We start from the raw sequence: 57,671 nt of genomic DNA, 5'->3' as shown, positions 1-57,671 counted from the left end.
GGATCACTTCCAGCACGCCGCCAATCTGCGTGCTTTCAGTCGACAGCGTCCGGATCACCTCCACGGCCTGGCTGATGGTGCCGGAGAGCTGGTCGATCCGTTGCAGGCTGCCATCGATATTGAGCTGGCCCTGTTCGGCCTGCACCTGGGCATCGCGCATTTCGCTGGCGGCATGCTCGGCATTTTTGGCCACGTCCTGTACGCCATAGGTGACTTCATTGATCGCCGTCGCCACCAGTTCCATCTGCTGCGATTGCTGTTGGCTACGGTCATGGGCATCGCTGGCGTTGCTGCCCAGCTCGGTGGACGACTGGCCCAAGGCGTTGGCGCAGGTCTGCAACTGGCCTACCACCTGCCGCAGCTTGGCGGTAAAGCTGTTGAAGTGCCGCGACAATTGAGTGACTTCATCCTGGCCATGGGTGTCGAGGGTGCGGGTCAGGTCGCTTTCGCCACTGGCGATATTGGCCATCGCATTCACTGCCTGCTGCAACGGGCGCACGATGCTGCGGGCTATCAGCACCACCAGCAGGGCCATGATCAGCGCGATCACCAGGCCAACCACCGAGGCTTTCCACACCTGGCCGCGGAACTCGCCTTGCACGTCATCGACATACACTCCAGAGCCGATGATCCAGCCCCAGGGTTCGAACAGCTGTATATAGGAGGTCTTGGCCACCGGTGCATCGGCGCCGGGCTTGGGCCAGCGGTAGTTCACCATCCCCGCGCCCTTGGCCTTGGCCAGGATCACGAACTCGTTGAACACCGCAAAGCCGTCCGGATCGCGGATGGCCGAAAGGTTCTGGCCGTCGAGCTTGGGGTTGGCCGCGTGCATGATCATCACGGGCGTGAGATCGTTGATCCAGAAGTAGTCGTCCTTTCCGTAGCGCAAGCCACGTACCGCGCTCAAGGCTTGCTTCTGCGCCGCTTCACGGGTCAGGACGCCACTGGTTTCGAGGCTGTGATAATAAGTCAGGATCCCGCTGGCGGTTTGCACCACGCGCTGGGTCTGCTCACTCTTGGCCTGGTACAGGTCGCCATGAATCTGCTTGAGCATAAGCAGGCCGAGGGTTAGCAGCATCAGCACGGCGACGATCAGGATCAGCCAGAGGCGCCGGCTGATAGACATATTGCGCAAACTGTTCATGGTCCTGTCACTCCGTGTTCTTATAATTTTGGGTGCTGCATCGACATTTCCGGCTTGTCTGATAGGCTTTCGGCCCAGAATCAAAAAACCTGAGTCCTGCCTGATTTTTCACGGAATTTTCGCAGTTCGGCCTTGATTATTTGCGCTGTGCTTGCAGCGCACTCTTCGTTAGTGAACGTCTAAAAAATATCAACGAGGCATGCCGTGGGCATGACCTTTGGGGGAATCGATGGATCTTTGGACCGCCGTACAGGCACTGATACTCGGCGTTGTAGAGGGGCTGACGGAGTTTTTGCCGATCTCCAGTACCGGGCACCAGATTATCGTGGCCGACTTGATCAACTTCGGTGGCGAACGCTTTGAAGCGTTCAATATCATCATCCAGCTGGGCGCGATCCTGGCGGTGGTGTGGGAGTTTCGACGCAAGATCCTCGACGTGGTCATTGGCTTGCCGACCCAGCGCAATGCCCAGCGTTTCACCGTCAACCTGATCATTGCCGTATTGCCGGCGGTGGTGCTGGGGGTGATTTTCGCCGACCTGATCAAACACTACCTGTTCAACCCGATCACCGTTGCGGCGGCGTTGGTGGTGGGCGGCGTCATCATGTTGTGGGCCGAGCGCCGCCAGCATGAAGTGCACGCCGAAACCGTCGACGACATCACCTGGAAGGACGCGATCAAAGTCGGCTTCGCCCAGTGCCTGGCCATGATCCCGGGCACCTCGCGCTCGGGCGCTACCATCATTGGCGGCCTGTTGTTCGGCCTGTCACGCAAGACCGCCACCGAGTTCTCGTTCTTCCTGGCGATGCCGACCATGGTCGGCGCAGCGGTGTATTCGGGCTACAAGTACCGTCACCTGTTCCAGCCGGATGACCTGCCGGTGTTTGCCATCGGCTTTGTCACCTCGTTCATCTTCGCGATGATCGCGGTCAAGGCGCTGCTCAAGTTCATCGCCAGCCACAGCTACGCGGCGTTCGCCTGGTACCGGATCGCCTTCGGCCTGGTGATCCTGGCCACCTGGCAGTTCGGCTGGATCGACTGGTCGGCCGTCAAGCCATGATCATCCAGCATCCGCGCTTCAAGGCGTTGGTGTTTGCACTGTTGTGCGCCGCGCCGCTGTTTGGTGCGGCGCTGCTGGGGTACCGCGGGGTTTCGCTGATCCCGCTGGTGGCCTATGGCGTGGTCAGCGTGGTGGCGTTCCTGCTGTACTGGAGCGACAAGCGCAAGGCTCGCGAAGACAGCTGGCGCACCCCGGAAAACGTCCTGCACGCGGTGGAGCTGGCAGGCGGTTGGCCGGGGGCGTTGATTGCCCAGCAGGTGTTCCGCCACAAGACGCGCAAGGTGTCTTATCAGGTGGTGTTCTGGCTGATCGTGTTGCTGCACCAGGTGTTCTGGATTGATCAGCTGTTCCTGGGTGGCACGCTACTCTCGATCTTCTAGCAACAAGCCGACCTGCGTGCGCTTGGGCAGCTTGCTCACCACCAACTGGTGGGAGCGCTGCAACAGGCCACGCAGTTCCTCGGCGCCCAGCGGGTAGGGCGTTTCCATGATGATCCACTGCGCCCGCGCCAGGTACGGCGCCGGGTGGATGCCGGGGCGATCCACATGGCCCAGGAACAGCTCCTTGTCGACCTTGAAGGCCAGCGAGTCGCCCCGCAGGTTCTGCAAGGCAAACATCTTGTTGCCGGCAATCGAAAACACCCGCACGCCACCCCATTTGTAATCTTCCCGCGCGCCGGGCAAGCCCAGGCAAAACGTGGCGACTTGTTCTTCGGTCATTCTCATAGCAAACGGTCTCCGCAACCTTTGAAGGCGTTATCCAGGTGGTCGATCCAGGCCCGCACGGCCGGCAACACGCCGCGCCGATGTGGGTACACCGCCTGCAACCAGCCGCCCGGCAATGACCATTGCGGCAAGAGCTGCACCAACTGGCCGTTGGCCAATTCCTCCTCGCAATACATCATCGGCAGCACGGTAAACCCCAGGCCGGCGAGGGCGCAGGCCTTGCGTACCAGGAAATCATCGATCCCCAGCCGCGCTTCCATCACCAGGTCGTGGCTGCTGCCTTCCGGGCTGAGCATGCGGAAGTGCACCATGCGGTCTGCTTCCAGGGCGCCCAGCACCGGCAGTTGCTTGAGGTCTTCCAGGGTGTCGATCTGCCGCTCACGCACAAAGTCGGGGCTGGCGACAATCGCGGTCTGGGCCTGGCGCAGGCGCTTGGTCACCAGCAGCGGGTCTTCATCCCCAAGCTCGCGCACGCGCAAGGCCACATCAATGCCTTCGGCCACCAGGTCGACGCGGCGGTTGACCAGGTTCATCTCCAACTGCACCAGCGGGTTGGCGGTGAGAAACTCCGCCACCACGGTCTGCAGGAATTGGTGAGCCAGGCCCACGGGGCTGCTGACCCGCAGCCGACCGCGGGGTTCGCTGGACATGCTGGCCACTGCCTCATCGGCCATTTCCGCCTCCAGCAGCATTGCCTGGCAGTGGCGCAGGTAGCGTTCACCCACGGCGGTGAGGGTCAGTTGGCGGGTGGTACGTTGCAGCAAGCGGGCGCCGAGGCGTTCTTCCAGCTCGGCAATGCGCCGCGACAGCCGCGACTTGGGAATCCCCAGCAGTCGCCCGGCAGCGGCGAAACCGCCGGCTTCCACCACCTTGGCGAAGTAGTAGAGGTCATTCAGATCTTGCATGGTCGGCCTATTGTCCTGTCAGTGGGACGAATAATCGCATATTGCCTGACTAATCGCTGATTGGTTTCATCTGTAGGCTTATTTCCATTCCGTCGCCCTTGGCGATGCTTACTTGGAGATTAACCATGAAACTGTTGCATATCGATTCCAGCATCCTCGGCGACAACTCGGTTTCCCGTCAGTTGAGCGCAGGTGTCGTCAAGACCTGGCGGGCGGCCGAGCCAGGCGTTGAAGTGACCTACCGTGACCTGGCCAGCGAAGGCATCAACCACTTTTCCGGCGTGACCCTGGGTGCACTGGGCACCGCTGCCGAGCTGCGTGATGCCGTACAGAAACATGAAGCCGAGCTGAGCGCCAACACCCTCGCCGAATTCCTCGCGGCCGACGCCATCGTCCTGGCTGCGCCGATGTACAACTTCACCATCCCGACCCAACTCAAGGCCTGGATCGACCGTATCGCCGTCGCCGGCCAGACATTCCGCTACACCGAAAACGGTCCTGAAGGCCTGGCCGGCGGCAAGAAAGTCATCATCGTGTCGACCTCCGGCGGCCTGCACGTTGGCCAGCCGACCGGTGTGGCTCACGAAGACTACCTGAAAGTACTGCTGGGCTTCCTCGGCATTACCGACATCGAAATCGTCCGCGCCCACGGCCTGGGCTATGGCGATGAAGTGCGCAGCAAGGCGATCAGCGACGCCAACGCAGTGATCAACGAACAATTGTTCGCCGCAGCGTAAGACTTGTGTAAATTTTGCTGTTCCTCGATATCAATCTGATTCGAGGCGCCTAAACTCTGTATTCTGCTCGCCTGAAAAGCGATCGGAGTACGGAGTTTTTTCGTTTACCCGCTGTCACTACTTTGGCCCAGGTTATGCACGCATGGGTAAACCCTGCCAGTCCGAGCGCCTGAACCATGGATACTTCAACAGCTACGCGGGCTTACGCAACAAAGGTGGACATCCCCATGATGCGTCTTTGTGCAGTCTTGGTTCTCTCCCTGCTCGGCGGCCTGATTTCAGTGCAAGCCGCGCCCGCGCCGCACCCCCATTGGAGTGTGGGCTTCCACCGCATGACTTTTCTCGACCCGCTGGATCTGCAGCCGATGAAAGCCGTCGCGTTCTACCCGTCCACCGGCCTGGAACACACCACCCAGGTGGGCGCTTATCACATCGCCGCCACTGAAGACTCGAAAATCGCCATCGGCCGCTTTCCAATGCTGATGCTGTCCCACGGCAATACCGGCACGCCCCTGGCCCTGCACGACCTCGCCACCTCCCTGGCGCGCAAGGGGTTTGTGGTGGTGGCGGTGCTGCACCCTGGCGACAACTACAAGGATCACAGCCGGCTGGGCACCTTGAGCAACCTGTACGGGCGCCCGATCCAGATTTCCGAAGCGATCACCGCCACCCTCGGCGACCCGATGCTGTCGCCATTCGTCAACGTCGACCAGGTAGGCGTCATCGGTTATTCGGCCGGTGGCGAAACCGCGCTGATCCTCGCCGGCGCTAAGCCGGACCTCGACCGCCTGCGCCGCTACTGCCAGCAACGCCCGGAAGATCGCGACGCCTGCACCACCAAGGGCGAGTTGATCGTCGACCGCGACGACCTGCAACCGCAGGCCGACCCGCGTATCCATGCCTTGATGTTGATGGCGCCGTTGAGCCTGATGTTCGGCCGCCACACCCTGGCGGACGTGCATGTACCGGTGCTGCTCTACAGCGGCGACGGCGACAAGCTGGTGGCCGTGGACAAGAACGCCGAGGCCCTGGCGCGCAAACTGCCGGAGCCGCCGGACTTCAAGCTGCTGGCCGGGGCAGGGCACTTTGTGTTCATGGCGCCTTGCGACGAGAGCCAACTGGCCGCGATGCCCGCCATGTGCACCGATGCCGACGGGGTTGACCGTGAAAGCATACACCGCGACCTGATTTCCGAGGCCGGGCGGTTCTTTAATCACACCCTCGGGCAATCCACCCGGGCGGGCTTGCAGACGGCTGATCAGTAAGCGCGGCGCTTGAGCAGCAACGTCAGGCCCAGGCCGGTGACCGAGAGCAGGGCGGCGCAGAAGAAGATCCACGAGTAGCCCAGGTTCAGCGCCACCGCACCCATCACCGGCCCGGCAATGGCCAGCGCCAGGTCAAAAAACACCGCATATGCACTCAACCCGGCGCCCCGGCTGCTGTTGGGCACCTGCTTGATCGCCTCCACGCCCAGCGCCGGGTACACCAGCGACAAACCAAAGCCGGTCAGCCCGGCGCCGATCAAGGCCACGCCGGTGGACGGTGCCAGCCACAGCAGCGTCAGGCCCAGGGTTTCGATGGTCATGCAGGCAATCGCCGCGGTGAAGCCGCCGAAGCGGTTGATGGCGGAGATAAACACCAGCCGTGACAGGATGAAACACACGCCAAATACCGTCAGGCACCAGGCTGCGCCCGTCCAGCCACGGCTCAAGTAGTAGAGGGTGATAAACGTGGTGAGGGTGCCGTAGCCAATCGATGCCAGACACAGGCTGGCGCCGAACGGCGCGATACGCCCGAATACCGCCCAGAAGGGCAGCCGCTCGCCGCGCACCACGGGCACCGAAGGTTTGTTGCGAATCAGCAGCAGGCCCAGGGCGGAAAGTGCCGTGAGGGCGATTCCGAGGCTGGTGTAGCCGTAGTCGGCAACCATCACCACCCCAAGCGGTGCACCAATGGCAATCGCGCCGTAGGAGGCGATGCCGTTCCACGAGATCGATCGTGCCGTATGTTCGGCACCGACCGCGCCCATGCACCAACTGATGGTGCCGACGCCGATCAGGCCCTGCGCGACGCCGAGTAACAGCCGGCCGACAATCAATATGCCGAGGCTCAGCAACGGCAGGCTTTGCACCAGCGTGGCGATGAACGTCAGCACCCCGCTCAGCAGAATCCCGCTCAGGCCCAGCACGATAGCGCGCTTGGTGCCCACGTTGTCCGACATGCGCCCCGCCATGGGGCGGCTGAGCAGCGTGGCCAGGTATTGCGAGCCGATGGTTATCCCGGCGACCACCGCGCTGAAACCCAGCTCACCGTGGACATAGCCGGGGATGACGGCAATCGGCAGGCCGATACAGATAAACGCGATAAACGTGTAGAAAACGATGGAAACGATCTGCAGGGTGATCGACAAGGAGCTGGGGGTGGCAGGCTGTGTGGCAGGCATGGGGACTCGTTCGCGGGCGGGCGGTGAGGGCATCATGGCAAGGGCTTGGGGTAAAAGGAAGCAGGCTAACTATATTTGATGATATTGCGGCCCGTGCCTATCCGGCTTTGGATCCATGGGGCCTCCCTGGCCCGGGACGACTAAAGCGGACGCGGTAAAGTGTGGGAGCTGTCGAGCTTTAGCGAGGCTGCGAAGGCGGCGGCATGGTCAATAAAGATGTTGCCTGGCACACCGCTATCGCGGCCTCGCTAAAGCTCGACGGCTCCCACAGAAAAGCAGAGCCATATCCCAAAAAAAAGCCCCATCACACTGGACGGGGCTTTCGCATTTCAAACTACCGGCGGCTCTTAGAAAACCACACCCTGACTACGCAGGTAATCGTCATAAGTCCCGCTGAAGTCGATCACCCCACTCGGGCTCAGCTCGATGATGCGGGTGGCCAGGGACGACACAAACTCCCGGTCATGGCTGACAAAGATCAGCGTACCCGGGTAGTTCTCCAACGCCAGGTTCAGCGCCTCGATGGACTCCATGTCCAAGTGGTTGGTCGGCTCGTCCATGATCAGCACGTTCGGCTTTTGCAGGATCAGCTTGCCGAACAGCATGCGACCTTGCTCGCCACCGGAAATCACCTTCACCGACTTCAGGATCTCGTCGTTGGAGAACAGCATGCGGCCCAGGGTACCGCGAACCACTTGCTCGCCTTCCTTGGTCCAGCGGCCCATCCAGTCGAACAGGTTGGACTCGTCTTCGAAGTCCGAAGCATGGTCCTGGGCGTAATAGCCCAGTTCAGCCGCGTCGGTCCACTTGACCGTACCGGCATCCGGGGTCAGTTCGTTGACCAGGGTACGCAGCAGGGTGGTCTTGCCGATACCGTTCGGGCCAATGATCGCCACGCGCTCGCCGGCTTCAACCTGGAAGCTGAAGTCCTTGAACAGCGTCTTGCCGTCAAAGCCCTTGGCCATGCGATCGACGATGACCGCCTGGCGGTGCAGCTTCTTGGTCTGGTCGAAGCGGATGAACGGGCTGACGCGGCTCGATGGCTTGACTTCGGCCAGCTGGATCTTGTCGATCGCCTTGGCACGGGAAGTGGCCTGCTTGGCTTTCGAGGCGTTGGCCGAGAAGCGGCTGACGAAGGATTGCAGCTCGGAGATCTGCGCTTTCTTCTTGGCGTTGTCCGACAGCAACTGCTCGCGGGACTGGGTCGCCACGGTCATGTATTCGTCGTAGTTGCCCGGGAACAGGCGCAGCTCGCCGTAGTCCAGGTCGGCCATGTGGGTGCAGACGCTGTTCAGGAAGTGACGGTCGTGAGAGATGATGATCATCAGGCTGTTACGCTGGGTCAGGATGTTTTCCAGCCAGCGGATGGTGTTGATGTCCAGGTGGTTGGTCGGCTCGTCGAGCAGCAACACTTCCGGATCGGAAAACAGCGCCTGGGCCAGCAATACACGCAGCTTCCAGCCTGGTGACACTTCGCTCATCGGGCCGTTGTGCTGCTCGATGCCGATACCCAGGCCCAGCAGCAACTCACCGGCGCGGGATTCGGCGGTGTAGCCGTCCATCTCGGCGAAGTCGGTTTCCAGCTCGGCCACGGCCATGCCGTCGTCTTCGGTCATTTCCGGCAGCGAGTAGATGCGGTCGCGCTCGGCCTTGACCTTCCACAGCTCTTCGTGACCCATGATCACGGTGTCGAGTACGGTGAATTCTTCGTAGGCGAACTGGTCCTGGCGCAGTTTACCCAGGCGCACGTTCGGCTCCAGCATGACCTGGCCGCCCGACGGGTCGAGGTCGCCACCGAGGATTTTCATGAAAGTCGACTTGCCGCAACCGTTGGCACCGATCAGGCCATAACGGTTGCCTGCGCCGAACTTGACCGAAACGTTCTCAAATAGCGGCTTGGCGCCGAACTGCATGGTGATGTTAGCTGTGGAGATCAATTACTTTACCTATCAATAGCTTGGAGTGCGCTAATTTGAGCCGGGCCCATTTTGTGGCCCAGGCCAACGGGCATACGTCGGCAGCGACATCAAGGCTTGGGGCCCAGTCGCTGAGCAGAAAAATGGGTGCATGTTGGAATTTGGCGCGCATTGTCGCATATGTCAGGCGGGAGTTGTATGGCGCTGCACGGATGGATTCGCCCGAGTCTCCGGCATTGCCACCCACACCAGCCCCAATGCGACGGCCGCCACGCCGGCCAGGGTCAGGAACGCGGCGTTGTAACCCGCCCACTGCACGACAAAACCTGCCAGGCTGCTGCTCAAGGCCGCGCCGAGGCCGAATGCCGTGGACAGCGCGCCCAGGCTGACATTGAAGCGTCCGGTGCCCTGGGTGAGGTCTTTGACGATCACTGGAAACAGCGCGCCGAACACCCCGGCGCCGACCCCGTCAAGCATCTGCACCGCCACCAGCCAATAAGGATCACTGGACAGCGTATACAACACGCCCCGCAGAGGCAGGATCATGAAACCGGCGAGCAGCAACGGCTTGCGCCCCCACACGTCGGCCTTCACGCCCACCAGCCAGGCCACCGGCACCATCACCAACTGGGCCGCGACGATGCAGGCCGAGGTCAGCGGCGTGGCCATCTGCAGGTTGATCTGCGACAGCTTCTGGCTGACCAGCGGCAGCATGGCCGCATTGGCCAGGTGAAACAGCGCGCAGCAGATGGCAAACAGCATCAAGGGCTTGTTCGCCAGAAGCACGGCCAACCCCGACGGTTGTTCATGGCCGGTGCCATGCGCAGGGTCGAAACCCCTTGCGACTTCGTGGTCGATTGCCTGGGCTGACACGCAGCTGACCGCGATGACACTCGCCGCAGCCATGACTGCCATCAGATAGAACACCGCCACCGGGCCGAACAGGTAGGCGAACCCACCAGCGAGCAGGGCCGCCACCGCGTTGCCGGCGTGGTTGAAGGTTTCATTGCGGCCGGTGCGCCGGGTAAAAGCGCGCGGCCCGGTGATCCCGAGGGAAATCGCCGAGATGGCCGGCGCAAACACCGAGGCCGCCGCTGCACTGGCCGCCTGGGTCAGCGCCACCAGGCTGAAGGAGCTGACGAAGGGCAGGAGCAGGCAACTGGCAGTCACCAGCAGCGCGGCGATCACGATCACTGCCCGTTTGCTGCGGGTTCGGTCAATCAATGCGCCGGCCGGCGTCTGGGTGAGCAGGGCCGCGATGCCGGCCAGGGTCATGACCACGCCGATGCTGGCGGGGTCCCAGTGGTGCACGGCCAGCAGATAAATCGCCAGGTACGGCCCCAGTCCGTCACGCACGTCCGCCAGGAAGAAGTTCAGGCTGTCCAGGGACAGGGTGTTGCGCAGGTCAGAGCGAGTGGCCATGGCACGGTCTTCAGGCAAGAGGTCGGTAGCAGTAGTGACCCATGGCATGAAGGTATAGTTTCTGAAGGCGGCGTTGCACTCGTATGGCAATACAAGCAAAAACATTTACAAAGTGGAGCCATTTGCATCGAAAAATAGCGCTGATCGAGGCTTTTTCAGGGCTTTTTATTGTTAACAGTTGAACATCCAATAAGCCTGGCTTATTTTCCGTCCGTTCGCCCTACAGTGAAGGCTCTTTACCGGTTCAAGGATGGCGAGGCTTTCGGTGTAGGGCGGACTTCTTTTGTCGCAATGACCGGAACATATTGGAGACGCAATGGACATGCTGTCAGCCCAGGTATCAAAACCAGCCCGCTCAACTGCCCCGTGCTACACCCTCACCGCCATCAAGCGCCCGTGCTGATTGGCTGCCGTGCAGGCAAAAAAAGGCCCGTGGGGTAGACGGGCCAAGGTGTTCACTGGAGTAGGTAGCCTTCACCCTATAGGTCAACACGTGAAGGCCATGTGAAAACCATGTCGCAGGAACGGATGTATATCCGTGTCAGGGTTTGCGCACGAACGTGCGCATGGTTTGCCCTGGGCCGGTACTGAAGCGGGTAGGGCGGGGCATGCCTTCATCTGCCGCAATAAACACGAAGTGATCACCTTCCAGCCGGTAACTCGCGGGTAACTGTTTGCCGGCATCCTCTCCCATCGAGTCAACCCAGGTAATGCTTTTGGGTGCTGTGCTGGCATCGAGCGTGAAGCTGCCTGCCAGTAAAACCTCGCCGTCGACCGTCACCACCTGGAATTGATCGCCCGAGATTGTCGTGATCGCGCCTGGCGCGCTGTGTTCATCCGTGGGATTGAGCGCGCCATTGTCTTCCAGTGCCGTTTGCTCCCATGCGCCCTGGAGCGCCTCAAAGTCATCAATTGAAACAGAGGTCATACAAATTCCTTTTTTTGGTTGAAAAATGATCAGTCAATGCCCTGGGGTGTAGGCGCCTGACGGATGAGCTGAATCGATTTTGTGAGAATTGTCTGTTTTCTCAAGGTTGCGTACGAATTTTCCCAATATTCACGGGTATTTAGCGCCATTTTATGCGTTGATTCGGAAACGGTTCTTTACAAGTTCGTCTACGCTCAGCACCAGGGTAGGGACTCCTGGGTATCTGAACGAAAACAATCTACGGTGATGTGGGATTTTTCCGTGACCGAGGTGGTCGGATGACCATCGGTAGACCGTGTGTGTCTTGTGTACAGGGCGTTGTCCCTGATTTTCAAGCGGTCATTCAGTATTTGATGAATATGTATGACCGCTGACTGTCGATTTTTTAAGGTGCATCAGTTTTGAATAAAACTCCTCGGCTCCACGCTCATGCGGCATCGGACGAAATTGATCTGTTTGAACTGTGTCATGGTATCTGGCGACAAAAGAAGTTAGTGCTGGGTTGTACAATTCTCGCGGGAGTCCTGGGCGCTGGCTACGCATTTCTGGCACCGCGGGAGTATGAGGTCAGCAGTGTGCTGCGCCCTGCAGCCATCAATGAACTGGATGCACTGAACCGCTCCGAAGTCTATAAGTTGCCCCCGGCGGACGCGCTGAATAAAGTCGGCGCACAACTGGACTCCTACGAAGCCCGCCTGGGGTTCTTCAAGTCGCATGAGGACCTTTTCAAGGCGTTCCAGAAAACCGGGCAAAGCCTGGAGCAGAGTTTTGAAGCATTCAATCGAAACTCGATCAACCTTATTCTGCCGGATCCAAAAAAAGCCGACTCCCTGAGCAGTTATATCCGGCTTGAGTTGCAATACCCCAAAGACATCGACGGCGTTGCCATTCTCAACGGCTTTGTGGACTACGCCATCGCGTCGGAACGCGCCCAAGTGGGTGCAGACCTGAAAGTGATCGTCAATAACCGCCTGAACGAACTCAAGGGCAAGATTGACGCAGCGCGCTCCAACTACGAAACCGATAAGGAGTCGAAAATTGCCAAGCTGCTTGAGGCCGACCGGCTCAAGCGCGCTCAATTGGAAGACGAATTGGTTGCCCTGCGCTTGCAGATGAAAATGGAGCGAACGAACCGACTGGCGGAGTTGGCCGAGGCCATCTCCATCGCCAAGTCGATGGGCATCAAGACGCCGACTACCCCGTCATCCATGGCGGATGCCTCTCGTGGCGGCTCCAATCAAATGATGCGCACCGAGGTCAATAATCAGAAAATCCCGCTGTACTTCCTCGGGACAGAAGCGCTTGAGGCGGAACGTACGGCCTTGCTGGCGCGCACCAGCGACGACTTCACTAACGGTCGCGTTGCGCAGATTGGCAAAGAGTTGCAGATGCTGGAGGTCAACCGAGAAGTCGAGGTCCTGAAAAAACGCGGGAATGAAGACATTTTCTTGCAGGATGTTGAACCGTTACGCGCGGAAGTCGCGCGGTTGCGGAGCCTCAATATCGACATGAGTGACCTCAAACTGGTCACCATTGACCGTCGTGCCCAGGAGCCACTCAGCCCGATCAAGCCTAAAAAAGGCCTTGTGATAATGCTGAGCGTGGTTGCGGGGTTGATTCTGGGTATGCTGATTGCACTGGTCCGCCATTTCATCCTGGCACGGCGCGAAGCCATACCCTACTCGCAGCTGGATGAACATCGGCTTGCTCTGCGTCCACGCAAGGATGACGAACCGAAAATCTGACGCCTTCAGCAGCGGGCAGGCCGCCCGGCAAGCCCGCTGCTGCTCTTCCTGGCACACTCACTGGACACCTTTTCACAAATCTTGATTAACCTTTGGTTACAAAGTGTGGCTAAAATAGCTGCCAATGGCCACGACCGGATTGTCACCCAGCCGTTCGTGTTGCCGGTTTTGTGAATTGTGATTTCAGGTGCTGCATCTTCAATCCTCGGCCGTTGTGGGCACGCGGGAGCAGCCTGTTCTCTTCTGACTTGTGACGAATACCTTGAAACTCATCATTGTTGCTCTCTACGTTGCCTCTATTGCGTATGTCCACCTGCGTGGCCGGGTGCGCCACAAGCTGGGGCGCCAGCTCAGCGATCACTCGACCTTCCTGGCTCCGGTGAACTGCTTTCTCTACCTCTTTTCCAAACTGCCCAGCCGACCGTACCTGTCCCCCAGCGACTTTCCCGACCTGAGCCCGCTTCAGGAGCATTGGCAAGAGATCCGCGAGGAAGGCCAGAACCTGCTGCGCGCAGGCGAGATCAAGCGCTCCGACCAGTACAATGACGTGGGTTTCAATTCGTTCTTCAAGTCGGGCTGGAAGCGTTTCTATTTGAAGTGGTACGGCGACAGCCATCCTTCGGCGATGAAGCTGTGCCCGCGCACCACCGAGCTGGTGCAAAGCATCGGCTCGATCAAGGCCGCGATGTTTGCCGAGCTGCCACCGGGCTCAAAGCTGGTACGCCATCGTGACCCGTATGCCGGTTCCTACCGTTACCACCTGGGCCTGGACACGCCCAACTCTCCGGGCTGCTACATCAACGTGGACGGTGAAAACTACTACTGGCGCGACGGTGAACCGGTGATGTTTGACGAGACCTTTATCCACTACGCCGAAAACACCACCGAGCAGAACCGGATCATTCTGTTCTGCGATATCGAACGCCCGATGAAGTATCGCTGGGCGGCCGCGTTCAACCGTTGGTTCAGCCGCAACGTGATGGCTGCGGCCGGTTCGCCCAACGATGCCGGTGACAAGACCGGCGGCCTGAACCGTGCGTTTACCCGCCTGTACAAGATTCGCCTGCGGGGCAAGGAGTTGAAGAAACGCAACCGCACCCGTTACTACCTGGAAAAATGGGCGATCTTTGCCGGCCTGGCCGCGATCTTCATCCTCATCTGAACCGGGCAGCGGAGCGCATCAGCCTGGCGGATGCGCCCCCAGCTTCTCCCACATCTTCTTGCTGATCTTCTGCCGATTGGCATAACCCGCCCACGGGTCCTTCTTCAAACCCTGCAAACGCTCGTGCAGGTTAGCCACCGTCCATTGTTGGGCGCTGTGCAGACTCTTCAACTCATCACGACTCACCGGTACCGATACCGGCAGGCCGGGCCGCGCCCGCACCGAGTAGGCGGCTACCGTGCTGGCGCCCCGGGCGTTGCGCAGGTAGTCGATGAAGATCTTGCCCACGCGATTCTTCGGGCCCGAAGTCGCGGTAAAGCGTTCAGGCAACTGCAGCGTCATGAACTGGGCGATGGCCTTGGCGAAGGCTTTTACCGAGTCCCAGCCGTCGCGGCGCGCCAGCGGCACCACCAGGTGCAGGCCTTTGCCGCCGCTGGTCTTGACGAACGCTTCAAGCCCCAGTTCATCGAGTACCGACAAGGTCAGTTGCGCCGCTTCAAGCATGCTTTTCCACGGCAGTGCCGGGTCCGGGTCGAGGTCGAGCACAAACAGGTCCGGGGTTTCAATCTTGTCAGCGGTAGCGCCCCAGGTATGCAACTCGACGGTACCCATCTGCACGGCACCGATGAGCGCGGCCGGGCTGTCGATTTCCATCAGCCGCGCATGGCCCGGGTCCAGGGCCTGGTCCAGTTGCTTGATATTCGGGATCGCCAGGCGCTCGGAGTGCTTCTGGAAAAACTGTTCGCCGGCAATGCCTTCCGGTGCCCTGAGCAAGGACACCGGCCGGTTGCGCAGAAAGGGCAGGAGCCATTCGCTGATGCCCTCATAGAACTGTGCCAGTTGCAGTTTCTGTGTAGCGCTCTGGGCATCGATGACTCGGTCCGGATGGGTAATCCTGACCCCAGCCACGGCGCCGGTGCCCGCCGTCTTTTTGCGGGGTTTTTCCTTCAGCGATTTGGCCGTCCGCGGCTGCTCATGCACAATCTGCTCCGCCGGCTTGTCGGTGCGCAGCCCGACAAACGCCGCCTGGCGCACCACACCTTCGCGGGTCCATTCGGCAAATTGCACTTCGCCCACCAGCTGCGGCTCGACCCAGTGCACGCCGCGTGCCTGGGCACTGGTCAGGGGCTTGGCCAGCGGTGAAGTCTGGCGTTCCAGCGCCTTCAACTGTGCACTGATCTTTTTCAGCGCGGCCTGATCGAATCCGGTACCTACGCGCCCGGCATACACCAGGTCGCTGTCATCATTGACCGCCAGCAACAGCGCGCCAAACCCGCTGCGCGAACCTTGCGGGCGGGTGAACCCTACGATCACGAATTCCTGGCGCAGCCGGCACTTGAGCTTGATCCAGTCCGGGCTGCGCCTGGAAACGTAGGGGCTGCCGGCACGTTTGCCGATCACGCCCTCCAGCGCCAGGTCGCAGGCACTTTCGAAGATATCCCGCTGGTTGGCAGCAAAGGACTCGGAGAAGCGCAGCAGCTTGCTCTTGCTGCGGCTAACCGCGTCCTTCAGTGCGGTGCGGCGCTCTTCGACAGCGGCTTCGCGCTGGTCGCGGCCGTCCAGGAACGGCGCATCGAACAGGTAATAGACAATGTCCAGGCTGCGGCCGATATCAAAGGCGTTTTGCAGCGCCTGGAAATCCGGCAGCCCGTCGGCGTTCAGGCTGACCACCTCACCGTCAAGCCAACTGTCCTTGAGCTTCAGGGCTTCCAGGGCCTTGGCCTGGCGTGGCAGGCGATCGGTCCAGTCATGGCCATTGCGGGTGAACAGCCGAACTTCGCCATCGCGAATCCGCGCGAGGATGCGATAGCCGTCGAATTTGATCTCGTACACCCAATCGCCTTCCGGTGCACGGTCCACCAGTGTCGCCAGCTGTGGCGCGAGTTGATCGGGCAGGCCGGTTGAGGGCTTGCGCCTGGCTTTCTTCGGCGCTGCGGGCTTTTTCGCAGCCCCCACCGTTGCGTCGCTCAGCACGCTTTTCGGTTCAGCCTGGACCACATCGTAGTCAGCCACCGGGCGTGCCTGCTGATCGTTCTCCTTGATCAACAACCACTGCTCCTTGTCGCCGCTGCCCTTGAGTCGGGTGCGCACCAGCGTCCAGTCGCCTGCCAGTTTTTCGCCGATCAGGCTGAACTTCAGCTTGCCGGCCGCGTAGGCCTTGTGCGGGTCATCGTGGGGCTGCCATACACCGCGATCCCACACGATCACATCGCCAGCGCCGTATTGGCCTGCCGGAATGCTGCCCTCGAAACTGCCGTAGCCCAATGGATGATCTTCCACATGCACCGCGAGGCGCTTCTGGCTCGGGTCGAGGCTTGGGCCCTTGGGCACCGCCCAGCTTTTGAGGACGCCGTCGAGCTCCAGGCGAAAGTCATAATGCAGGTTGCGCGCATCGTGCTTTTGAATCACGAACGACAGGGCATGCGCCCGGTTCCTGGCGCGAGGCGCACTGCCGGCGGGTTCGGCGGTCACGTCGAAGTCGCGCTTGGCGTTGTATTCACTCAGGGGCTTGGCCATGGCGGTCTACCTCATGAAGCCTTGCTGGTCTTTTTCGCGGCAGGTTTCTTGGCTGCAGCCTTGGTCGCGGGCTTGCCGGCCAGGCTGCGCTTGAGCAACTCCGTCAGGTCGATCACGTCCGCAGATTTGCGCTCGTCGACACCTTCGCTGGATTCCACGTCTTCGATCTTGCCGGCCTTGGCCTTCTTCGCCACCAGCGCCATGATCTTTTCCTGGAAGCTGTCGCGGTATTCGTCCGGCTGCCAGTCGGCACTCATGTCTTCCACCAGACGCTTGGCCATGTCGAGTTCGCCCTTGGCCAATGTCGGTTTGGTCACGTCGCTGCCCAATTCCAACTCGTCCAGGCCACGCACTTCGGCAGGCCAGCGCAGCATCACCAGCACCAGCGCCGACTCCAGCGGCATCAGTGCCGCCAGGTGCTGCTTGGTGTGCAGCACCACGTTGGCCAGGGCGACCTTGCGGGTTTTCTTCAGGGTTTCGCGCAGCAGGGCATACACCTTGCCGCCGCGCTTGTCGGGGGCCAGGAAGTAGGGCGTGTCGATGTTCTGCAACGGGATCTGGTCGCTGGCCACAAACGCGATGATTTCGATGGTCTGGGTGGACTTGGGGTGGGCCGAGCGGATTTCGTCTTCGCTGAGGATCACGTAGCGACCTTTCTCGTAGGCCACGCCCTTGACGATATTCTCCTTGGTGACTTCCTTGCCGGTGGTCTTGTTGATGCGCTTGTAACCCACCGGGTCCATGCTGCGTTTGTCCAGCCAGTCGAAGTCGACGCCCTGGGAGGACGTGGCCGAGACCAGTGACACGGGGATGTGCACCAAGCCAAAACTGATTGCGCCTTTCCAGATAGCCCGTGGCATGTCGGTATTCCTGAAGTGTGTGGTCTTCAGGTGACAGGGCGGATTCGGCAAAAGTTTCCCTGGCCAGCCGGCTGGCACCAGGGTTTCAGACAGATCGTGTTACACCTGATGAGAAACTATTTAGTTACCAAAGCCGAACCCAAGGCGTAGCGTGTTATCGAAAGCACGTATTACATGCGCCCAGAGAGGCTTTGTCATGAACACCCGTTTGCGCAACCTTGCCGTATTGGCGTTGGGCCTGGCCTTGAGTTCGTTGGCACAGGCGCAAAACCTGCCCGGCACCAGCAACAACCCCTACAACGGCCCCATCCACCAGGCCAATCCCAACAGCATGCAGGGCACCCAGCCCAACGCGCCGGCAGCGCGAGGCACCTATATTCCGCCGGCACAGCGGCCGCCGACCCTGCAAAACGGCGGTATCGGCAACAGCGTCCAGCGCCGTGACGGCGCGCAGACCCCGCCGGCTATCCAGCCCAAGACTCCCACCCGTGACGCCAATGGCAATCGCGGCGATTGAGTGTGTAAAGACGACAAGGAAACCCACCGTATGCTGTTACGCAAAACCCTTCTAGCGACCTTCTGCGCCGCTGCCTTGCTGCCCCTGGCGCTGCCTGTCTCGGCGGCCGCCACCCAACAGTTTCCCAGCGAGCAAGGGAGTATCACCGTCACCCCGATTGCCAAGGGCCTCGATCACCCGTGGGCGGTGGCGTTCCTGCCGGACAAGCAAGGCTTCCTGGTCACCGAACGTCCCGGCAACCTGCGGTTTGTCAGCCCGGACGGCAAACTGTCCGCGCCCCTGAGTGGCGTGCCGAAGGTGTTTGCCAAAGGGCAGGGCGGCCTGCTGGACGTGGTGCTGTCACCGGACTTCAAGGAGGACCGCCTGGTGTACCTGTCCTACGCCGAGGGCGGCGGCACTAATGGCACCGCAGGCACCGCAGTCGGGCGTGGGCGCTTGAGCGATGACCTGAGCGGCCTGCAAGACTTCAAGGTGATCCTGCGTCAGGAGCCCAAGCTGTCCACGGGCAACCACTTCGGCTCGCGGCTGGTGTTTGACCGCGATGGTTACCTGTTTGTGACCCTTGGGGAAAACAACGACCGCCCCACCGCCCAGGACCTCGACAAGCTGCAAGGCAAAGTCGTGCGGATCTTCCCGGACGGTCGTATACCTGAAGACAACCCCTTCGTCGGCCAGGAAGGCGTGAGGCCGGAAATCTGGTCCTACGGCCAGCGTAACCCCCAGGGTGCGGCACTCAACCCGTGGAGCGGCACACTCTGGGAAAACGAACATGGCCCGCGTGGCGGGGATGAGATCAATATCATTGAACGAGGGAAAAACTACGGCTGGCCCCTGGCAACCCATGGCATCAACTATTCCCTGACGCCGATTCCTGAGGCCAAGGGCAAGACAGTCGAAGGCACCGTTGCACCGCACCACGTCTGGGAAAAATCCCCGGGTGTGAGCGGAATGGCGTTCTACGACGCTGACCGGTTCAAGGCCTGGCAGCACAACGTGTTTATCGGGGCATTGGTCAGCCAGGAGTTGATTCGCTTGCAGTTCGACGGTGACAAGGTCATCCACGAAGAGCGACTGCTGGGTGGCCTGAAAGCGCGGATCCGCGATGTGCGCCAGGGCCCGGATGGTTACCTGTATGTGCTCACGGATGAAGATAACGGCGTGTTGTATCGGGTGGGTTTGAACCAGGACTGACGGACACCACCGGAGTTGTGTAGGAGCTGGCTTGCCTGCGATGGCATCAACTGGATGTGCCTGATACACCGAGGTGTCTGCATCGCAGGCAAGCCAGCTCCCACAAAAAAGCCCGCTCCCACAGTTGTGTAGCGTCGAGCCTACAACCCAAGCTCCGACAACCCCGGATGCTCATCCGGACGCCGCCCCAGCGGCCAGTGGAACTTGCGCTCGCTTTCCTTGATCGGCATGTCGTTGATGCAGGCAAACCGGTTCGCCATCAAGCCGTTCTCGTCAAACTCCCAGTTCTCGTTGCCGTAGGAGCGGAACCAGTTGCCGGAGTCGTCATGCCATTCATAGGCATAGCGCACCGCAATGCGGTTGCCGGTAAACGCCCACAACTCCTTGATCAACCGATAATCCAGCTCTCTGGCCCATTTGCGGGTCAGGAAGGCCTTGGCCTCTTCGCGGTTGTGGGCGAACTCGGCACGGTTGCGCCATTGGGTATCCAGGGTATAGGCCAGGGACACCCGTTGCGGGTCCCGGGAGTTCCAGCCGTCTTCGGCCAGGCGAACTTTTTCAATCGCCGATTCACGGGTGAATGGCGGCAACGGCGGGCGTATTTCTGCGTTGGATGACATGGGACGGCTCCTTAACAGGTTTAAAAGTCAGGTCAAAGTTGCAATAGGGTTCGCGCCATGGATTGCGCATTATCGGCAGCGGTGGTGTCGCCCATCACCAGGGCAACGGTAATGGCGCCATCAATCAGGATCAGCAGGTGCGCGGCCTGGCGTTCCGGGTCGGGGGTGCCATGTGCTTGACACAGTTCGAGGGCGTACTCGAACAGTTTCTGTTTATGGGCCTTGGCCAGTTGGCGCACCGGGTTGTGCGGGTCGCCGGTCTCGCCGCTGGTGTTGATGAAGGCGCAGCCGCGAAAGTCATCGGAGCCGAACCAGGTTTTCAACGCGCTGAACACACCCAGCAGGCGCTCGCCCGTGGTGGAGTGGTGTTCAACTTCGTTGCGCAGCCACTGCATCCAGCGCTCGTCGCGGCGTTGCAGGGCGGCAATCACCAGTTCGTCCTTGTTGGCGAAGTAGCGGTAGACGCTCTTTCTGGAGACGCCGGCGGTTTTCACCAGAAGATCCATGCCGGTGGCAGCGATGCCATTTCGGTAGATCAACTTTTCGGTAACGTCGAGGATAATGTCGCGAGTGATATCGTTCATGGAGATTACAGTAGAACGATCGTTCTCCTTGGTCAATTAATTATTTTTAACCCTGGGCGGGAAGACCTGAGCCAGCCCATGGTGTAAGCTCTGGAGTCCTTCGGATTCGACCCATTGCGAGCCCTATGCCGTCGTTATTCAAACGCTCTCTGTTGCCCAAGCTGCGCGGTTTTCCCCTCACGCCCGACGCGATCGAGGTGCTGTCCGGCGCCGCCGAGTACCGCCGTTGCCTGCTGGAGAAAATTTCCCAGGCCACCCAGCGCATCTACATCGTGGCGTTATACCTGCAGCAGGATGAGGCGGGACAAGAGATCTACGACGCGCTGCATGCTGCCAAGGCCGCCCGGCCCGGGCTGGATATCGTGGTGGTGGTCGACTCGCTGCGGGCCCAGCGTGGTTTGATCGGCGCCGGCAAGCAGCCGGGCAACAGCGCCTGGTACCAGGCCATGACCGAGTCCCACAGCACCGAAGTGCCGGTGTATGGGGTGCCGGTGCAAACCCGCGAACTGTTCGGCGTGCTGCACCTCAAGGGCTTCGTGATCGATGACAGCGTGCTGTACAGCGGCGCCAGCCTGAATAACGTGTACCTGCACAAGTTCGACAAGTACCGCTATGACCGTTATCACCTGATCCACAACAAGGCGCTGGCCGACTCGATGCAGCACCTGGTGGAGCACGGCCTGGTGGCCGCCAAGGCGGTGCATCGCCTGGACCTGCCCAACCCGCCGACCACCCGCAGCCTGCGCAACGACATCGGCGACCTGCGCAGCCGCCTGAAACACGCGGTGTATGACACCACGGCGGGGCAGTTGCCCAACGGCAGCCTGACGGTCAGTCCGTTGCTGGGCGTGTGCAAGAACAACCCCCTGAGCCGGGTGATCTGCGAGCTGATTGCCAGCGCCCAGCACCAGCTGACTATCTGTACGCCGTACTTCAACCTGCCGCTGCCGGTGACCCGGGAAATCAACCGCGCCCTGGCCCGCGGGGTGAAGATTGACATCATCGTTGGCGACAAGACTGCCAACGACTTCTACATCCCGCCGAGCGAGCCGTTCAAGGTCATCGCCGCGCTACCGTATCTCTACGAAATAAGCCTGCGTCGCTTCGCCAAGCGCCACCAGCGCATGATCGACAGCGGCCAGCTGAACCTGCACCTGTGGCGCGACGGCGACAACACCTACCACCTCAAGGGCATGTGGGTCGACCGGCGCTACACCTTGCTGACCGGCAACAACATCAACCCACGAGCGTTTCGCCTCGACCTGGAAAACGCCTTGCTGATCGATGATCCCAAGGGTGAGTGGGTAGGGCCACGGCGCACCGAGCTTGCCGAGATTTTCCAGCACACCTCGCGTATTGAACGCTACCAGCAGCTGGAAACCCTGGTGGAGTACCCGGCGGCCGTCGGCAAGTTCTTGCGCCGGGTCAGCCGGGTGCGGATCGAGCGTTTGCTGTATCGGATTTTGTAGGGCCCGTGACCTTGCAGGTTAATCCGGAATCGACCTGACAAGAATGTTGTCCAAGTCGTAGCGATGGGGTTCGCTGCCTGCACTTCTTGACCAGAGTCTGATTGAGATTGGGTGAGTGCCTCCGTCCTCTTTCACGTACGGAAGAGGGACAGTCAGGCGCGTCCAGCCGGGAGACGGTGGATGTGGCCCGTATGCTTGCTCCAAGCCTCCCGCCAACACGATGATGTCCGTTTCCGATAGGGTCCGGTATTCAAAGATCACTGTGTATTCAGTGCCCTTTATGAATGAGTAGGACTTGGAGATACCCATCTCATGAACCGCATCGGATGCATTGGTGAGGTAGAACTCGTGATCGTTCCCAGGCGTCCGTGGCTCAAGCTTTGCGGTGTCTGGGCGGTCCGGGTGCCAGCCATTCCAATTTCTGTCAGTAAATGTCGTCAAGTCATTCAGGTCGTCGCTCATGGTGCTTGTCTCCAGAAAAGGTAGGTGGCCTCAGCTAATGCTGTGGCCACGCGCTTTATCAGAGGCTTTTCAGGGATGGACGTCTACTGTCAGAAATAACAGGTAGCTCAACCTGGGGTGTTACCTGGTTGCCGTGCCGCCGGCCAGCACGCGATCAATAGCAGCAGCGCCGCCGCCACCAAGTAGGGCAGGCGAGGTTCGATCGCGTAGATCAAGGTCCCGGCCAACGGCCCGACCACCACGCCCAGGCCTTGGGCCGCACCCACCGAACCTGCCGTGGCGCCTTGCTCCGACGCATCCACCGCATTCGCCGCCAGCGCCGCGAAAGACGGGAAGATCCAGCCCATGCCGGCCGCGGACACAAAAAAGCACAGCCACAGGATCCAGGCCGTATCAGCGAACATGCTGCCGGCAAATCCCAGGGCTGACACCACCGCACCGATGCGAATCATCCGCAGCGGCGGCCACTCCAGTTTGCGCACTACCAGTTGCGAACAGATCAACGCCAGCCCGACCATGGTCAGGGCGATACCGGCAGTTTGTGCCGCATCGGCCGGGTTCATCTTCAAGCGATCCAACGCGAAAAAACCCACGGTTATCTGCGCGATCGACACACACAGCATCGCGACAAACGCCACCACCAACGGTCGACGCAGGCGTGGGTCCGAGAGGTTGACCGGCTTGGGCGGCTGCTTGAGGTGCAGCTCCTGGCGCGGCAATTTGGCCAGCAGCAACAAGAATCCCAACAGCGGTAACACCGCCATCGCATAAAACGGCAGGCTCAGGCTGTGACGCGCCAACAGCGCAGCAATCGCCGGGCCCAGCACCAGGCCGCAGGCGTTGGCGGCGCCCAGGGAAGCCATGGCCTTGGCGCGGTGCTCAGGCTCAATGTTGTCGGCCACCAGCGCATAGCCGCCCACCGGTATCGCAGCGTAGAACACGCCGATCAGGCCACGACCCAGAATCAGCCCGATAAACGCCAACATGGCCGATGGCAGCAGTTGCAGGGACGCATCGATAAACACGCACAGCGCCCAGTAGGCCAGGGTGAAACCACCGGTGCCCAGCAGCAGCACACGGCGCCGGCCCAGTCGGTCACTGGCCTGGCCCCATGGACGAGCCAGAAGCATCCAGATCACCCCGGACACGGTGACCGCCGCACCTGCCTGCCAGGTGGCCAGGCCAAGCACCCGAGCGATCGGGCCAATCAGCGAGACAAATGCCATCATCGCCATGGTGCAGGCCATGTTGGCCAACAGCAGCGGCCTCAGGTTGAATGGGCGGTCAGTGTGCAAAGTCGCGAGTGCAGCGTCTTGGGAGCTGTTCATCGGTTATCCAAGGGCAGGAGAAAAGGGCAGTCGTGCATCCACCATCACCAGCGGGCGGCCATGCACCTGTTCCAGGCGGCCACTCACACCATAGACGTTTTTCAGCAACGCCTGATTGATCACCACTTGCGGTGGCCCGGCAGCGGCCAACTGACCGTTGTGCAACACCACCACCTGATCACTGAAGCCCAGGGCGAGGTTGATGTCGTGCACCACCACCAGGGTGATCAGGTTGCGTTCGCGGGTGGCCTGGGTGATGGCTTCCACCACCTGGCACTGGTGATACAGGTCCAGGGCGCTGGTGGGTTCGTCCAGCAGCAACACCCGAGGCTGGCGCACCAGGGCCTGGGCCAGGCCCACCAGTTGGCGCTGGCCACCGGAAAGTGCATCGATCGGGCGGTCGGCGAGGGCGGTCAGGTCGAGGTCGGCGAGGATTTTTTCCACGCCCTTGAGCACCGTCGGGCTCGGCCGCCCAGGCGCAAAACCCGCGCCGCGATGGCCGGCCATGGCCGCACTCAGTACCGCTTCGAAGGCGCACAGGCGCGTACGCTCCGGCAGGCTCTGAGGCAGGTACACCACTTGTTGCGCGCGCTCGACTTGCGGCAGGCGATTGAGATCGACACCCTCCAGCCAGATCTGGCCGTGCGCCTTGTGCAGTCCGGCGATGCCACGCAACAAGGTCGACTTGCCGGCAGCGTTGGGGCCGATCAGCGCGGTGATGGTGCCGGGCAGCAACGCCGGCAGATGAATGTCCTGCAGCACGCTGCGACTGCCGTAGTGCATGCTCAATGCTTGTGTGCTTAATCCGGTCACAGAGCACCTCGGCGGTTACGCATCACAATCGCCATGAAAAACGGAATTCCCACCAGTGCGGTGACAATCCCCACCGGAATCAACACGCCGGGCATCAATGCCTTGCTGGCAATCGACGCCATCGACAGGATCAAGCCACCGCTGAGCACGCTCGCTGGCAGGAACAAGCGGTGATCTTCACCCACCAACAGCCGCGCGATATGCGGAGCAATCAGCCCGATAAAACCGATAGTGCCGACAAACGAAACCGCCAGCGCCGACAGCAGGCTGATGCGCAGCAACGACAGCACCCGCAGGCGGCCGACATCAATCCCGAAACTGCGGGCGCGTTCCTCGCCCAGGGTCAGGGCAGTCAACGCCCAACTCTGACGCAGGGAAAACGGCAGGCACAGCAGCAACGCCGCAGCGAGGATCGCGAGCTTTTCCCAGGACGCCCGGGCCAGGCTGCCCAGGGTCCAGAACACCAGTTGCTGAAGGCTGTCCTGGCTCGCCACAAACTGCAGCAGTGCCACCAGCGCATTGAACGCAAACACCAGGGCAATCCCGAACAGCACCAGGCTCTCCACACCAAACCCACGCCAGCGTGCCAACAGATACAGCAATGCCACCGATGCCAGTGCGAACAGAAAGGCGTTGGCCGAAATCAGGTACTGCGCCGGCACGCCAGGAATGCCCATCCCGAGCACAATGGCCAGGGCTGCACCGAAGGCGGCGGCGGCGGAAACGCCGAGGGTGAACGGGCTGGCCAGCGGGTTATCCAGCACCGTCTGCATTTCGGCGCCGGCCAGGGCCAGTGCCGCGCCCACCAGTACCGCCATCAACGCGTAAGGCAGGCGCACATTCCATACGATCACCGCCTCCACTCGCGGCATCGAAGCCGGGTCCCACAGCACTTGCAACAGGCGCGTCAGGCTCATGCCGGAAGGCCCGGTGGTGATGTCCACCGCCAGGGAAACCACCAATGCCAACGCCAGCGCCGACAACAGCAATACCCGTCGTCCATGGCGGTGGCGATAGCGCTCACCTGCGCCATCGGCGCTCGCACAGGCTTGCACCTGCGTCACGGCACAAGGCTCGTGGTGAATACGCCGCTGGCCGGAATTGGCATAAAGCGCCGGTACAATTCGGCTCGGGTCTGTTCCGGATCCAGGTCGGCGAACAACTCAGGATGCAGCCACTTGGCCAGGGCCTGCACTGCGATCAAGTGTTCCGGCGAGTCATAGAAAATATGCCAGAGGCCATGCACGTTGCCTTCACGTACCGCCCGCAGTTCATTCAGCGGCGCGCGCTGGGACACTTGCTTGAGGCTGTCGTTGGCCTGCTGCGGCGTGGCCGAATAGCCGAGGGTCACACCGCCCTGGCCGTGGCCGAATACGCCGGTGGCGACGTACACATCCGGATCGCTGGACAGAATGTATTCGACGTTCAATGTGCCGATCGGGCCGGGAATGCGCCCGTCGGCGATGTTCCGGCCACCCGCGAGCTTGATCATTTCCCCGAAGTTGCCGGTGCCCGGCGAACCACAGCAATCCTGCAGGCCGGCGAGCATGTCGATGAAGATCTTCGGCCGTTTTACCGTCCCGGCCTTGGCCAGGGTATCGGTGACCTTGGCCAGCGAGGCCTGGTAAAACGCGATGTAGTCCTCGGCTTGTTGATTACGGTCCAGAGCCTTGCCCAGCAGGCGCATGCTCGGCACCGTGTTGCTCAGCGGATGGTCGCTGAAGTCGACGAAAATCACCGCCACGCCGGCCGCTTCCAGCTGCTTGACCGCCTCGCTGTCGGGGCTCGGGCCATGGCCGCCGCTCAAGGCCATGATCGCCAGGTCCGGGTGTACCGCCAGGGCCTTTTCCACACTGAAGGTTTCGGCGGAGGTGCCGCCTACCAACGGTACGTTGTCGGCTTCGGGAAAGTGCTTCTGGAACGCGGCGTAACCCTGCACGTCCAGGCCGCGAAAATCCCCTTGCCAGCCGGCGATGCGGGTAAACGGGTTCTTGCCTTCAAGGAGCGACAGCGAGTAGATCATCCGGCCTTCACCCAGCAGGATATGCGAGACCTTGTCCGGTACGTCGACCTTGCGCCCCGCCAGGTCGGTGACGGTGTGGGCGCAGGCCAGGCCGCTCATTAACAGGCCAAGACCGAGCAGCAGGCCGCGTTGCAACAACAGAGGGTGTTTCATGAACAATTTCCTTGAACAGTTGGGCGCACGTGGCGGACGCGTTTGCGCCACCACAACAACAGCCCGGTGAGATAGAGCAGCGGCAATGCCAGGCCGCAAAGAAAGGCCAGGGCCGCGCCGGGCAACCCGAGCAACAGGTGGCCGTGGGCGGCGGAGAACAGCGGTTTGATCGCGGCGGGGTTGGCGAAGAACCAGTCGGGCCGGGCCAGCCAGGCGCCGCTGCCGGCAATCACCGCCAACGGCAGGCACAGCCAGGCGGCTGCGACGTTGTGCCATTCCCGCAGGCGGCGCAGGCCCTGGCTGCCCGGGCGCAAGCTGGCGGCTTTCCACCAGCTGCGCCGCCCCGGCCACCACAGGTACAGGCCGCTGCCCACCGAGCCCAGCAGCACCAGGCCACAGGCAAACAGGGCGACGGCGCCAATGGGCGGCGGCAACAGCAGTGCCCGGTGCAGCGCCACCAGCTTCGCCAGCCACAGGTCATCGAACACAAAAAATGCCCGTGGCTCGGCACTGTAGGGATCGATCATCGCAATGCCGATGCCGGGCCGATCCTCCAGGGCTCCGAAGACGATCGCGTTGTCCGATTCCAGGAAACCCTGGCGCGGTTTTGCGGCGCCAAAGACTTTCTGAAATTGCGGGTAGGCACCCAGTGCCGCGCTGATCCACTGCGCGTCATCCAGCAGTGCGCCGTGTTCAACCGGAGCCAGGTCCAAGGCCTGGCTGCCGACCTCCCAGCGCAGGATCGGCCCCTTGAGTTCCAGCAGCGCACCGCTCAAGCCAATCAGCGCCAGCAGCAGGCCGACGCTCAGCGCCAGCCATCGATGCACACGAAGCCACCACCCACGCATGGCAGTTACCAGCGATAGCGCAGGCTGGCGATGACACTGCGGTCATACCCGGCACTGCAGCTGGAGAGGGAGCAGCCTTCGTAATAGTGCTTGTCGGTCAGGTTGGTGGCATTCACCGCCAGGCGCAGGCCCTTGGCCGCCGGGATCAGCTTGTCGAAATCGTAGTGCACCGCCGCGTCGAGCAAGGTGTAGGAGGGCACGCTCACAGTGTTGGCAGCATCGGCCTCGGTGGAACCGATATAGCGTACGCCGACGCCAAATCCGAGCCCGGTGAGCGGGCCAAAGGGCAGGGTGTAGTCAGCCCACAACGACGCCATTTTTTCCGGGGTGTCGGTGGGGCGGTTGCCTTTTTCCAGCGGGTTGTTGCTCTTGCTGACTTCGGCGTCGTTGTAGGTCAGGGTTGCCAGCAGGTCCAGGCCCTTGGCGAGGCTGGCCTTGCCTTCCAGCTCCACGCCGCGCACGTTGACCTCACCGGTCTGCACGCTGTTCAGCGGGTTGCTCGGGTCGGTGGTCTTGACGTTCTGCTGGGTCAGGTCGAACAGCGACAGGGTGATGTAGCTGTCGATCCCGGGCGGCTGGTACTTGATGCCGACTTCCGACTGCTTGGCGGTGCTCGGTTTGAAGCTGGTGCCGTAGAAATCAGTGCCGAGCACCGGGTCGAACGAGGTGGCGTAGCTGATGTACGGCGACAGGCCGTTGTCGGCCAGGTAAACGAGGCCTGCACGGTAGGTGAACTTGTTGTCGTCCTGCTTCTGCCCGGTGTCGGTCAGGCGGTTGTCGGTGCGCGCACTCGAATGATCCTGGCGACCGCCGACGGTCAGTACCCAACGGTCGTTGAACGTCATCTGCTGCTGGGCGTAGAGCCCGGTCTGGTCGGCGCGCTGCAAGGTGCTGGCGAACGGGGTGTTCGGCGCGAACACACCCCCGTGCACCGGGTTGTAGATGTCGATCGACGATGCCGCGCCGCCGTTGAGGTAATAGTCTTCACGGGTGCGCCGGTAATCGACCCCCAGCAGCGACACCATCTGCACCTCGCCAAGGTTCCAGCGGGCCTGGGCATTGTTGTCCAGGGAGTACACGTCGCCGACGATGCGGAAGCGGTAGGCCGACCGGTTCAAGGTGCGCAGGTCCGGCGCCAGGGACATGCCGCTGGCGGTGTTGGTCAGCAGGTTGACGTGGCCATAACGTGCGCTGGAATTCAGGCTCCACACATCGTTGATCCGGTGCTCCAACAGGTAGCCCAGCGAGTATTGCGTGCGGCCGTTGTCCAGGCCGGGTTCGTCGAGAAAGACGTTGTGTTTGACCTTGCCATTCGGGTTCGGCTTGAGCGTGCCCACCGTCGGCAGGAACACCCGGGGCGCGCCGAATTCATCCTCCGAGTAATCGGCCAGTACGGTCAGGCTGGTGTCGTCGTTCGGCCGCCAGGTAAACGACGGCGCGATGAAGGTTTTGTCGTCCTTGATGTGATCGAACTGGGTGCCGCTGCTGCGCTCCAGGCCCACCAGCCGATAGAGGAATTGCCTCTGGTCATCCAGTGGCCCGCTGAAGTCGAACTGGCCCTGGGCGCGGTCGAAACTGCCGCCCTGGAGCTGCACTTCATGGAACGACTGGTCCAGTGGCCGCTTGCTGATCTGGTTGACCACACCGCCCGGTGCGTTCTGGCCGAACAACACCGAGGCCGGGCCCTTGAGCACGTCGATGCGTTCCAGGCCATAGGCTTCGGCTTTTGGCCAGGCCTGGGTGGTGGTGCCACGTAAGCCGTCGCGCAACATGCCGGTGCTGGTCACGTCGAAGCCGCGAATCGAGAGGTTGTCGAAGCGCTGGCTGGCGGCGGTAGTGTTGGCCTGCACGCCGGCCGTGTAGCGCAACGCTTCGCTCACCGATTGCACTTGCTGCGCGTCCATCTGGTCGCGGGTCACTACGGAGATCGACTGGGGGATTTCATTGAGCGCGGTGTCGGTCTTGGTCCCGCTGAGGCTACGCTTGGCCACGTAGCCGGCCTGTTGTCCGGTGGGGCTGTCGGCTTGGGTCCCGGTGACCACGCTGCTGTCGAGCACTAGGGCGTGATCGGTGTCCGCCTCGGCGGCCTGCACAAGGTTCATCTGGGTCAGCGACAGGCCCAGGGCAACGCCATGGATCAGGGTTGCCAAGGGCTTGCGACTGGTTTTCAAGTGCGGGACTGCGGTATCGATTGGCAAACCTGGGGTGTCTCGGTACAGAACGCGGGTGCCCATGCTTCACTCCATGATGAGGTGTTCAATGCGAATGCAAACGTATCTCATCCAGGCGTTGTGACGCAGGGCTATTGCTTTGGGTCGAGCGATCATTTCTTTCGTTTGCGGGGCAGGGCGGAACTTTCACAACCCGTCAGCGCAACGCCTTGGGCGAAACCCCGAAACGCTTGCGAAACGCCGTGGAGAAATGCGCCGGGCTGTAACCCACGCGGTACGCGGCGCTGGACACATTGGTCTCACCGCTGGCGAGCAGGCGATAGGCTTCGGCCAGGCGCTGTTCCTGCAAGTACACATAGACACTGGTGCCGAATACCTGACGAAAGCCCGCGGTCAATTTGCGCGGGTTGAGGCCGACTGCGCGAGACAGCTCGGCCAATGACGGCGAAGCCTGCAACGAACCGAGCAACAGGTCGCGGGCGGCATGAATGCGTTCGATGTCCGCTGAGTTGCAATGGGCGTCCTGCACCGGGCGCGACTCGGTTTGCGCGAGAATTCCCTCCACCCCCAGCGCTGTCAGCTCCAGGGCCTTGCCGCCCAGATAGAAGGAGCGGGCAGGGCCCTGCAACGGGCAGGTGAAAATCTGTTGGGCAAGGGCGAGCAACGGTTTGCTCGCGGGCTGGCAGAACATCATCGGCCCGCCGCCGCGTTTATCCAGCAGGCGCTCAGGCTCAAGGCCGACGCTGCGGATCGACGGGAAATCCAGCTGCACGGTGGTGTAGCGCACCGGCACACCACTGGCGAACAGGTGATCGCCACAATGTTCACCCTGGTTGGCCACGGCGCACAGGGTCGGCCCGCGAATCTCCACTTCCTGCTGGCCTTCGACCCGGCAATTGAGCTGGCCGCTGAGCACCAGGATGATCTTCAAACCTTGCCACAGCGGCTCTTGCATCCACATCTGGCTGTCCATCAACACAGTCCCGGCGGACAGGGTGATTTCCGGCACGACGGTGGCGGCACCCGTGTTCAAAGTGTTGGGAAAATTGAGGGTGAAATCCCTTTGGGTCGGTAGCGGCGCAGCGTGTGGGCTGAGCATGGCGGACTCCCTGTGAACCGGAAAAGAGGGGCATACGCTAGCAGGAAATTTCTTACCTGTAATTAAGAATGATTATCCTTTAGCCGAAAGCCCGGACCACGCCTCATCGCTGCAGGCCGCAGAAACTCACGCTGTAGCGCAATCAAAAGAAAAAGCCGCGCAAACGAATGTCCTGCCGGTTGCCGTGCTGCGGCTTTTGCCTATTAATAATCACTCTCATTTCCGCAGCCCTTGGCGACTCATGGATGAACCGCTCAATGACCCATTCTCCCTAGCCCTTTTCACCCTTGCCCCGCAGGCCTTTTGTTCACGGCATCGGCCCCTTATTGCCGAAAAAAACTCTGGAGACCCCATGACTATCATTGACGACTGCCCCGATTGGCCCGAAGCGTTTGCCCAACGCTATCGCGACGCAGGCTATTGGCGCGACGAGACCTTTGGCGACCTGCTGCGCAACGCCGCCCGCACCTTTGGCGAGCGTGAAGCGATCACCGATGGAACGCTGCGGGTGAGCTATCGCCAACTGGATCAACGGGTCGATCAACTGGCCGGCGGGTTCTCCCGGCTGGGGTTGGTGGCAGGGGACAACGTGGTGGTGCAACTGCCGAACTGCGTGGGTTTTGTCGAAGTGTGCTTCGCCCTGTATCGCCTCGGCGTACGGCCAATCTTTGCGTTACCGGCCCATCGTCATCTGGAAATCGGCCGCTTCTGCGAGTTTGCCCAGGCCAGGGCATACCTCTGCGCTGACGTCACGGCAGGTTTTGATTATCGGGGCATGGCCCGTGGCTTGAAGGCGGCCCATGGCGACCTTGCGTGGGTGATCGTGGCCGGTGAGGCTGAAGAATTCATCGCGCTCGAAGACCTTTATCTGGACGACCCGCAGCCAACCTTTTCTGCGCCGCCCGCGGATGCCGTCGCGTGTTTCCAGTTGTCCGGTGGCTCCACCGGCGTGCCGAAACTGATCCCGCGTCGCCACAATGAATACCTCTACAACGTGCGGACCAGCGCCGAACGTTGCGGCCTGACCGACGCCACGGTGTACCTCGCCGCGCTGCCCATGGCCCATAACTTTCCCATGTGCTGCCCGGGGTTCATGGGCACCTTGCTGATGGGCGGCCGTGTGGTGCTGAGCGGCTCGCCAAGCGCCGAAACCTGCTTCGCCCTGATCGAGCATGAACGCGTGACCCATACCGCGCTGGTGCCGCCACTGGTGCTGGTCTGGCTGGATGCCGCCCAGGCGCGCGGGCAGGGCCTGCCAGGATTGCAACTGCTGCAAGTCGGCGGCGCCAAACTGAGCTTCGAGGCTGCCCGCCGCGTGGAACCCACCCTCGGCTGCCGCTTGCAGCAAGTGTTCGGCATGGCCGAGGGGCTGATTTGCTATACCGACCCCAACGACCCACCGCAACGAGTCCTGCACACCCAGGGCAAACCCATGTCCCCGGGCGACGAAATCCGGGTGGTGGACGACAACGAACAGGACGTGATACAGGGCCAGGTCGGCCAATTGCTGACCCGTGGTCCGTACACGATTCGCGGTTACTACCGCCACCCTGCGCACAACGCCCAGGCGTTTACCACTGACGGTTTCTACCGCACCGGCGACCGGGTAATGCTCACCGACGACGGCTACCTGATGGTCGAAGGTCGCGACAAGGACGTGATCAACCGTGGCGGCGAAAAGATCGCCGCCGAAGAAGTCGAAAACCTCCTGCTCAGCCATCCTGCCGTCGCCGATGTGGCCTTGGTGGCGATGCCGGACGCCTACCTCGGCGAACGCACCTGCGCCTTCGTGATTCCCCGTGGCACGGCACCGCGCCCGCCGGAACTGCTGCGCCATCTGCGTGAGCAAGGGTTGGCGGCCTTCAAGCTGCCGGACCGCTTCGAATTTATCCCCGGTTTCCCGCAAACCGGCGTGGGCAAGGTCAGCCGCAAGCACCTGCGGGAGGCTATCCAGCAGCTGTATTTCGGGGCAAAACAACCTGAGGGAAGCGCCGCCCGTGGCTGATCAAGACTCGCTGCGTGAACTGCTCGCGCCTGTACGTGGCCGGTTGATCTGCGCCATGCTGCTGCAAGCCCTGGCGACCCTGATCGGCCTGCTGCCGTTGATCGCGGTGGCGGAGTTGGCGCCGTCGTTGCTGGACGGAAAACTCGATCTGCACGATGGGTTCTGGTGGTTGTTGGCCGGTGCGGGCGCTTTGCTGTTGCGCATGCTCGGGCTGGCTGCCGCCTTGCAGATGACCCACCTGGCCGACAGCGACCTGCAACGCCAGGTTCGCCAACGGCTGGCCGCGCATTTGGCGCGGGTTCCGCTGGCTTGGTTCAGCGCCCGTGGTGGGCAAAAAGTCGACCGTGTTTTGCTCGACGACGTAGGTGCGCTGCATCAACTGGTGGCGCACTTGCCAAACAACCTCGCCGCCGCATTGGTGGCGCCCCTGGCGTGCCTGTTGTACCTGCTGACGGTAAGTGTGCCGATGACCGTTGTGGTGCTGCTGCCTCCAGCGCTGGCGCTGTGGCGACTGCGAGCCTTGCGCTCCCAGGCTTATCGGGATGACCAGAAGGCACTGGGCGCCGCGCTGGGCAACCTGTCCCTGGCCACCCAGCAGTTTGTGCAGAGCATCGCCATGGTCAAGTCATTCGGCCGGGCCGATCGGGTGCAGTCAAAGTTCTTCGGTGCGGTGGAACGTTTCGCCAGTTTCTTTTCCTGCTGGGCCCAACGCTGGGCCGGGCTTGGGGCGAGTGTCGAGGTGCTGCTTTCGCCGTTGCTGGTGCTGGCCCTGGTGCTGTTGGGCGGTGCGTCGCTGGTGGCTGGCGGTTGGCTGATGCCGGTGCAACTGCTGCCGTTCCTGCTGCTGGGGCCGGCCCTGGCAGCGCCGGTCGCGGCCGTCGGGCATGGTGCGGATGCACTGGTGCAGGGCCGCATGGCCGCCAGCCGTATCGCCACCGTGCTCAACAGCGCGACGTTGACGCAACCTCGCGAATCCCGCGAGCCCAAGGGCCGCCAGGTGAGCTTTGAAGGCGTGGACTTTCGCTACCCCGACGGCACGCAGGTGCTGCATGACATTGACCTGGATCTACCGCCCGGCACGCTGACCGCATTGGTGGGCGACTCGGGCGCCGGCAAATCCACCCTGGCCACTTTGCTTGCGCGCTTTGCCGATGTGAGTGCCGGGGCGATCCGCATCGGCGACGTCGACCTGCGGGACATGCACAGCGCCACCTTGTATCGCCAGGTCGCCTTTGTGTTCCAGGATGTGCGCCTGCTGCGCACCAGCGTCCTCGACAACCTGCGCCTGGCGCGCCCCGACGCCACGCAAATCGAGGTGGAAGCCGCCGCCCGGGCCGCGCAGATTCACCAGCGCATCCTCGCGCTGCCCCAGGGGTATCACACCGTCCTCGGAGCCGGCGTGCAACTGTCCGGCGGTGAAGTGCAACGCCTGGGCATTGCCCGGGCGATGCTCAGTGAAGCGCCGATCCTGATTCTCGATGAAGCCACCGCCGCCAGTGATCCTGAATCCGAAGCCGCGATCCAGCAGGCGCTGTCTCGCCTGGCCCGTGCCCGCACGGTGCTGGTAATCGCCCACCGCTTGAGCAGCATCCAGGACGCCGACCAGATCGTCGTGCTGCAAGGCGGGCGGATTGTCGAGCGCGGTACGCATCACGGCTTGCTGGACCAGCAGGGCACTTACGCCGGGCTGTGGGCCGCTGAGCAGTTTTCGGCGGCCGCACTGAAGAGGGCACGGGCATGATTCGCGCGCTGTTACGCAGCCTGCAACCCCGTGAAGCCGGCTTGTTGCGGCGTGCGCTGATGGCGATGGCGTTGAGTGCGTTGGCCCAGGGCGCAGCGTTGGCGTTGTTGCCGATGGCCTTTGCCCAGTGGTTCGGCAACACCACGCCTTGGGCCTGGGCCATCGGTTTCACCGGCATGGCCTTGTTGTGCCTCTGGCTGCGCCGGTATGCCCAGCTGGCGGGCTATCGCGCCGGTGCCGAAGCAGCCCAGGCGTTGAACCGACGCATTGGTGACAAGCTGGTGCAACTGCCGCTGGAATGGTTTGTGGAGCGGCGCAGCGCTGAACTGAATCGCCTGGTGACTCACACCGTGCTGCAAATCATGAGCACCCCGGCGCACCTTTTGCAGCCAATGGCCAATGCGCTGTTGACGCCTTTGGCACTCCTGCTGGCGCTGTTTTTCTACGACCGCTCCATGGCGTTGGCGGCACTGGCCGCGTTGCCGTTGCTGGTGCTGGTGTACCACTGGGGCGTGCGCTGGGGCGGGCAAGCTGAAGCACTGAGCGAAGCCGCAGCCAATGAAGCGGCGGCCCGGGTGATGGAGTTTCTGCGCCAGCAACCGTTGCTGCGCTCCAGCGGGCGCACCGAGCAAGGTTTCGACCTGCTCACCGAGGCCCTGGCCCAGCAGCAACAGGCACAGCGTCACGCCCACTGGCGCACTTTTCCCGCCGCGCTGGGTTTGGCGGTGGTGTTGCAGGCCGGCTACAGCGCCATCCTGTTATGCGGCCTGTATGCCGTGTTGGGTGGCACCCTCGATGCGGCGAAGTTCCTGGCGCTGGCGATTCTCGCCACCTGCCTGGTGGAGCCAATGGGCGCGCTGGTCAACCTCGGTACCACGTTGCGCCAGACCCGCCACGGCTTGAATCGCCTGCGCCACCTGCTGCAGATGCCGGGGTTGCCTGAGCCTCTCGAACCCCAACCTGCCCTGGGTTACGACGTGCAAGTGCGGGACGTAGGACTGGTCCGCCAGGGCCAGGCGATCTTGCAAGGCATCGACTTCACGTTGCAGGAGCGTTCGCTGAACCTGGTGGTGGGGGCGTCCGGCTCCGGCAAGTCCAGCCTGTTGCGCCTGCTGGCGCGCTTCAGCGATGTAAGCAGTGGCGCGATTCACCTCGGCGGTGTCGACCTGCGGCAACTGTCGGCCCTGGCCCGAGATACCCAGGTCGCCTTGATGTTCCAGGACAGCCCGCTGTTGCCGGGCAGCCTGCTGGACAACCTGCTGCTGGGCCGCCCCGACGCCAGCGAAGAGCAATGGCAGCACGCCGCCCGCGCCACCGGCCTCGACCGCCTCGCCGAGCGCCTGCCCCAGGGCTGGCACACCGTGCTGGGCGAGCAGGGCGTCAGCCTGTCCGGCGGCGAGCGCCAATGCCTGGCGTTGTCGCGGGTGTTGCTCAAGGACGCGTCGCTGATCCTGCTGGACGAGCCGACCGCCGCCCTCGATGCCATCAGCGAGGCGCGGGTCAATCGGACCCTGTTGCAACTGGCCCGCCGGCACACGGTGGTGCTGGTCACCCACAAACCGACCTTGGCGCCCCATGCCGACCAGATTCTGCTGCTCGACCACGGCCAGTTGGCCCAGGTCGGCCGCCATGACGCGTTGATGGCCACGCCCGGCCGTTACCGCGAGTTGTTCCACGAGCGCGAAGCGATCAATCGCTGGCGCTTGCGCCCAGACCCTACCGTTCCCCAAAGGACCGTCCCCCATGACCGATAACCCATCACTGGCATGCGTTCATCCTGCACCCGGCGGCCTCGCACACAGCCCCGAGGCGCTGTGCGCCGGTGTCGCGCAGTTGCTCGACTATGCCCCCCAGGACCTGGAGCCCGATGCCTCGCTGATCGAGCAGGGCCTGGACTCGGTGAGCATGATGCGCCTGCCGGCCTTGCTCGCCCGCGAAGGTGTGCAGGTGAGCTTTGCCGAACTGATTGAGCAGCCGACCCTTGAGGCCTGGTGGTTGCTGATCGACCGCCGTCGCGGGCAGGCGACGCACCTCAAGCCCGTCGCCGCCGACAACGATTTCGCCCTCACACCGTTGCAGCAGGCTTATTGGTTTGGTCGCGACCCGGCCATGCCGCTGGGGGGCGTTGGCTGTCACCTGTATCAGGAGCTGGACGGGTATCAGGTCGACGCTCAACGCCTGGAAAGCGCGGTGATACGCCTGACTCACCGCCATCCCATGCTGCGCGCCTGTTTCCCGAACGCCACTTGCCAGCGCGTGCTGCCGACCAGCCCGTGGCCTGGGTTGACCGTGCATGAACGGCCGGATGAGTTGGCCTTGCGTGAGCGCCTGGCCCACCGCTGCCTGGATGTGCGCCAGGGCGAGGTGTTTGATGTGCAACTCAGCCGCTTGCCCGACGGCCGCAGCCGGGTGCACCTGAACATCGATTTGCTGGTGGCGGACGTCCTGAGTATCAGCGTACTGCTGCGGGATCTGGCGCTGATCTACAGCGGGCAAGAGGCGCAGCTGCCACGTCTGGAATGGGATTTTGCCCACTACCTGGGCGCCACCCGAACCAGCGATGCCGGCGCGCGGGACTACTGGCTGCAACGTCTGGATGACCTGCCCGACGGCCCGCAACTCCCCTTGGCACACGAGCCGCAATCCCTCGGCCCGCCGCGTTTTCGTCGCCTGGCGATGCGCCTCGGCCGCGCGCAGTTGCGAGCCCTGGAAGACCAGGCCCGCCAACACGGCCTGACCCTGGCCAGCGTGCTGTGCTGCGCCTATACCCAAGTGCTGGGCCGCTGGAGCGCCAGCCAGCATTTCCTGTTGAACGTGCCGCTGTTCAACCGCCAGGAGCTGCACCCCTGCGTCCCGCATCTGCTGGCGGATTTTTCCAACCTGGTGCTGCTGGAGATCGACCAGCGCCAGGCGGGTTCTTTCGCGCAGCAGGCGCAAGCCCTGCAACGCCAACTGCACCGCGACATCGCCCACAGCGCCTGGCCTGGTGTGGAAGTGCTGCGTGAGTTGTCCCGCACCCGGCAAGGCGGCGCCCCCGTAGTGTTTGCCTGCAACCTTGGCGAAGCGTTTGTCGACGCCACTTGCCGGCAGCACCTGGGCGAACCGGGCTGGGCCTTGTCGCAAACGCCCCAAGTGTGGCTTGACCACCAGAGCTATCCGCTGCCCGATGGCCTGTTGCTCAACTGGGACGGGGTAGATGCGCTGTTCCCCGAAGGCCTGCTGGACGAAATGTTCACCGCCTATGGCGACCTGCTGGCGTGGCTGTGTACCGGTGACTGGCGCCAACCCGCGCCGCTGCCGTTGCCCCAAGGCCAGCAAGAGGTCCGTGCAGCGGTCAACCACACGCCCTGGGCCTATGACAAAGGCTTGCTGCACGATGGCTTTTTCCAACAGGCGCAGGTGCACCCGCAGCGGGTGGCATTGATCACCGAGGACGCTGAGTTGAGTTACGCCGAGCTGGCGGCCCAGGCCCTGCAAGTGGCAGGTGCCCTGCGCCAGTGGGGGATTGAACCGGGTGATACGGTGGCGATCACCTTGCCCAAAGGCCAGGCGCAAATCGTTGCGGTGCTCGGCATATTGGCGGCGGGCGCGGTGTATGTGCCGGTGGGTATCGAACAGCCGGCAGCCCGTCGCGACATGATCTATCAACGCGCCGGAGCCAAGGTGGTGATCACCGATACGGCCCACCGTGATCGCGGTGTATGGCTGGCGGACTTGCAAGTGGTGGACCTGGCCCAGGCGCGTTCGGCCAGGGCCCTGAAACAACCGATCGAGGTGGCGCCGGACGCACTGGCCTATGTGATTTTTACCTCTGGCACTACCGGCGAACCCAAGGGCGTCGAGGTTTCCCACCAGGCGGCGCTGAACACCGTCGCCGCGATCAACCGGCGTTATCAGGTGGGCGCGGATGACCGTGTGCTCGGGGTTTCCGCCCTCGATTTCGACCTGTCGGTGTACGACCTGTTTGGCCTGCTGAGTGTCGGTGGCGCCGTGGTGCTGCCAGCGGATGCGCGGCGCAAGGAGCCGTCCGAATGGTTGCGGCTGATCCGCCAGCAGCGCGTGACCCTGTGGAACTCGGTACCGGCGTTGCTCGACATGCTGACCCTCAAGGCCCGCGAGCCGAATGCCCTGAGCGGATTACGCCTGGCGATGGTCTCGGGTGACTGGGTCGGGCTGGACCTGCCACGCCGCCTGCGATTGGCAGCCGGCGAAAGCGCCCGGTTCGCCGCTCTCGGCGGCGCCACTGAAGCGGCCATCTGGTCCAACGTCCAGGACGTCGACGAAGTGCCGGCTCACTGGCTCTCGATTCCCTACGGCAAACCCCTGGATAACCAAAGCTTTCGAGTCGTCGACAGCCAGGGCCGCGATTGCCCGGACTGGGTGGCGGGGGAGTTGTGGATCGGCGGCGCCGGGGTTGCCCAGGGCTATCGTGGCCTGCCGCATCTCAGCGCCCAACGCTTCGTCGAGCACGCCGGGCAACGCTGGTACCGCACCGGCGATCAGGGCCGTTATTGGCCCGACGGCAGCCTCGAATTTCTCGGGCGTATGGACCAGCAGGTCAAGGTCCGTGGCTTCCGCATCGAACTCAGTGAGATCGACGTGGCCCTGGAACGCCATCCGGCCGTCAGTCGTGCCGTCACCCTGGTGTTGCCCGGGGCCAACCCGCAGTTGGCAGCAACCCTGATGGGCGACGCGCTGCCGGATGCCGAAGCCATGCGCCAGTGGCTCTGCCAATGGTTGCCGGAACACATGTTGCCGGACCACTGGCTGAACCTCACCGAACTGCCCCTGAGCGCCAACGGCAAGGTCGACCGCGCCGCACTGCTGTGGCTGGTGCAGGAGCAACGCCAGGGCGCCAGACCCGAGCATGAAGACGCGCCTCAAGGCGAAGCCGAACAACTGTTGGCCGGGCTCTGGCGCGAATTGCTCGACATTCCCCTGGTGGGACGCAACCAGGGCTTTTTCGCCCTCGGCGGCAACAGTCTGTTGGCCGCTCGCCTGATCGAACGTATCGCCCGACAGTTCGACGTCGAACTGTCGCTGAAGGACTTTTTCAACGCGGCCACCGTCGCCCGCCAGGCCCAATGGCTTGTCGCCCGACGAGAACAGGACCACGTCAACCGGAACGCAATGGTGGAGGGTGCGCTATGACACTGCAGCAACTGCAACAGGACCTCGAAGCACTGGGTGTGGAACTCTGGGAAGAGCAGGGCCGCCTGCGCTACCGGGCGCCCGCCGGGGTGATGGATGAAGGCCGCCTGCAACAATTGCGCGAACACAAGGACGCGTTGTTGCAGCAATTGATGGAACCGGTGATGCCCACCGTCTCGGCCGACCTGGCTGCCCGCAGCGAACCGTTTCCGCTGACCGACGTGCAGGCCGCTTACCTGATGGGCCGCACCCAGGCATTCAGCTACGGCGGGGTGGCGTGCCACGGTTACCTGGAATTTGAACTCAGGGAACTGGACCCGGCGCGCCTGGAGCAGGCATGGAACCATCTGATTGCGCGTCACGACATGCTGCGGGCGGTGGTGCTGGAAGACGGCTACCAACAAATCCTGCCCCAGGTGCCGCATTACCTGATCGCCCGGCATGACCTGCGCGAAGACGACGGCCGTGCACTGGCCGCTCTGCGCGAACGCATGGAAATTCGCCTGGCGTCGCCCCAGCAGTGGCCGCTGATCGAGTTGTGCGTCAGCCAGGGCCGTGAACATGCGCGCCTGCATCTCTCAGTGGATCTGCTGGTGTGCGACTACCAGAGCGTGCGCATGCTGTTGGCCGAGTTGCAGCAGGTCTATCGTGGCGAAGCCTTGCCGCCGGCGGCGCCCATCAGTTTTCGCGACTACGTACTGGGCGAGCGCCGGTTGCGGGAACAGCCGCGTTACCAGCGTGACCGCCAGTACTGGTGGGCGCGGGTCGACAGCCTGCCCGGTGCTCCGGAATTGCCCATGCAGGGCGCTCCCAGCGGACCGCGTTTCGAGCGCCGCGCCCTGAACCTGGAGGCCCGGGATTTCAACGCCCTGCGCCTGAATGCAGCGGCGGCCGGCGTGGGTGCGTCGGCGGCGATTCTTTCCTGCTATGCCGAAACCCTGGGGCGCTGGAGCCGCAAGGGGCATTTCTGCTTGAGCCTGACCTTGCTCAATCGCCTGTCGCTGCACCCGCAGGTCGATCGGCTGGTGGGGGATTTCAGCTCGGTGGAATTGCTGGAAGTCCAGACCCTGCAAGGCGGCAGCTTTGGTGAACGCAGCCAGCAGTTGCAGGAGCGACTGTGGCAAGACATGGACCACCGCCTGTGTTCCGGCATTGAAGTACTGCGCGAACTGGCGCGGCGCAAAGGCCGTGATGCGGCCTTGATGCCCTATGCCTTCACCAGCACCCTGGGCGCCGGTGGCGAAAGTGGCGGCGGGGCATTTATGCCCGGCGCAGAACTGGTGCACGGCATCAGCCAGACCCCGCAAGTGTTGATTGATTGCCAGGTCAGCGAGCGCGACAACGGCCTGTTCATCAATTGGGACATTCGCCAGGGCGTGTTCAATGAGGCCATGCTGGAAGCGATGTTCGACACCTTCGAACGTCTGCTCAAGCGCTTGGCGCGGGAGCCTTCGGCCTGGACCCTGGACGATTGCCTTGAACTGCCGGCACCCCAGCGACTGGTGCGGGAGTTGATCAACCAGACGGCGCAGCCGATTCCCCCAGGCTTACTGCATGAACCGTTCTTTCGCCAGGCCCGGGCGCAACCCCAACGTGTCGCCCTGATCCAGGGCGCGCGACAGCTCACTTACGCGCAACTCGCCGCCCGTGCCGAGGCGATTGCCGAGCAGTTACTGGATGGCGGTTGCCAGCCCGGCGAGCGGGTCGCGGTATGCATGGAAAAAGGCATCGACCAGGTGGTCGGTGTACTCGGGATCTTGCGGGCCGGCGCGGCGTACCTGCCGCTGGACACTAATCAGCCGATGGCGCGGCGCGCGTTGATTCTTGAGAACGCCGAGGTCAGCCGGGTGCTCAGCCAGTCGTGGTTGAGCGAGGACGTGGCCTGGCCCGCCCAGGTGACCCAGTGCATACCCGTTGATCAGGCCGCAGCCAGTGCCGGACGTGAACTGCCGGCGCCGCAGGTGACACCGCAACAACTTGCCTACGTGATCTACACCTCCGGCTCCACCGGGATTCCGAAGGGTGTGATGATCAGTCACCAGGCGGCCCTCAACACGGTGGTGGATATCAATCAGCGCTTCGCCATCGGCGCCGAAGACCGGGTACTCGCCTTGGCCAGCCTGGGCTTCGACCTCTCGGTGTACGACATCTTCGGCCTGCTGGCCGTAGGTGGCGCCCTGGTGTTGCCCGACGCCGGACGCCGCGCCGACCCGTCCCACTGGGCCGAATGCGCCCGCGAGCACGGTGTGACCCTGTGGAACTCGGTGCCCGCGCAGTTGCAGATGCTTGCCCATTACCTGCAAGCCGTGCCGGCCGCGGCACCTCAGAGCCTGCGCCTGGCCTTGCTGTCCGGCGACTGGATCCCGCTGAACCTGCCCGCCGAAATCGCTGCGTTGTTGCCTGAGCTCCAACTGATCAGCCTGGGCGGCGCCACAGAAGCGGCGATCTGGTCGATTGCCTATCCAATCACCGAGGTGGACGCACAATGGCGCAGCATTCCCTACGGCGCGCCGCTGGCCAATCAACGCTTCATGGTGCTCGACGAACAAGGCCGCGATCGCCCGCAAGGCGTTGCCGGTGAGCTGTTCATCGCCGGCACGGGGTTGGCGATGGGGTACCTGGGGGACGCGGAGAAAACCGCCGAGCGTTTTATCGAGCATGCCCACAGCGGCGAGCGGCTGTACCGCACCGGCGACCTGGGGCGCTACCTTGAAAGCGGGTTGATTGAGTTCCTTGGCCGTGAGGATTTCCAGGTCAAGGTTCGCGGGCATCGCATCGAGTTGGCGGAAGTCGAAAGTGCCTTGCTCAGTCATCCTCATGTCGAATCGGCCGTGGTGGTCGCTGCGGGCGAGGGCGCGTTCGAGCGGCGTTTGCAGGCCTGCGTGCGCGGGACTTTGCGTGATACTCCATTGCCTTGGCCGACCCGGTTGGCACCCAACGCCTTGGCGGCGGCCAACGGCGTGAAAGGCCAACTGACGGAAGCGCTGATTACGCAGATGTCCGATTGCGTCGAGCGTGCCGCGTTGCTCTCCATGGGCCTGGCCCTGCAACGCCCGGGGCTGTTTGATCAACCGGGCGTCGAGCACGACCTGGCCCAGATCATGAGCCTGTGCGAAGTGGCGCCACGCAACGAACGGCTGATCCGCCGCTGGCTGCAAGCGCTGCATCGCGAACAACTGGTAGACCGCAACCCAGGCACCGGCGCCTATTCGTCACTGCGGGTCTCGGGTGCTGAATACCGTCAGCTGTGGCAGCGCATCGAGGCGCTGGAACCGAGTGTGGGCTGGGGCGGTGAAGTGCTGCGCTACCTGCGGGAAAGCCAGGAGCAATTGCCTGCCCTGATGAGCGACCGGCTCGACCCGTTGCACTTGCTGTTTCCCGAAGGCCGTACCGACACCGCCGAAGGCGCCTATCGCAAGAACCTGATCAGCCAGTACCTGAACCAGGCGGTGTGTGCGGCGGTGCAGGAAATCGCCGCACTGCAACCGGCGGGCTGGCGTCTGCAGTTGCTGGAAATCGGCGCAGGCGTGGGCGGCACCAGTGCCGACCTGATTCCGGCCCTGGACGGCTTGGCGGTGGACTACCAGTTCACCGACCTGTCGCAGTTTTTCCTCAACGAAGCGCGGGAGCATTTCGTCGAGTTTCCGTGGGTCAGCTACGGGCTGTTTGACCTGAACCTCGACCACTGGGCCCAAGGCATCGCCGCCAACTCCCTGGATGTGATTCTGTGTGCCAACGTGCTGCACAACTCGCGGCATGCCAGCCAGGTACTCGCCCGGCTGCGGGAAATGCTCGCCCCCGGCGGCTGGCTGATCTTTATCGAAGCCACCCGCGACACCTACCAGATCATGGCGTCCATGGAGTTCAAGGAGGGCCTGACCGCGTTCGAGGATTTCCGCGCCGAGCAGGACACCACGTTCATCCGCCGCGAGCAGTGGCAGCAACTGTTGCAGGAAGCCGGCGCGCAGACGCCGCTGTGCATGCCGGCAGCTGACGATGCGATGTCACAGATCGGCCAGCACCTGTTCATCACGCGCTTCAAGACCGAGCGCCAGACCCTTGAGCCGGAGGCGTTGCGCGCGCATCTGGGCCAGCGCCTGCCGGATTACATGGTACCCACCGAGTGGCGGGTACTGGATGAAATGCCGCTGACGGTCAACGGCAAAGTCGACCGCCAGGCGTTGGCCAACCTCGGCATGGCCCAGGCCACGCAACAGGCCAACAGCGGGGCTGCACCGCTGGATGCGCTGGAGCGCAGTATCGCAGAGGTCTGGCAAACCCTGTTGCGGGTGCCCAGTGTGGGCCGTGAACAGGGCTTCTTTGAGTTGGGCGGTGATTCATTGCTGGTGGCGCAGGTGGTTGGTCGCCTGCGGGAAAGCCTGCCCCAGGCCCGTAACGTGCCCTGGGGGGATTTGCTGCGCCAGTTGATCAACCAGCCCACCGTTGCGGCCCTGGCGGATTACCTGCGGGGGCAGGGCAGCGAGAGCCTGTCGCCGCTGGTGCGGATTCGTGAGGAGGCGCAAGGCCCGGCGCGGATCTTTGTCCATGATGGCAGCGGCACCCTGGCACCGTATCGCGCGCTGTTTGCTGCACTCGGGGAAGAAGCGCCACTGGAGGGGCTGGTGCTCAATGATGTACCGGGTTACCTGGCTCTGGCACCGGCTACGGCGATTCGTGAACTGGCCGAGCGTTATGCCGACACCTTGCACGCCGAAGGCCGGCGCCAGGTGAGCATCGTCGGTTATTGCCTCGGCGGGTTGCTGGCGACGGAGCTGGCGTCATGCCTCGCGGCGAGGGACATCGAGGTGCTGCAACTGACAGTGATCAGCAGCTACCGCGTGCCGTTCATGATCGAGGATGACCTGCTGGCGGAGTACGTGTTCGCCCGCGTGATGCAGGCCGACCCGCACACCCTGGGTTACCCGGTGGATGAACAGGCGATGGAGCGGGCGATTGCCAAGGTGCTGCGCCAAACTCCGGGCCGCGTGCCCCAAGGTGCGTTGCTGGCGCTGCAGGATGAGCCCGACTGTGCCACGGCCCTGGCCTGCCTGCGGGCCCTGGCATCCAAGTCGGCAGATGAGCGCTTGCAGGCAATTGCAGACGCGATGCGCCATGCCGGCTCGCAACTGAGCGACCTGGACTGGCTGCGCGAGCAACTGCAGGTGCTGCGCCACAGCCTGGCCGCCGTCGCCTTGCATCAGGCCACGCCTTACGACGGTGACATGGTGTTTATCCGCCAGTGCGGTGAAGTCCAGGTACTGCCCGGCATGCACCGCGACATGAGCCAATACTGGCAGGCCCTGTGCCTTGGCGAATTGCAGGTGGTGGACGTGCCGGGCGACCACTTCAGCTGCATGCAGAGCCCCCAGGTCGAAGCCGTGGCCCGCGCGTTCGAACGGCTGGCGCAGGTGGCGGCGTGAGAGTCGGGATTGTAGGCGGCTATGGGCATGTCGGTCGGCAGGTTGCGCGGGTGCTGGTCGGTCATTGCCGCTTGCGCCTGGGCGGTCGCGACCCTGGGCAAGGGCAGCGTTTTAACGACGGCGAGTTGAACGGGCAGGCCGAGATCCGTGAAGTGGACCTGTGGGACGCCCAAAGCCTGGCGGCGTTTTGCAGCGGCTGCGACCTGCTGATCAATTGCGCGGGCCCCAGCTACCAGGTGCTCGACCGGGTGGCGCTGGCCGCTTTGGCCAGTGGCGCCGATTACATCGATGTCGGCGGCGATGATCCGCTGCATCAGCTGCTGCCCGCTCAGTTGCCGCCGGGTCGTCGTGTGGTGTTATCAGCCGGCATGTTGCCCGGGCTGTCGGGGTTGTTTCCCAAGGTGCTTGCGGCGTCGTTCGAGCGCGTCGATGCCGTGCATTGCTATGCCGTCGGACTTGGGCGGTTGTCGACAACGGCGGCCGAGGACTTTCTATTGAGCCTCGGCAACGGCTATGGCCAGGCCTCGATGGGCTGGTGCGATGGCCGTGCAATCAAGTCCGCCGTACTCGTCGATGAACACTTCGAGCGGCCCTGGCTGGTGGGCGGTCCCGTAACGGCCCACCCGTATCTAACCACTGAGCAACAGCGCTTGTTTACTGACTTGCGGGTGCGCGAAGCCCAGGCCTACAACCTGTTCGACGGCGGCCACCTGCGGGCCGCACTCGGGCGCATTCAGGGCTCGCCACCGGCTCTGCGACACACGGCAGAGAACATTGCCGCCCTGGTACAGGCCAGTGCGCTGGACCTGGCAGGGCGCACGCCTTACCAGTTGCTCGCAGTCGAAATGGCAGGCCTGCAACACGGCGAACCGCAGCAGGCCACCGCCTGGTTGCGTGCCGCCGACGGCTCGGCGTTGACCGGCACAGTGGCGGCAATCTGCGCCCTGCAACTGGCCAAACTGCCCGAAGGCACGCACTACGCTGCCCAGGTGATGGACGCCGATGACTGCTTGCGCCAGGTGCTGCGCTGGTTGCCGCAGACCCGGATCCACGTCACCACTGAACTGGAGGAGGGCGTGTTATGAAGAAAATCCCCAGCCCATGGCTGCGACGTTACCCGCAGCATCAAACGCCGCGTTGCCGATTGGTCTGCCTGCCCCACGCCGGCGGCAGCGCGGGATTTTTCAGCGGTTGGCAGGCACTGTTGCCGGCTGACATCGAACTGGTCAGCGTGCAATACCCCGGCCGCGAAGAGCGCCTGAGTGAAACCTGGCCCGGCAGCCTGGAATGGATGGCGGGCACTATTACCCGGGCGCTGTGGGACCTGTCCGACCGGCCGCTGGTGCTGTTCGGCCACAGCATGGGTGCGGCGCTGGCCTATGAGGTGACGCGGCGCCTGAACCGCCAGGGCAAGGACCTGCAACGGCTGATCGTCTCCGCCCATCCGGCCCCTCACCGGCAACGTCACAGCCAATTGCACCAGGGCCCAGATGCCGGTCTGCTGGCGGATGTGCGGCGCCTGTCGGGTGGTGCGCCATCACCCCTGGACGAACCCGAGATGCAGGCACTTTACCTGCCCGCATTGCGCAATGATTACCGCCTGATCGAAAACTACTGCGGCGATATCAGCGAGCTGCTGGACGTGCCCGTGAGCGTATGCCTGGGCAGCACCGACCGCGAAGTCGATCGGGAGGAAGCCCATGCCTGGTCGGAAGTGACGCGCCAGGTCACCGACTTTCGAACCTTCAACGGCGGGCATTTTTACCTGCGCGACAGCCAGGCCGACCTGATCGAGCACCTGGAACTGTTGCTGGGCAGCCCCGCCGAACCGGCGTGGCAGTGCTGGCCGTCGACCCCATGACCGGAGAATCCTATGAAAACACCTGAGCAGTGCAGCGGGCTGGAAGACGTCCGCCTGGGTATCGACACGTTGGACGAACAGATCATCCGCGCTCTCGGCCAGCGGTTGGCCTATGTGAAAGCTGCGGCGCAGTTCAAGCCTGACGAAGCCAGCATCGCCGCCCCCGAGCGGGTGGCCGCCATGCTGCCCCATCGCCGCCGCTGGGCCGAGCGCGAAGGGTTGGACCCGATGTTCGTGGTCCCGCTGTTTGCGCAGATCATCCAATGGAATATCGACCAGCAAGTGCGCCACTGGCGCCAGCAGCATCAAGGAGCGGAGCATGAGTGAACGTCTGCCGGGATTGCTTCAGGCGCTGACCGAGGGCGAACGCCTGGCGCGCGAGAAGGGCGGCGCAGTGCTGGTGGTGTTCAGCCTGGCCTCGGAGCGCCTGGACCCGCTGCGGTTATTTGCCGCCAACCGCCAGGTACTCGGGCAAAGCCTGTTCTGGTCAAGTGACCGGGGCGCACTGGCCATGGCCGGCTTTGGTTGTACCGAGGAAATCAGCCCCGGGGCCGATGACCGCTTCAACGCCAGTGCCCTGGCGTGGCAGGCGTTGCTCAGCCAGGCCCATCAGGTGGGGCCGCGCCAGCCGTTGCTGTGTGGCGGCTTTGCGTTTGACCCGAAGGGCCCACGCTCGCTCAAATGGCAGTCATTCGCCGCCACCTCCCTGGTGCTGCCGCGCATCCTGCTGCTGCGGGAAGCCGAGCAACATCATGTGATCTTCAGCCAGTGGCTGGAGCCCGGGGCGGACGCGGTGCGTTGCGCCCAGAGCCTGGAAACCCAGTGGACGTTGCTTCTGTCCCGCTACGCCAGTGCGCCACGCCAGGAGATTCCCCTCGGCACACCGAGCGACGAAAACACCATCAGCGCGCAGCAATGGCAAGACACCGTGGCGACGGCCGTGCAGCGCATCAACGCCGGCGACCTGCGCAAGGTGGTGCTGGCCCGCGAAGTGCGGTTGACCACCTCACGGACGATCCCCTGTGGCCCGCTGCTGGAAAACCTCAAGGCGGCCTATCCCCAGGCGTACCTGTTTGCGTTCAGCCGTGGTGACAGCTGCTTTCTCGGCGCAACGCCGGAGCGGCTGGTGCGGGTGACTCGTGGCACGCTGAACACGGTGGCGTTGGCCGGTACTTGCCCGCGTGGTCGTCACGAGCAGCACGATGCCGAACTTGGCCAGGCCTTGATGGACAGCCCCAAGGACCGCTACGAACACACCCTGGTGGTTCAAACCCTGCGCGAAGCATTGCAGCCCTATTGCGCGATGCTCGACATTGCCAGCCAGCCGCAGTTGCACCGGCTGGCCAACGTGCAGCACCTGTTGACGCCGGTGATGGGCCGCTTGCATCCCCAGGTGCAATTGCTGCAACTGGTGCAGGCCCTGCACCCGACGCCGGCGGTGGGTGGCTTGCCGCGACGTGAGGCGATGGCCTATATCCGAGAGCACGAGCAGCTCGACCGTGGCTGGTACGCAGCGCCAGTGGGCTGGATGAATGCGCAGGGTGATGGTGAATTTGCCGTGGCGTTGCGCTCGGCGTTGATCAGAGGCTGTGAGGCGCACCTGTTCGCCGGCTGCGGCATTGTCGCCGAGTCGGATCCCGGGAGTGAGTACGAGGAAACGTGCTTGAAGCTGCGGACTATCCGCGATGCCTTGCGGCCTTCGGACGGAGTGCAGGTGGCGTCAGCCTGAGGAAGGCTCTCGCCCGGCAGGCCGGGCGAGAGCATGCAGCGTCTGGATCAGTTCAAGCCAAGCTTGCCACGCAGTGTGGACAGGTCTTCCGCCAGGGTATTGACCGGGCCAACCAGGGCTTTGCGGTCGGCTTCCTTGACCTTGTCGTAGGTCTCGAAACCGCCATCCTTGGTTTTGTACTTGGCCAGGATCTTGTCCACGGTGGCGAAGTTCTTGTCGACTTTGGCAACGAAGGCCTTGTCTTGCTTCTCGATCTGCGGACGGAACAGGTCGACGATTTTCTTCGCGCCGTCGATGTTGCCCTGGAAGTCATACAGGTCGGTGTGGCTGTAGCGGTCTTCTTCACCGGAGATCTTCGTCGCGGCGACTTCTTCCAGCAGAGCAGCAGCACCACCCACGACTTTTTCCGGCGGGAAGGTCAGGCCGTCCACGCGGGTTTTCAGGTCCAGTACGTCGCTGTTGAGCTTGTCCGCCAGGGCGTCGAGGCCTTTGGTGGTGTTCTCGGAGAACAGGCTGTACTCGATGCGGTGGAAGCCGGTGAAGTCTTCGGCTTTCACGCCTTTCTCGTGGTCGTCCACGCGGGAGTCGATGGAGGCGTCGAGATCGCTGAACAGTTCGGCGATCGGCTCGATCGACTCATAGTGCACACGGGTTGGCGCGTACAGCTTCTTGGCGGTCGCCAGGTCGCCTTTTTTCACGGCGTCGGTGAACGCCTGGGTCTGGGTGACCAGCTCGCCGATTTCTTCGGTGACATAGATCTTGTAGTCCGACACCGGCCCTACCAGGTCCAGCGGCGCGGTGGCGGCGAAGGCGGCCAGCGGCGAAAGGCTCATTAACAACGACAATGCGAGAGACGACTTCTTCATGGGACGATTTCCGCTCTGGGGTTTGTTTTAGGTTTTGGCAGTGGTTTGTGGATGTGTCGCATCAAGCAGCGTGCGCCCGATGAAATCCTGGGCCCCGGTGACGCCTGGCAAGGTGAAGAAGTAACCGCCGCCAACCGGCTTCAGGTATTCCTCCAGAGGCTCGCCGTTGAGCCGGGTTTGCACGCTGATAAAGCCTTTCTCCAGGTCAGCCTGATAGCAGATGAACAACAGCCCCATGTCCAGCTGACCGTTTTTGTTGACGCCGTTGGAGTAGTTGAACGGCCGGCGCAGGATCAGGTTGGCCTGGGTCTGTGCAGTACGCGGGTTGGCCAGGCGGATGTGGGCATCGAGCTTGGTCAACTTGCCTTCCGGGTCCTTGCTGTAGTCCGGGACCTGGGTTTCTTTCTGGCCGTCCATGGGCGCGCCACTGGTCTTGATCCGGCCAATGATGCTTTCTTGCTCTTGCAGCGGGGTGCGGTCCCAGCGTTCGACGAAGTTGCGGATGATCCGCACCGCCTGGTAGCTGCCATTGGCGGCCCAGGCCGGTTCGTCGCTGCCTGGCTGGACCCACACAATCTGATCCATCGCCTTGTTGTCGTTGGAGTTCGGGTTGGCCGAACCGTCGCGAAAACCTAGGAAGTTGCGCGCGCTTTGTGCCGGCTCGCCGGGGCGGGCAGGGGCCTGGGGCGGCACGCTGCCTTCCTGCTTCCAGCGCACCAGCAGCAGGTCCGGCAGGTTTTTCACGATGTCGCGCAGGGCGTGGATGTTGGTGTCCGGGGTGTTGGAGCTGAACTGCAGGCTCAGGTCGCCGTGGCACTGCGCCGGTTCCAGTGCATCGTTGGGGAAACCGACCATGCGGATCAGGCGCTTGGGCTTGGCCGCGGCCAGGCCGAAGCGTTCGTCGAACAACGACTCGCCCACCGATACGGTGATGGTCAGGTTGTCCGGTGTCACCACCGGGCCGAGGATGCCGGAATCGGTAGGCGGCAGTTTCGGGTCGACTTGCACCACGGTGCCGCCGGTCATCAGGAACGCGATACGCTCGTTCAAGGTGCGGAACAGCCGCTCCAGGTCGTCACGGTCGCTGGCCAATACGTCGAATGCCACCAGCATGCCGCAGGCCGGGCGCGGAGTGACGATGCCGGTCTGGTGCTTGCCATGGAAATCGTGGTGGTCCTGGGTCTTTTCACTGCTTGGCGCGGTGGTCACCTGTGCCGCCGCGTTGGCAGCCATTGCCGGGCAGCTCAGGCTGCTGCCGGCAATGGCCACGCCAGTGGCGGCCATACCCAGCAATACACGACGACGCTGGGCGGAAAATTGTTCTGAATCACTCATGTCTACGGTCGTCTTCACTTCAGGCCGGAAAGGCCAAGGGCGGGGTCGATTCCATCGAGTGCAACGGCCAGAGCCTTGGCCTTGTCGGCGATCTGCTTGCGCTGATCGGCGGTAACGCTGTCATACAAGGCGTAGCGGCCATCGACTTTCAAACCGTTGAGTTCGGCATCGAGGGCGTTGATCGCGCTGTCGATCCCCGGCAGCAATTGCGCGGCAGATTTGGTCAGCAGCGGGCGCATCAGGTCGACCACTTTGCGGGCGGCGTCCAGGTTGGCGGCGAAGCCGTTGAGGTCGGTATGGCTGTAGCGTTCTTCCTCACCGCTGGCGGCACGTACGTCGGCCAGGCTGTTGAGGTTGCGCACCACGATGCTCACCAGTTGCTCCGGCGGCAGCGACTGGGCCAGCAGCTGTTGCTTGAGGCTGGTGACGTCGGTGACCAGGCGCTGGGCAATCGGCGCCAGGCCGTCGAGATTGCGTTGCTGGAACAGGCCGTATTCGAGACGGTGGAAGCCGCTGAAGGCCGGGTCCTGCTCGCGCTTTTCAAAGTAGTCGGCGCGGGCGTTGATCGCGTTGTCCAGTTCCGCCAGGCGTTGCGAAGCCGGGGCCAGGCGCTGGTAAGCCTCGCGGGCCGGTACGTAAAGCTCCTGGGCCTGGGCGAGGTCGCCGGCTTCGATGGCTTGGTCCAGCGCGGTAACGGCCTTGACCAGGGCGCTACCCTGGCTGCTCAGGTACACGCGGAATTCCGACAGCGGGCCGATAAACGCGACCATCGACGGCTTGGCCTTGGCTTGGGCGTCAGACTCGGCAGTCGGTGTCACCTTCAAGGTGCCACGCGGGTTGCTCAGCAGGCCGCAGGTGATCTGGTAGTCGCCGGGCAGCAGGTTGGCGTTGATCACCTGGCTCAGGCCCGGGGCGATGTTCTCGCGCTCTTCGACCACCAGCACGCCGTCGAGGATTTCCCATTCCACGGCACGGTCCGAGCGGTTGATGATGCGGAAGCTGGCGCGTCCCGCCGGCACCGTCAGCGCATTCGGCTCGCAGCTGTGGGCGTGGATGGTGACGGCGATTTCATTGTGGTTGGCCTGGCGCTTGGAGGCGGCCAGTTGCGAGGCGTAGTAGAACAGGCCACCGGCGGCGATCATCACGACCACCGAGCCGCCCACCGCCCAGCGCAAGGCGCGGGAGGGCGGAGCCGGTTGAGGGGTTTGGTTGGACAAGAGGCGGTCCTTACTGGCTGGAAACGGAAGAGGTTGTGCGGGTAGCCGGCTTGCTCGGCGGCGCCGGCAGGAAGAACATCACCAGGGCCACCACCAGGTAAATCAGGTAGGCACCGAGGGTGCTGATGGTCGGGGCGTCCTGATAGCCGAACATGCCGGCCAGCACCGAGCCCAGCGGGCCATCCATCGGCAGCGTCGCGCTGAAATCGAACAGTACGGTTTGCAGGTGGTTCCATACCCCGGCTTCGTGCAGGGCTTGTACCGAGTTGGCGAGGATGCCGGCGGCCACCACCAGGATGAACAGGCCGGTCCAGCGGAAGAACGCACCGAGGTTCAGGCGCATGCTGCCGGTGTAGATCAGGAAGCCGACGATGATCGCCAGGATCAGGCCGAGCAGCGCGCCAATCGGCGCGCCCGGACCTTCGCTTTGCTGGAACACGGCCAGCAGGAAGAACACGGTTTCCAGGCCTTCACGGGCCACGGCGAAAAACACCATGGCGATCAGCGCGGTGACCTGGTGTTTGGAGCCGGCCAGGGCATGATCGAGGGATTCATGCAGGGAATGCTTGATGGAGCGCGCGACCTTGCGCATCCAGAACACCATGGAGCTGAGAATGCCCACGGCCACCAGGCCGACGATGCCTTCGAACAGTTCCTGTTGTTTCTGCGGGAATTCGGCACTCACCAGTTCCAGGCCACCGCCGACCAGCAGCGCGAGGGCCGCTGCCAGAAATACGCCGATCCACACTGCGGGCATGTACTGGCCACGGCCAGTTTGCTTGAGGTAGCTGGCAATAATGCCAACGATCAAGGCGGCTTCTATGCCTTCGCGCAGCATGATTAAAAAGGGAACAAGCATTCGGCACCGAATCGTCACTAGATAGGATGCTAAGTTGTAACATAATGATACTCATTACTAAACAGGGAATATTGACCTTTACTGAACCTTGACTGAACGGTGGTGGCAAACCGCATCCGACACTAGAATGCGCGGCATCGTCCCAGTCACCGGATTGCGCCATTCCCCATGTCGGAAAAAGACACGATTTCCATCCAACTGGTCCGCGAAGCCCTGTTGCAGAGCTGTGCGCCGGGTGCGGCGACCGATGAAGTGTTGACCAAGGTCGGGATTGATCCGGCACTGCTGGGCCAGCCAACCGCACGCGTCCCGGCAACCGCTTACGCACGCTTATGGCGCTTGCTGGCACGGCGAATGGACGATGAATTCTTTGGCATGGACCCGCGCAAGCTCAAATCCGGCAGCCTGGAGTTCCTCTGCCGGGCCTCCATGGCACAACCGAGCCTGGCCACTGCGCTGGAAACCGGCCTGGGGTTCCTGTCACTGATGCTCGAGCGCCTGCCGGCGCAACTGGTGCGCCAGCAGAGCCTGGCGGAAATCGTACTGTTGGAGCCGGAGCCCGCACCCAGGCGCGCCTTCACCTATTTCGCCTACTGGATGATCGTCCACGGCGTCGCCTGCTGGCTGGCTGGGCGCCGGATCCCGATCCTGGCGATTGAACTGCGTTGCCCGCAGCCGGACTTCTGCGACGACTACCAGGTGATGTTTTCCGACAACCTGCGCTTTGACCGGCCGCGTACCCGGATGATCTTTTCCGCCGACTGCCTCGACCTGCCGATCAAGCGCAGCCCGGAGGAGCTCAAGCGCTTCCTGGCCCATGCGCCGGCCAACATCCTGGTCAAATACCGCGACCCGGACAGCCTTGCCACCCGCATCAAGACCGACCTGCGGCACATGCCCGCCGACACCTGGCCGGAAACCGAAGGCCTGGCCGCATCCCTGTGCATCTCGGCCTCGACCCTGCGCCGGCGCCTGGCGGAAGAAGGGCAGACCTACCAGGGCCTCAAGGACAGCGTGCGCAAGGAGCTGGCGATCGTCTGGCTGGCCGATTCCGACATCAGCTTTGCCGAGATCGCCACCCGCCTGGGGTTTGCCGATGCCAGCTCGTTCTACAAGGCGTTTCGCAAGTGGTCGGGCTCCAACCCCGGGCACTATCGCAGCCTGATATTGAACGAAGCACTGAGCCAGTAGGTCACTGCCAGGCACCCCCGGCACGTTTGCCTGCTTATCCACGCCTTTAATGATCTGGGTCACTTTCCTGCGCCGCCGTGCGTGTGATATTCGGCGCCACCGCTCCATCGTTCGTTTCCTGACGCAGCCTGATCGGCATTTGTCGCGATCAACGTCTACGCCATTTCCCTCATTCAAGAGCAGGATTTCATGGCACTTCACAGAACCGTAGAGACCCAGGACCAAGCCATCGAAGACGTCTATTCGAGTGGCTCCGCCCAGCACAAACTGCCCAAATACCGCCTCCCGGACCACTCGACCACGCCGTCGGCCGCCTACAACCTGGTGCGCGACGAACTGCTGCTGGACGGCAATTCCCGGCAGAACCTGGCGACCTTCTGCACCACTTGGGTCGAGCCCGAAGTGCAGCAGTTGATGGCCGATGCCCTCGACAAAAACATGATCGACAAGGATGAGTACCCGCAGACGGCCGAGATCGAAAACCGTTGCGTGCACATCATTGCCGACCTGTGGCACGCGCCGAAATCGTGGCAAACCGTGGGTTGCTCCACCACCGGTTCCAGCGAAGCGGCGATGCTTGGCGGCCTGGCACTGAAGTGGAGCTGGAAAAAGCGCCGCGAAGCGGCGGGGCTGCCCACCGACAAACCGAATTTCGTGTGCGGCCCGGTGCAGATCTGCTGGAAGAAATTCGCCCGTTATTTCGATGTGGAAATTCGCGAAGTGCCGTTGCGCGGTGACGCATTGGGCCTGCGCCCGGCCGACCTGCGGGAATATTGCGACGAAAACACCATCGGTGTCGTCGCGACCCTGGGCGTGACCTTCACCGGGATCTACGAACCGGTCGCAGCCCTGGCGGCCGAGCTGGACTCGATGCAACGTGACCTCGGCCTGGATATCCCGATCCATGTCGACGCGGCGAGCGGCGGGTTTATCGCCCCGTTCATCCAGCAAGAGCTGCAATGGGATTTTGTGATCGAGCGCGTCAAATCCATCAACGCTTCCGGCCACAAGTACGGCCTGGCGCCGCTGGGCGTCGGCTGGGTTATCTGGCGCTCCACCGAAGACTTGCCGGAAGAGTTGATCTTCTACGTCGACTACCTGGGCGGCAACATGGCGACCTTTGCCCTGAACTTCAGCCGGCCCGGCGGTGAAATCATCGCCCAGTACTACAACTTCCTGCGGCTGGGGCGCGACGGCTACACGCGGATTCAACAAGCGTGCTCCGACACGGCGCAATGGCTGGCCTCGGAAATCACCAAGTTTGCCCCGTTGGAACTGGTGTACGACGGCAAGGATGGGCTGCCGGCGGTCTGCTACAAGCTCAAGGACGGCGTCGACCACGGCTTCAGCCTCTACGACCTGTCGGAGCGCGTGCGCATGCGCGGCTGGCAGATCGCGTCATACCCGTTGCCGTCCGATCGGCAGAACGTCGTGGTACAGCGCATCCTGGTACGGCATGGCGTGAGCCGTGACCTGGTGGCGTTGCTGCTGGAAGACCTGCGCAAGGCCGTTGCCCACCTGCAGAAAAACCCGGTGGAGCATTCCGACGCGGGCCCCAGCTTCAGCCATGGCGCCATCGCCGACCCGGTCATCCCGGCCGACACCCCGAACCTCGACTGAACGCACTGAACACTCACCGGGCCTCGAGGCCCGGTGCCTTTAGCGTTGCATCGCCAGGTACGAATCATCGTGACTGCCTTCTTTACTTTCCTGCACGACAACCCCTACATCCTGCTGTTCCTGGTGGTTGGCCTGTCCGTCTGGGTCGGGCGCGGCACCATCAAGGGATATGGCCTGGGCGCGGTGGCCGGGGCCATCGTGATCGGCTGCGCGATTGCGACGTGGGCGTCTTACTACGGCGTGCATTTCGAACTCGATAACTTTACCAAGAGCCTGTTTTATTACCTGTTCATGTACGGCGTCGGGCTGCGGGTCGGGCCTTCGTTCATCAACAGTCTCAAGGGTGATGGCCTGAAATTCACCTTCCTGGCGATCCTGTCCTCGTTCCTCGGGCTGGGTATCGTGGTGCTCGGCGTGCGGCTTTTATCCCTGCCGGTGGGCGCGGCGGGCGGGATTCTTGCCGGTTCGCAAACCATGTCGGCGGCGATTGGCTCCGCCGAACAGGCGATTACCTCGGGCGTGGTGCCGCTGCCACCGGGCACCACTGCGGCGGCGGCCACCGCGATGATCGCGCTGTCTTACGGCATCACCTACATCTGGGGCACGGTCGGCATCATCCTGATCTGCAAATACCTGCCGCGCTGGTGGGGTGTGGATGCGCGCAAGGCGGCCAAGGAATTCGAGCTGGAGCACGGTGTGCCGAACGTCGACGATGCCGGGCTCAGTGGGTATCGGCCGTTTGACCTGCGGGCCTATCGCCTGGTGAACCCGGAGCTGGTGGGGCAGAGCATCGCGCAGTTTCGCCAGCGCTTTGCGTTGTACCAGATCGAGAACGTCGAGCGTGGTGAAGAGTTGCTGGGGGCTGATCCGACGCTGGTGTTGCAACTCGGCGATGTGATCGCCCTGGGCGGCAGTCTGGATGCGCTGACCGATCACATGGGCCTGATCGGGCCGGAAGTACCTGATGCCCGAGCGTTGAATATACCGCTGGATGAGGCGGTGATTCTGGTGACCCACAAGGATGCCGTGGGCAGGGCGCTCAAGGAATTCAGCCAGTCGCCGATTGCCGGGCAGGTGCAGTTGGTGGGGATTGAGCGGGGTGGAGCGCCGATTCCGATGGGGCTGGAAACGCGGTTGCAGCGCCTGGATGTGATGCACTTGATTGGCTTGCGCAGTGCCATCGACAAGGCCACGGCGTTGCTGGGCAAGGCGGGGCGGGCGAGTACGGCGACGGATTTGCTGACGCTGTCGCTGGGTATGGTGCTGGGGTTGTTGATCGGGCTGATTCAGGTGCCGGCGTTCGGTGCGGCGGTGGGGCTGGGCAATGCGGGCGGGTTGCTGGTGTCGGGGATTATCGTCTCGTCGCTGGTGTCGCGGGTGCGGTTTTTCGGCAATACACCGAATGCGGCCCGCAACATTCTCGAGGACATGGGGTTGATATTCTTTGTCGCGATTGTGGGGGTGAATGCGGGGGCTAACCTGGTTTCGCAGATTAGCGCGATCATTGCGTTGAAGATCTTTTTGCTTGGGTTCGTGGCTTGTACGATTCCACCGTTTATTGTTTGGGCTGTGGGTTTTCATGTGTTCAAGATCAACCCGGCGATTCTCATGGGCGGTGTTGCGGGGGCGCGGAGTCACTCGGGGCCGGCGCGGGAGGCGGCCAAGGAAATTGATAGTACGGTGCCGTGGATTGGGTTTCCGGTGGCGTATGCGGTGTCGGGGATTTTGCTCACGGTGTTTGGGTATTTTGCCATGGTGCTGGCGCGGTAGCTGTATTGGGTACATATCCGTTGCTGCGGTAACGGCGGCTTATGGTTCCGCTCTTACAGCGGGT

The 57,671-nt window shown here is 62.8% G+C and carries 44 protein-coding genes (1 of these 44 running past the window's edge); 21 read left to right on the top strand and 23 right to left on the bottom strand.

Annotated features, from left to right (window positions below):
* Nucleotides 1–1,144, bottom strand: the 5' portion of a protein-coding gene (locus ACW9I6_RS07270) for a methyl-accepting chemotaxis protein (protein WP_134326697.1). Its footprint begins 491 nt before the window's first position; 1,144 of the gene's 1,635 nt are visible here — the first part of the coding sequence; its start codon is at nt 1,142–1,144; its stop codon lies off the left edge, out of view.
* 229 nt (nt 1,145–1,373) lie between these two features.
* On the opposite strand from ACW9I6_RS07270, the gene ACW9I6_RS07265 reads away from it, so the two are divergent.
* Both ACW9I6_RS07265 and ACW9I6_RS07260 read left to right on the top strand, forming a co-directional pair.
* Nucleotides 1,374–2,204: an undecaprenyl-diphosphate phosphatase gene (locus tag ACW9I6_RS07265; RefSeq protein ID WP_003215357.1), complete on the top strand. Its 831-nt coding sequence runs from the start codon at nt 1,374–1,376 to the stop codon at nt 2,202–2,204.
* Complete coding sequence (locus ACW9I6_RS07260; protein ID WP_003215359.1) at nt 2,201–2,584, top strand: DUF1294 domain-containing protein; 384 nt, start codon at nt 2,201–2,203, stop codon at nt 2,582–2,584. Before ACW9I6_RS07265 ends, ACW9I6_RS07260 begins: the two co-directional genes overlap by 4 nt.
* Here ACW9I6_RS07260 and ACW9I6_RS07255 read toward each other — a convergent pair.
* Entirely contained in the window at nt 2,567–2,929 is a 363-nt protein-coding gene (locus ACW9I6_RS07255; RefSeq protein ID WP_032899493.1) for an MmcQ/YjbR family DNA-binding protein, read from the bottom strand. The genes ACW9I6_RS07260 and ACW9I6_RS07255 overlap by 18 nt on opposite strands.
* Nucleotides 2,926–3,834, bottom strand: coding sequence for a LysR substrate-binding domain-containing protein (locus tag ACW9I6_RS07250; RefSeq protein WP_003215364.1), 909 nt, complete (start codon nt 3,832–3,834; stop codon nt 2,926–2,928). The genes ACW9I6_RS07255 and ACW9I6_RS07250 overlap by 4 nt, the downstream gene beginning before the upstream one ends.
* A 125-nt stretch (nt 3,835–3,959) precedes the next feature.
* Between ACW9I6_RS07250 and ACW9I6_RS07245 the strand changes: the two genes are divergently transcribed.
* Nucleotides 3,960–4,571 (top strand): FMN-dependent NADH-azoreductase, encoded by a 612-nt coding sequence (locus ACW9I6_RS07245; RefSeq protein WP_457339103.1) that lies wholly within the window; start codon nt 3,960–3,962, stop codon nt 4,569–4,571.
* Between the two features lie 227 nt (nt 4,572–4,798).
* Entirely contained in the window at nt 4,799–5,836 is a 1,038-nt protein-coding gene (locus ACW9I6_RS07240) for an alpha/beta hydrolase family protein (protein ID WP_008436172.1), read from the top strand.
* Here ACW9I6_RS07240 and ACW9I6_RS07235 read toward each other — a convergent pair.
* The 4 genes from ACW9I6_RS07235 to ACW9I6_RS07220 form a co-directional block, all read right to left on the bottom strand.
* Entirely contained in the window at nt 5,830–7,014 is a 1,185-nt protein-coding gene (locus tag ACW9I6_RS07235; RefSeq protein WP_008436173.1) for an MFS transporter, read from the bottom strand. The two genes, ACW9I6_RS07240 and ACW9I6_RS07235, sit on opposite strands and share 7 nt — an antisense overlap.
* A 347-nt stretch (nt 7,015–7,361) precedes the next feature.
* On the bottom strand, nt 7,362–8,951 hold the full coding sequence (locus ACW9I6_RS07230) for an ABC-F family ATPase (protein ID WP_008436174.1): 1,590 nt from the start codon (nt 8,949–8,951) through the stop codon (nt 7,362–7,364).
* 162 nt (nt 8,952–9,113) lie between these two features.
* Nucleotides 9,114–10,352 (bottom strand): MFS transporter, encoded by a 1,239-nt coding sequence (locus ACW9I6_RS07225; protein WP_003218461.1) that lies wholly within the window; start codon nt 10,350–10,352, stop codon nt 9,114–9,116.
* Nucleotides 10,353–10,893: 541 nt separating this feature from the next.
* The gene (locus ACW9I6_RS07220) at nt 10,894–11,280 is read right to left on the bottom strand and encodes a TIGR03067 domain-containing protein (protein ID WP_134326695.1); all 387 of its coding nucleotides are present in this window, start codon (nt 11,278–11,280) and stop codon (nt 10,894–10,896) included.
* 401 nt (nt 11,281–11,681) lie between these two features.
* Here ACW9I6_RS07220 and ACW9I6_RS07215 point away from each other — a divergent pair, with 401 nt between their 5' ends.
* Both ACW9I6_RS07215 and lpxO read left to right on the top strand, forming a co-directional pair.
* A complete protein-coding gene (locus ACW9I6_RS07215; protein WP_043224670.1) occupies nt 11,682–13,025 on the top strand; it encodes an LPS O-antigen chain length determinant protein WzzB in 1,344 nt (447 codons plus the stop codon).
* 262 nt (nt 13,026–13,287) lie between these two features.
* The gene (gene lpxO / locus ACW9I6_RS07210) at nt 13,288–14,187 is read left to right on the top strand and encodes a lipid A hydroxylase LpxO (RefSeq protein WP_008436177.1); all 900 of its coding nucleotides are present in this window, start codon (nt 13,288–13,290) and stop codon (nt 14,185–14,187) included.
* Nucleotides 14,188–14,205: 18 nt separating this feature from the next.
* On the opposite strand, the gene ligD is transcribed toward lpxO, so the two are convergent.
* Both ligD and ku read right to left on the bottom strand, forming a co-directional pair.
* Nucleotides 14,206–16,704, bottom strand: a complete 2,499-nt coding sequence (gene ligD, locus ACW9I6_RS07205; RefSeq protein WP_457339102.1) for a DNA ligase D — start codon at nt 16,702–16,704, stop codon at nt 14,206–14,208.
* An 11-nt stretch (nt 16,705–16,715) separates the two neighbouring features.
* Nucleotides 16,716–17,564 (bottom strand): non-homologous end joining protein Ku, encoded by an 849-nt coding sequence (gene ku, locus ACW9I6_RS07200; protein WP_003218456.1) that lies wholly within the window; start codon nt 17,562–17,564, stop codon nt 16,716–16,718.
* Nucleotides 17,565–17,760: 196 nt separating this feature from the next.
* Between ku and ACW9I6_RS07195 the strand changes: the two genes are divergently transcribed.
* Together ACW9I6_RS07195 and ACW9I6_RS07190 are read left to right on the top strand one after the other, a co-directional pair.
* Nucleotides 17,761–18,081, top strand: coding sequence for a hypothetical protein (locus ACW9I6_RS07195; RefSeq protein WP_003218454.1), 321 nt, complete (start codon nt 17,761–17,763; stop codon nt 18,079–18,081).
* A 30-nt stretch (nt 18,082–18,111) separates the two neighbouring features.
* Nucleotides 18,112–19,272: a PQQ-dependent sugar dehydrogenase gene (locus ACW9I6_RS07190; protein WP_003218452.1), complete on the top strand. Its 1,161-nt coding sequence runs from the start codon at nt 18,112–18,114 to the stop codon at nt 19,270–19,272.
* 140 nt (nt 19,273–19,412) lie between these two features.
* Here ACW9I6_RS07190 and ACW9I6_RS07185 read toward each other — a convergent pair whose 3' ends face one another.
* Both ACW9I6_RS07185 and ACW9I6_RS07180 read right to left on the bottom strand, forming a co-directional pair.
* Entirely contained in the window at nt 19,413–19,892 is a 480-nt protein-coding gene (locus tag ACW9I6_RS07185; RefSeq protein ID WP_087692671.1) for a nuclear transport factor 2 family protein, read from the bottom strand.
* Nucleotides 19,893–19,924: 32 nt separating this feature from the next.
* A complete protein-coding gene (locus ACW9I6_RS07180; RefSeq protein WP_134326690.1) occupies nt 19,925–20,476 on the bottom strand; it encodes a TetR/AcrR family transcriptional regulator in 552 nt (183 codons plus the stop codon).
* Between the two features lie 125 nt (nt 20,477–20,601).
* Here ACW9I6_RS07180 and pssA point away from each other — a divergent pair, with 125 nt between their 5' ends.
* Nucleotides 20,602–21,945, top strand: coding sequence for a CDP-diacylglycerol--serine O-phosphatidyltransferase (gene pssA, locus ACW9I6_RS07175; protein ID WP_457339101.1), 1,344 nt, complete (start codon nt 20,602–20,604; stop codon nt 21,943–21,945).
* 18 nt (nt 21,946–21,963) lie between these two features.
* Here the strand turns inward: pssA and ACW9I6_RS07170 are convergent, their stop codons facing one another.
* The 8 genes from ACW9I6_RS07170 to ACW9I6_RS07135 all read right to left on the bottom strand — a co-directional run bounded on the left by ACW9I6_RS07170 (nt 21,964) and on the right by ACW9I6_RS07135 (nt 30,842).
* On the bottom strand, nt 21,964–22,407 hold the full coding sequence (locus ACW9I6_RS07170; RefSeq protein ID WP_008436193.1) for a hypothetical protein: 444 nt from the start codon (nt 22,405–22,407) through the stop codon (nt 21,964–21,966).
* Nucleotides 22,408–22,514: 107 nt separating this feature from the next.
* A complete protein-coding gene (locus tag ACW9I6_RS07165) occupies nt 22,515–23,735 on the bottom strand; it encodes an MFS transporter (protein WP_003218442.1) in 1,221 nt (406 codons plus the stop codon).
* Between the two features lie 3 nt (nt 23,736–23,738).
* Nucleotides 23,739–24,518 (bottom strand): ABC transporter ATP-binding protein, encoded by a 780-nt coding sequence (locus tag ACW9I6_RS07160; RefSeq protein ID WP_003218440.1) that lies wholly within the window; start codon nt 24,516–24,518, stop codon nt 23,739–23,741.
* A 26-nt stretch (nt 24,519–24,544) separates the two neighbouring features.
* Nucleotides 24,545–25,612 (bottom strand): FecCD family ABC transporter permease, encoded by a 1,068-nt coding sequence (locus tag ACW9I6_RS07155; RefSeq protein ID WP_023658859.1) that lies wholly within the window; start codon nt 25,610–25,612, stop codon nt 24,545–24,547.
* Nucleotides 25,609–26,724, bottom strand: coding sequence for an ABC transporter substrate-binding protein (locus tag ACW9I6_RS07150; protein ID WP_003218435.1), 1,116 nt, complete (start codon nt 26,722–26,724; stop codon nt 25,609–25,611). The genes ACW9I6_RS07155 and ACW9I6_RS07150 overlap by 4 nt, the downstream gene beginning before the upstream one ends.
* Nucleotides 26,721–27,572 carry a PepSY-associated TM helix domain-containing protein gene (locus ACW9I6_RS07145; RefSeq protein WP_003218433.1) on the bottom strand — a complete coding sequence of 284 codons (852 nt, stop codon included), beginning with the start codon at nt 27,570–27,572 and terminating at the stop codon, nt 26,721–26,723. The genes ACW9I6_RS07150 and ACW9I6_RS07145 overlap by 4 nt, the downstream gene beginning before the upstream one ends.
* A 5-nt stretch (nt 27,573–27,577) precedes the next feature.
* A complete protein-coding gene (locus tag ACW9I6_RS07140) occupies nt 27,578–29,806 on the bottom strand; it encodes a TonB-dependent siderophore receptor (RefSeq protein WP_003218431.1) in 2,229 nt (742 codons plus the stop codon).
* Nucleotides 29,807–29,939: 133 nt separating this feature from the next.
* Nucleotides 29,940–30,842 (bottom strand): AraC family transcriptional regulator, encoded by a 903-nt coding sequence (locus ACW9I6_RS07135; RefSeq protein WP_003218429.1) that lies wholly within the window; start codon nt 30,840–30,842, stop codon nt 29,940–29,942.
* 352 nt (nt 30,843–31,194) lie between these two features.
* On the opposite strand from ACW9I6_RS07135, the gene ACW9I6_RS07130 reads away from it, so the two are divergent.
* From ACW9I6_RS07130 to ACW9I6_RS07090, 9 genes are read left to right on the top strand one after another with little or no spacing between them, the layout of a single operon-like run.
* Complete coding sequence (locus ACW9I6_RS07130; RefSeq protein ID WP_003218428.1) at nt 31,195–32,847, top strand: (2,3-dihydroxybenzoyl)adenylate synthase; 1,653 nt, start codon at nt 31,195–31,197, stop codon at nt 32,845–32,847.
* Complete coding sequence (locus ACW9I6_RS07125) at nt 32,840–34,588, top strand: ABC transporter ATP-binding protein (RefSeq protein WP_003218426.1); 1,749 nt, start codon at nt 32,840–32,842, stop codon at nt 34,586–34,588. Before ACW9I6_RS07130 ends, ACW9I6_RS07125 begins: the two co-directional genes overlap by 8 nt.
* Nucleotides 34,585–36,342: an ABC transporter ATP-binding protein gene (locus ACW9I6_RS07120; RefSeq protein ID WP_003218423.1), complete on the top strand. Its 1,758-nt coding sequence runs from the start codon at nt 34,585–34,587 to the stop codon at nt 36,340–36,342. Before ACW9I6_RS07125 ends, ACW9I6_RS07120 begins: the two co-directional genes overlap by 4 nt.
* On the top strand, nt 36,332–39,739 hold the full coding sequence (locus tag ACW9I6_RS07115; protein WP_457339100.1) for a non-ribosomal peptide synthetase: 3,408 nt from the start codon (nt 36,332–36,334) through the stop codon (nt 39,737–39,739). Before ACW9I6_RS07120 ends, ACW9I6_RS07115 begins: the two co-directional genes overlap by 11 nt.
* Complete coding sequence (locus ACW9I6_RS07110) at nt 39,736–45,159, top strand: non-ribosomal peptide synthetase (protein WP_003218420.1); 5,424 nt, start codon at nt 39,736–39,738, stop codon at nt 45,157–45,159. Before ACW9I6_RS07115 ends, ACW9I6_RS07110 begins: the two co-directional genes overlap by 4 nt.
* Entirely contained in the window at nt 45,156–46,244 is a 1,089-nt protein-coding gene (locus ACW9I6_RS07105; protein ID WP_023658858.1) for a saccharopine dehydrogenase NADP-binding domain-containing protein, read from the top strand. Before ACW9I6_RS07110 ends, ACW9I6_RS07105 begins: the two co-directional genes overlap by 4 nt.
* A complete protein-coding gene (locus ACW9I6_RS07100; protein WP_003218418.1) occupies nt 46,241–47,020 on the top strand; it encodes a thioesterase II family protein in 780 nt (259 codons plus the stop codon). The genes ACW9I6_RS07105 and ACW9I6_RS07100 overlap by 4 nt, the downstream gene beginning before the upstream one ends.
* A gap of 12 nt (nt 47,021–47,032) precedes the next feature.
* Nucleotides 47,033–47,347, top strand: a complete 315-nt coding sequence (locus tag ACW9I6_RS07095; protein ID WP_003218417.1) for an isochorismate lyase — start codon at nt 47,033–47,035, stop codon at nt 47,345–47,347.
* Nucleotides 47,340–48,749, top strand: coding sequence for an isochorismate synthase (locus tag ACW9I6_RS07090; protein ID WP_457339099.1), 1,410 nt, complete (start codon nt 47,340–47,342; stop codon nt 48,747–48,749). Before ACW9I6_RS07095 ends, ACW9I6_RS07090 begins: the two co-directional genes overlap by 8 nt.
* A gap of 47 nt (nt 48,750–48,796) precedes the next feature.
* On the opposite strand, the gene efeO (ACW9I6_RS07085) is transcribed toward ACW9I6_RS07090, so the two are convergent.
* The 4 genes from efeO (ACW9I6_RS07085) to efeU are packed head-to-tail and all read right to left on the bottom strand — an operon-like array spanning nt 48,797 to nt 53,026.
* Nucleotides 48,797–49,615, bottom strand: coding sequence for an iron uptake system protein EfeO (gene efeO, locus ACW9I6_RS07085; protein WP_003218415.1), 819 nt, complete (start codon nt 49,613–49,615; stop codon nt 48,797–48,799).
* A 27-nt stretch (nt 49,616–49,642) separates the two neighbouring features.
* Nucleotides 49,643–50,950, bottom strand: coding sequence for an iron uptake transporter deferrochelatase/peroxidase subunit (efeB, locus tag ACW9I6_RS07080; protein ID WP_457339098.1), 1,308 nt, complete (start codon nt 50,948–50,950; stop codon nt 49,643–49,645).
* 14 nt (nt 50,951–50,964) lie between these two features.
* Nucleotides 50,965–52,167 carry an iron uptake system protein EfeO gene (efeO, locus tag ACW9I6_RS07075; protein ID WP_457339097.1) on the bottom strand — a complete coding sequence of 401 codons (1,203 nt, stop codon included), beginning with the start codon at nt 52,165–52,167 and terminating at the stop codon, nt 50,965–50,967.
* Between the two features lie 10 nt (nt 52,168–52,177).
* Nucleotides 52,178–53,026: an iron uptake transporter permease EfeU gene (gene efeU / locus ACW9I6_RS07070; RefSeq protein WP_003218412.1), complete on the bottom strand. Its 849-nt coding sequence runs from the start codon at nt 53,024–53,026 to the stop codon at nt 52,178–52,180.
* Between the two features lie 168 nt (nt 53,027–53,194).
* Between efeU and ACW9I6_RS07065 the strand changes: the two genes are divergently transcribed.
* From ACW9I6_RS07065 to ACW9I6_RS07055, 3 genes are all read left to right on the top strand, one after another.
* Nucleotides 53,195–54,217 (top strand): AraC family transcriptional regulator, encoded by a 1,023-nt coding sequence (locus ACW9I6_RS07065; protein ID WP_177070119.1) that lies wholly within the window; start codon nt 53,195–53,197, stop codon nt 54,215–54,217.
* Nucleotides 54,218–54,406: 189 nt separating this feature from the next.
* On the top strand, nt 54,407–55,837 hold the full coding sequence (locus ACW9I6_RS07060; protein WP_008436222.1) for a glutamate decarboxylase: 1,431 nt from the start codon (nt 54,407–54,409) through the stop codon (nt 55,835–55,837).
* Between the two features lie 69 nt (nt 55,838–55,906).
* Entirely contained in the window at nt 55,907–57,607 is a 1,701-nt protein-coding gene (locus ACW9I6_RS07055; RefSeq protein ID WP_457339096.1) for an aspartate:alanine exchanger family transporter, read from the top strand.
* The last annotated feature ends 64 nt before the right edge of the window (nt 57,608–57,671 follow it).

The sequence above is a fragment of the Pseudomonas sp. SDO5522_S412 genome, assembly GCF_054071215.1.
Note: the sequence above shows the minus strand (reverse complement) of the source record. Positions and strands in the feature narration are given on the sequence as shown.

Excerpts from the sequence above, each read along its gene's own strand:
- ACW9I6_RS07185 (WP_087692671.1), bottom strand. The coding sequence starts at position 19,892 with ATGTCATCCAACGCAGAAATACGCCCGCCGTTGCCGCCATTCACCCGT.
- ACW9I6_RS07100 (WP_003218418.1), top strand. The coding sequence starts at position 46,241 with ATGAAGAAAATCCCCAGCCCATGGCTGCGACGTTACCCGCAGCATCAA.
- ACW9I6_RS07250 (WP_003215364.1), bottom strand. The coding sequence starts at position 3,834 with ATGCAAGATCTGAATGACCTCTACTACTTCGCCAAGGTGGTGGAAGCC.
- efeO (WP_003218415.1), bottom strand. The coding sequence starts at position 49,615 with ATGAAGAAGTCGTCTCTCGCATTGTCGTTGTTAATGAGCCTTTCGCCG.
- ACW9I6_RS07240 (WP_008436172.1), top strand. The coding sequence starts at position 4,799 with ATGATGCGTCTTTGTGCAGTCTTGGTTCTCTCCCTGCTCGGCGGCCTG.
- ACW9I6_RS07165 (WP_003218442.1), bottom strand. The coding sequence starts at position 23,735 with ATGAACAGCTCCCAAGACGCTGCACTCGCGACTTTGCACACTGACCGC.
- ACW9I6_RS07255 (WP_032899493.1), bottom strand. The coding sequence starts at position 2,929 with ATGAGAATGACCGAAGAACAAGTCGCCACGTTTTGCCTGGGCTTGCCC.
- ACW9I6_RS07065 (WP_177070119.1), top strand. The coding sequence starts at position 53,195 with ATGTCGGAAAAAGACACGATTTCCATCCAACTGGTCCGCGAAGCCCTG.
- efeB (WP_457339098.1), bottom strand. The coding sequence starts at position 50,950 with ATGAGTGATTCAGAACAATTTTCCGCCCAGCGTCGTCGTGTATTGCTG.
- ACW9I6_RS07150 (WP_003218435.1), bottom strand. The coding sequence starts at position 26,724 with ATGAAACACCCTCTGTTGTTGCAACGCGGCCTGCTGCTCGGTCTTGGC.
- ACW9I6_RS07110 (WP_003218420.1), top strand. The coding sequence starts at position 39,736 with ATGACACTGCAGCAACTGCAACAGGACCTCGAAGCACTGGGTGTGGAA.
- ACW9I6_RS07090 (WP_457339099.1), top strand. The coding sequence starts at position 47,340 with ATGAGTGAACGTCTGCCGGGATTGCTTCAGGCGCTGACCGAGGGCGAA.
- ACW9I6_RS07120 (WP_003218423.1), top strand. The coding sequence starts at position 34,585 with ATGATTCGCGCGCTGTTACGCAGCCTGCAACCCCGTGAAGCCGGCTTG.
- ACW9I6_RS07220 (WP_134326695.1), bottom strand. The coding sequence starts at position 11,280 with ATGACCTCTGTTTCAATTGATGACTTTGAGGCGCTCCAGGGCGCATGG.
- ACW9I6_RS07190 (WP_003218452.1), top strand. The coding sequence starts at position 18,112 with ATGCTGTTACGCAAAACCCTTCTAGCGACCTTCTGCGCCGCTGCCTTG.
- ACW9I6_RS07130 (WP_003218428.1), top strand. The coding sequence starts at position 31,195 with ATGACTATCATTGACGACTGCCCCGATTGGCCCGAAGCGTTTGCCCAA.
- efeU (WP_003218412.1), bottom strand. The coding sequence starts at position 53,026 with ATGCTTGTTCCCTTTTTAATCATGCTGCGCGAAGGCATAGAAGCCGCC.
- ACW9I6_RS07265 (WP_003215357.1), top strand. The coding sequence starts at position 1,374 with ATGGATCTTTGGACCGCCGTACAGGCACTGATACTCGGCGTTGTAGAG.
- ACW9I6_RS07060 (WP_008436222.1), top strand. The coding sequence starts at position 54,407 with ATGGCACTTCACAGAACCGTAGAGACCCAGGACCAAGCCATCGAAGAC.
- ACW9I6_RS07135 (WP_003218429.1), bottom strand. The coding sequence starts at position 30,842 with ATGCTCAGCCCACACGCTGCGCCGCTACCGACCCAAAGGGATTTCACC.
- ACW9I6_RS07245 (WP_457339103.1), top strand. The coding sequence starts at position 3,960 with ATGAAACTGTTGCATATCGATTCCAGCATCCTCGGCGACAACTCGGTT.
- ku (WP_003218456.1), bottom strand. The coding sequence starts at position 17,564 with ATGCCACGGGCTATCTGGAAAGGCGCAATCAGTTTTGGCTTGGTGCAC.
- ligD (WP_457339102.1), bottom strand. The coding sequence starts at position 16,704 with ATGGCCAAGCCCCTGAGTGAATACAACGCCAAGCGCGACTTCGACGTG.
- pssA (WP_457339101.1), top strand. The coding sequence starts at position 20,602 with ATGCCGTCGTTATTCAAACGCTCTCTGTTGCCCAAGCTGCGCGGTTTT.
- ACW9I6_RS07115 (WP_457339100.1), top strand. The coding sequence starts at position 36,332 with ATGACCGATAACCCATCACTGGCATGCGTTCATCCTGCACCCGGCGGC.
- ACW9I6_RS07225 (WP_003218461.1), bottom strand. The coding sequence starts at position 10,352 with ATGGCCACTCGCTCTGACCTGCGCAACACCCTGTCCCTGGACAGCCTG.
- ACW9I6_RS07160 (WP_003218440.1), bottom strand. The coding sequence starts at position 24,518 with ATGCACTACGGCAGTCGCAGCGTGCTGCAGGACATTCATCTGCCGGCG.
- ACW9I6_RS07095 (WP_003218417.1), top strand. The coding sequence starts at position 47,033 with ATGAAAACACCTGAGCAGTGCAGCGGGCTGGAAGACGTCCGCCTGGGT.
- ACW9I6_RS07260 (WP_003215359.1), top strand. The coding sequence starts at position 2,201 with ATGATCATCCAGCATCCGCGCTTCAAGGCGTTGGTGTTTGCACTGTTG.
- ACW9I6_RS07235 (WP_008436173.1), bottom strand. The coding sequence starts at position 7,014 with ATGCCTGCCACACAGCCTGCCACCCCCAGCTCCTTGTCGATCACCCTG.
- ACW9I6_RS07140 (WP_003218431.1), bottom strand. The coding sequence starts at position 29,806 with ATGGGCACCCGCGTTCTGTACCGAGACACCCCAGGTTTGCCAATCGAT.
- ACW9I6_RS07145 (WP_003218433.1), bottom strand. The coding sequence starts at position 27,572 with ATGCGTGGGTGGTGGCTTCGTGTGCATCGATGGCTGGCGCTGAGCGTC.
- ACW9I6_RS07195 (WP_003218454.1), top strand. The coding sequence starts at position 17,761 with ATGAACACCCGTTTGCGCAACCTTGCCGTATTGGCGTTGGGCCTGGCC.
- ACW9I6_RS07170 (WP_008436193.1), bottom strand. The coding sequence starts at position 22,407 with ATGAGCGACGACCTGAATGACTTGACGACATTTACTGACAGAAATTGG.
- ACW9I6_RS07180 (WP_134326690.1), bottom strand. The coding sequence starts at position 20,476 with ATGAACGATATCACTCGCGACATTATCCTCGACGTTACCGAAAAGTTG.